The 55,548-nt window shown below is 60.1% G+C and carries 52 protein-coding genes and 1 other RNA gene (2 of these 53 cut by a window edge); 30 read left to right on the top strand and 23 right to left on the bottom strand.

Annotation, left to right across the window (positions count from 1 at the left end):
* Positions 1-738: the 5' portion of a transporter substrate-binding domain-containing protein gene (locus AC3ISG_RS23845; RefSeq protein ID WP_489298110.1), read on the bottom strand. The gene continues 48 nt to the left of window position 1, outside the view; only the first 738 of its 786 coding nucleotides appear in the window; it begins with the start codon at positions 736-738; its stop codon lies off the left edge, out of view.
* Between the two features lie 266 nt (positions 739-1,004).
* On the opposite strand from AC3ISG_RS23845, the gene AC3ISG_RS23840 reads away from it, so the two are divergent.
* The 7 genes from AC3ISG_RS23840 (at position 1,005) to AC3ISG_RS23810 (ending at position 9,097) form a co-directional block, all read left to right on the top strand.
* On the top strand, positions 1,005-1,709 hold the full coding sequence (locus AC3ISG_RS23840) for a FadR/GntR family transcriptional regulator (protein ID WP_122534105.1): 705 nt from the start codon (positions 1,005-1,007) through the stop codon (positions 1,707-1,709).
* Positions 1,710-1,832: 123 nt separating this feature from the next.
* Positions 1,833-2,162, top strand: a complete 330-nt coding sequence (gene trxA, locus AC3ISG_RS23835) for a thioredoxin TrxA (protein WP_489298109.1) — start codon at positions 1,833-1,835, stop codon at positions 2,160-2,162.
* Between the two features lie 228 nt (positions 2,163-2,390).
* On the top strand, positions 2,391-3,650 hold the full coding sequence (gene rho, locus AC3ISG_RS23830; protein ID WP_037016529.1) for a transcription termination factor Rho: 1,260 nt from the start codon (positions 2,391-2,393) through the stop codon (positions 3,648-3,650).
* 96 nt (positions 3,651-3,746) lie between these two features.
* On the top strand, positions 3,747-5,705 hold the full coding sequence (locus tag AC3ISG_RS23825) for an acyltransferase family protein (protein WP_489298108.1): 1,959 nt from the start codon (positions 3,747-3,749) through the stop codon (positions 5,703-5,705).
* Between the two features lie 70 nt (positions 5,706-5,775).
* Complete coding sequence (gene ubiD, locus AC3ISG_RS23820) at positions 5,776-7,242, top strand: 4-hydroxy-3-polyprenylbenzoate decarboxylase (RefSeq protein ID WP_122534102.1); 1,467 nt, start codon at positions 5,776-5,778, stop codon at positions 7,240-7,242.
* Positions 7,242-8,210, top strand: coding sequence for a CDP-6-deoxy-delta-3,4-glucoseen reductase (locus AC3ISG_RS23815; RefSeq protein ID WP_489298107.1), 969 nt, complete (start codon positions 7,242-7,244; stop codon positions 8,208-8,210). The genes ubiD and AC3ISG_RS23815 overlap by 1 nt, the downstream gene beginning before the upstream one ends.
* 212 nt (positions 8,211-8,422) lie before the next feature.
* Complete coding sequence (locus tag AC3ISG_RS23810; protein WP_489299581.1) at positions 8,423-9,097, top strand: gamma-glutamylcyclotransferase; 675 nt, start codon at positions 8,423-8,425, stop codon at positions 9,095-9,097.
* 216 nt (positions 9,098-9,313) lie between these two features.
* Here AC3ISG_RS23810 and glpT read toward each other — a convergent pair whose 3' ends face one another.
* A complete protein-coding gene (glpT, locus tag AC3ISG_RS23805; RefSeq protein ID WP_489298106.1) occupies positions 9,314-10,669 on the bottom strand; it encodes a glycerol-3-phosphate transporter in 1,356 nt (451 codons plus the stop codon).
* Between the two features lie 217 nt (positions 10,670-10,886).
* Here glpT and AC3ISG_RS23800 point away from each other — a divergent pair, with 217 nt between their 5' ends.
* On the top strand, positions 10,887-11,876 hold the full coding sequence (locus AC3ISG_RS23800) for a WaaS/CpsH family glycosyltransferase (RefSeq protein WP_489298105.1): 990 nt from the start codon (positions 10,887-10,889) through the stop codon (positions 11,874-11,876).
* Here the strand turns inward: AC3ISG_RS23800 and AC3ISG_RS23795 are convergent.
* Positions 11,873-13,015, bottom strand: coding sequence for an acyltransferase family protein (locus AC3ISG_RS23795; protein ID WP_489298104.1), 1,143 nt, complete (start codon positions 13,013-13,015; stop codon positions 11,873-11,875). The two genes, AC3ISG_RS23800 and AC3ISG_RS23795, sit on opposite strands and share 4 nt — an antisense overlap.
* Before the next feature lie 225 nt (positions 13,016-13,240).
* On the opposite strand from AC3ISG_RS23795, the gene AC3ISG_RS23790 reads away from it, so the two are divergent.
* Positions 13,241-13,906: an energy transducer TonB gene (locus AC3ISG_RS23790; RefSeq protein ID WP_489298103.1), complete on the top strand. Its 666-nt coding sequence runs from the start codon at positions 13,241-13,243 to the stop codon at positions 13,904-13,906.
* A 63-nt stretch (positions 13,907-13,969) separates the two neighbouring features.
* On the opposite strand, the gene AC3ISG_RS23785 is transcribed toward AC3ISG_RS23790, so the two are convergent.
* Positions 13,970-14,947 carry an NADPH:quinone oxidoreductase family protein gene (locus AC3ISG_RS23785; protein ID WP_489298102.1) on the bottom strand — a complete coding sequence of 326 codons (978 nt, stop codon included), beginning with the start codon at positions 14,945-14,947 and terminating at the stop codon, positions 13,970-13,972.
* Between the two features lie 135 nt (positions 14,948-15,082).
* Between AC3ISG_RS23785 and AC3ISG_RS23780 the strand changes: the two genes are divergently transcribed.
* Positions 15,083-15,493, top strand: coding sequence for a flagellar basal body-associated protein FliL (locus AC3ISG_RS23780; RefSeq protein WP_122623502.1), 411 nt, complete (start codon positions 15,083-15,085; stop codon positions 15,491-15,493).
* A gap of 17 nt (positions 15,494-15,510) precedes the next feature.
* Here AC3ISG_RS23780 and AC3ISG_RS23775 read toward each other — a convergent pair whose 3' ends face one another.
* The gene (locus AC3ISG_RS23775) at positions 15,511-15,960 is read right to left on the bottom strand and encodes an EVE domain-containing protein (protein WP_122623501.1); all 450 of its coding nucleotides are present in this window, start codon (positions 15,958-15,960) and stop codon (positions 15,511-15,513) included.
* A 193-nt stretch (positions 15,961-16,153) separates the two neighbouring features.
* Here AC3ISG_RS23775 and AC3ISG_RS23770 point away from each other — a divergent pair, with 193 nt between their 5' ends.
* Positions 16,154-16,303, top strand: a complete 150-nt coding sequence (locus tag AC3ISG_RS23770) for a hypothetical protein (protein WP_122534092.1) — start codon at positions 16,154-16,156, stop codon at positions 16,301-16,303.
* Between the two features lie 49 nt (positions 16,304-16,352).
* On the opposite strand, the gene AC3ISG_RS23765 is transcribed toward AC3ISG_RS23770, so the two are convergent.
* The 4 genes from AC3ISG_RS23765 to AC3ISG_RS23750 form a co-directional block, all read right to left on the bottom strand.
* On the bottom strand, positions 16,353-16,982 hold the full coding sequence (locus AC3ISG_RS23765; RefSeq protein ID WP_489298101.1) for a 5-formyltetrahydrofolate cyclo-ligase: 630 nt from the start codon (positions 16,980-16,982) through the stop codon (positions 16,353-16,355).
* 101 nt (positions 16,983-17,083) lie between these two features.
* Positions 17,084-17,262, bottom strand: a non-coding RNA gene (gene ssrS, locus AC3ISG_RS23760) — 6S RNA.
* Positions 17,263-17,293: 31 nt separating this feature from the next.
* The gene (locus AC3ISG_RS23755; protein WP_122534090.1) at positions 17,294-17,617 is read right to left on the bottom strand and encodes a cell division protein ZapA; all 324 of its coding nucleotides are present in this window, start codon (positions 17,615-17,617) and stop codon (positions 17,294-17,296) included.
* A complete protein-coding gene (locus AC3ISG_RS23750; protein ID WP_037016503.1) occupies positions 17,614-17,823 on the bottom strand; it encodes a TIGR02449 family protein in 210 nt (69 codons plus the stop codon). Before AC3ISG_RS23750 ends, AC3ISG_RS23755 begins: the two co-directional genes overlap by 4 nt.
* A 149-nt stretch (positions 17,824-17,972) precedes the next feature.
* Here AC3ISG_RS23750 and AC3ISG_RS23745 point away from each other — a divergent pair, with 149 nt between their 5' ends.
* The 8 genes from AC3ISG_RS23745 to gcvH all read left to right on the top strand — a co-directional run bounded on the left by AC3ISG_RS23745 (position 17,973) and on the right by gcvH (position 27,182).
* Positions 17,973-18,530, top strand: coding sequence for a YecA/YgfB family protein (locus AC3ISG_RS23745; RefSeq protein WP_489298100.1), 558 nt, complete (start codon positions 17,973-17,975; stop codon positions 18,528-18,530).
* A gap of 81 nt (positions 18,531-18,611) precedes the next feature.
* Entirely contained in the window at positions 18,612-19,946 is a 1,335-nt protein-coding gene (pepP, locus tag AC3ISG_RS23740; protein WP_489299580.1) for a Xaa-Pro aminopeptidase, read from the top strand.
* On the top strand, positions 19,943-21,130 hold the full coding sequence (ubiH, locus tag AC3ISG_RS23735; protein ID WP_489298099.1) for a 2-octaprenyl-6-methoxyphenyl hydroxylase: 1,188 nt from the start codon (positions 19,943-19,945) through the stop codon (positions 21,128-21,130). Before pepP ends, ubiH begins: the two co-directional genes overlap by 4 nt.
* Before the next feature lie 49 nt (positions 21,131-21,179).
* Positions 21,180-22,400 carry a 2-octaprenyl-3-methyl-6-methoxy-1,4-benzoquinol hydroxylase gene (locus AC3ISG_RS23730; RefSeq protein ID WP_489298098.1) on the top strand — a complete coding sequence of 407 codons (1,221 nt, stop codon included), beginning with the start codon at positions 21,180-21,182 and terminating at the stop codon, positions 22,398-22,400.
* Between the two features lie 278 nt (positions 22,401-22,678).
* Positions 22,679-23,680, top strand: coding sequence for an extracellular solute-binding protein (locus tag AC3ISG_RS23725; protein ID WP_122623497.1), 1,002 nt, complete (start codon positions 22,679-22,681; stop codon positions 23,678-23,680).
* Positions 23,681-23,878: 198 nt separating this feature from the next.
* Positions 23,879-25,495 (top strand): ABC transporter permease, encoded by a 1,617-nt coding sequence (locus AC3ISG_RS23720; RefSeq protein ID WP_489298097.1) that lies wholly within the window; start codon positions 23,879-23,881, stop codon positions 25,493-25,495.
* A gap of 154 nt (positions 25,496-25,649) precedes the next feature.
* Entirely contained in the window at positions 25,650-26,732 is a 1,083-nt protein-coding gene (gcvT, locus tag AC3ISG_RS23715; RefSeq protein ID WP_489298096.1) for a glycine cleavage system aminomethyltransferase GcvT, read from the top strand.
* A gap of 66 nt (positions 26,733-26,798) precedes the next feature.
* A complete protein-coding gene (gene gcvH, locus AC3ISG_RS23710) occupies positions 26,799-27,182 on the top strand; it encodes a glycine cleavage system protein GcvH (RefSeq protein ID WP_122534082.1) in 384 nt (127 codons plus the stop codon).
* Between the two features lie 97 nt (positions 27,183-27,279).
* Here gcvH and AC3ISG_RS23705 read toward each other — a convergent pair whose 3' ends face one another.
* Positions 27,280-27,597, bottom strand: coding sequence for a DUF2388 domain-containing protein (locus AC3ISG_RS23705; protein WP_065987516.1), 318 nt, complete (start codon positions 27,595-27,597; stop codon positions 27,280-27,282).
* A 271-nt stretch (positions 27,598-27,868) separates the two neighbouring features.
* On the opposite strand from AC3ISG_RS23705, the gene AC3ISG_RS23700 reads away from it, so the two are divergent.
* Together AC3ISG_RS23700 and AC3ISG_RS23695 are read left to right on the top strand one after the other, a co-directional pair.
* Complete coding sequence (locus tag AC3ISG_RS23700; RefSeq protein ID WP_122534081.1) at positions 27,869-28,639, top strand: glucose 1-dehydrogenase; 771 nt, start codon at positions 27,869-27,871, stop codon at positions 28,637-28,639.
* Between the two features lie 11 nt (positions 28,640-28,650).
* Complete coding sequence (locus AC3ISG_RS23695; protein WP_489298095.1) at positions 28,651-29,703, top strand: L-idonate 5-dehydrogenase; 1,053 nt, start codon at positions 28,651-28,653, stop codon at positions 29,701-29,703.
* Between the two features lie 182 nt (positions 29,704-29,885).
* Here AC3ISG_RS23695 and tfpB read toward each other — a convergent pair whose 3' ends face one another.
* Together tfpB and AC3ISG_RS23685 are read right to left on the bottom strand one after the other, a co-directional pair.
* The gene (gene tfpB, locus AC3ISG_RS23690) at positions 29,886-31,670 is read right to left on the bottom strand and encodes a type IV pilus assembly ATPase TfpB (RefSeq protein ID WP_272629559.1); all 1,785 of its coding nucleotides are present in this window, start codon (positions 31,668-31,670) and stop codon (positions 29,886-29,888) included.
* A gap of 112 nt (positions 31,671-31,782) precedes the next feature.
* Positions 31,783-32,130 (bottom strand): hypothetical protein, encoded by a 348-nt coding sequence (locus AC3ISG_RS23685; RefSeq protein ID WP_272629557.1) that lies wholly within the window; start codon positions 32,128-32,130, stop codon positions 31,783-31,785.
* A 148-nt stretch (positions 32,131-32,278) separates the two neighbouring features.
* Between AC3ISG_RS23685 and AC3ISG_RS23680 the strand changes: the two genes are divergently transcribed.
* Positions 32,279-32,749 carry an Lrp/AsnC family transcriptional regulator gene (locus AC3ISG_RS23680; protein ID WP_122534077.1) on the top strand — a complete coding sequence of 157 codons (471 nt, stop codon included), beginning with the start codon at positions 32,279-32,281 and terminating at the stop codon, positions 32,747-32,749.
* A 763-nt stretch (positions 32,750-33,512) separates the two neighbouring features.
* Here the strand turns inward: AC3ISG_RS23680 and AC3ISG_RS23675 are convergent.
* Complete coding sequence (locus AC3ISG_RS23675) at positions 33,513-34,880, bottom strand: CYTH domain-containing protein (protein WP_489298094.1); 1,368 nt, start codon at positions 34,878-34,880, stop codon at positions 33,513-33,515.
* Between the two features lie 166 nt (positions 34,881-35,046).
* On the opposite strand from AC3ISG_RS23675, the gene argE reads away from it, so the two are divergent.
* A complete protein-coding gene (argE, locus tag AC3ISG_RS23670; protein ID WP_122623490.1) occupies positions 35,047-36,195 on the top strand; it encodes an acetylornithine deacetylase in 1,149 nt (382 codons plus the stop codon).
* Positions 36,196-36,344: 149 nt separating this feature from the next.
* Complete coding sequence (gene argA, locus AC3ISG_RS23665; RefSeq protein ID WP_122534074.1) at positions 36,345-37,643, top strand: amino-acid N-acetyltransferase; 1,299 nt, start codon at positions 36,345-36,347, stop codon at positions 37,641-37,643.
* A gap of 324 nt (positions 37,644-37,967) precedes the next feature.
* Here the strand turns inward: argA and gshA are convergent, their stop codons facing one another.
* The 3 genes from gshA to AC3ISG_RS23650 form a co-directional block, all read right to left on the bottom strand.
* Positions 37,968-39,554, bottom strand: a complete 1,587-nt coding sequence (gshA, locus tag AC3ISG_RS23660; RefSeq protein WP_489298093.1) for a glutamate--cysteine ligase — start codon at positions 39,552-39,554, stop codon at positions 37,968-37,970.
* 197 nt (positions 39,555-39,751) lie between these two features.
* On the bottom strand, positions 39,752-40,135 hold the full coding sequence (locus AC3ISG_RS23655) for a PaaI family thioesterase (RefSeq protein ID WP_489298092.1): 384 nt from the start codon (positions 40,133-40,135) through the stop codon (positions 39,752-39,754).
* Positions 40,135-42,459 carry a Tex family protein gene (locus tag AC3ISG_RS23650; RefSeq protein WP_489298091.1) on the bottom strand — a complete coding sequence of 775 codons (2,325 nt, stop codon included), beginning with the start codon at positions 42,457-42,459 and terminating at the stop codon, positions 40,135-40,137. The genes AC3ISG_RS23655 and AC3ISG_RS23650 overlap by 1 nt, the downstream gene beginning before the upstream one ends.
* Before the next feature lie 280 nt (positions 42,460-42,739).
* On the opposite strand from AC3ISG_RS23650, the gene ompR reads away from it, so the two are divergent.
* Both ompR and AC3ISG_RS23640 read left to right on the top strand, forming a co-directional pair.
* Positions 42,740-43,480, top strand: coding sequence for an osmolarity response regulator transcription factor OmpR (gene ompR, locus AC3ISG_RS23645; protein ID WP_489298090.1), 741 nt, complete (start codon positions 42,740-42,742; stop codon positions 43,478-43,480).
* Positions 43,481-43,646: 166 nt separating this feature from the next.
* A complete protein-coding gene (locus tag AC3ISG_RS23640; RefSeq protein WP_065987439.1) occupies positions 43,647-44,960 on the top strand; it encodes an ATP-binding protein in 1,314 nt (437 codons plus the stop codon).
* An 81-nt stretch (positions 44,961-45,041) separates the two neighbouring features.
* On the opposite strand, the gene rimK is transcribed toward AC3ISG_RS23640, so the two are convergent.
* The 3 genes from rimK to rimA are packed head-to-tail and all read right to left on the bottom strand — an operon-like array spanning position 45,042 to position 47,215.
* Positions 45,042-45,947, bottom strand: coding sequence for a 30S ribosomal protein S6--L-glutamate ligase (gene rimK, locus AC3ISG_RS23635; RefSeq protein ID WP_065987438.1), 906 nt, complete (start codon positions 45,945-45,947; stop codon positions 45,042-45,044).
* Entirely contained in the window at positions 45,944-46,426 is a 483-nt protein-coding gene (gene rimB, locus AC3ISG_RS23630; RefSeq protein ID WP_065987437.1) for a retropepsin-like aspartic endopeptidase RimB, read from the bottom strand. The genes rimK and rimB overlap by 4 nt, the downstream gene beginning before the upstream one ends.
* A gap of 15 nt (positions 46,427-46,441) precedes the next feature.
* Positions 46,442-47,215, bottom strand: coding sequence for a S6 modification regulatory phosphodiesterase RimA (gene rimA / locus AC3ISG_RS23625; protein ID WP_489298089.1), 774 nt, complete (start codon positions 47,213-47,215; stop codon positions 46,442-46,444).
* A 119-nt stretch (positions 47,216-47,334) separates the two neighbouring features.
* Between rimA and AC3ISG_RS23620 the strand changes: the two genes are divergently transcribed.
* The gene (locus tag AC3ISG_RS23620) at positions 47,335-47,736 is read left to right on the top strand and encodes an RNA-binding S4 domain-containing protein (RefSeq protein ID WP_122534069.1); all 402 of its coding nucleotides are present in this window, start codon (positions 47,335-47,337) and stop codon (positions 47,734-47,736) included.
* A gap of 65 nt (positions 47,737-47,801) precedes the next feature.
* Here AC3ISG_RS23620 and AC3ISG_RS23615 read toward each other — a convergent pair whose 3' ends face one another.
* Positions 47,802-48,611 carry a phosphatase PAP2 family protein gene (locus AC3ISG_RS23615; RefSeq protein WP_122534068.1) on the bottom strand — a complete coding sequence of 270 codons (810 nt, stop codon included), beginning with the start codon at positions 48,609-48,611 and terminating at the stop codon, positions 47,802-47,804.
* 98 nt (positions 48,612-48,709) lie between these two features.
* Here AC3ISG_RS23615 and hslO point away from each other — a divergent pair, with 98 nt between their 5' ends.
* Both hslO and AC3ISG_RS23605 read left to right on the top strand, forming a co-directional pair.
* Positions 48,710-49,612 carry an Hsp33 family molecular chaperone HslO gene (gene hslO, locus AC3ISG_RS23610; protein WP_122534067.1) on the top strand — a complete coding sequence of 301 codons (903 nt, stop codon included), beginning with the start codon at positions 48,710-48,712 and terminating at the stop codon, positions 49,610-49,612.
* A gap of 191 nt (positions 49,613-49,803) precedes the next feature.
* Complete coding sequence (locus AC3ISG_RS23605) at positions 49,804-51,345, top strand: phosphoenolpyruvate carboxykinase (RefSeq protein ID WP_489298088.1); 1,542 nt, start codon at positions 49,804-49,806, stop codon at positions 51,343-51,345.
* Positions 51,346-51,405: 60 nt separating this feature from the next.
* Here the strand turns inward: AC3ISG_RS23605 and AC3ISG_RS23600 are convergent, their stop codons facing one another.
* From AC3ISG_RS23600 to AC3ISG_RS23590, 3 genes are all read right to left on the bottom strand, one after another.
* Positions 51,406-52,140: a hypothetical protein gene (locus AC3ISG_RS23600; RefSeq protein ID WP_272629538.1), complete on the bottom strand. Its 735-nt coding sequence runs from the start codon at positions 52,138-52,140 to the stop codon at positions 51,406-51,408.
* Between the two features lie 232 nt (positions 52,141-52,372).
* The gene (locus tag AC3ISG_RS23595; RefSeq protein WP_122623483.1) at positions 52,373-53,500 is read right to left on the bottom strand and encodes a hypothetical protein; all 1,128 of its coding nucleotides are present in this window, start codon (positions 53,498-53,500) and stop codon (positions 52,373-52,375) included.
* Positions 53,501-53,630: 130 nt separating this feature from the next.
* A complete protein-coding gene (locus tag AC3ISG_RS23590; protein ID WP_489298087.1) occupies positions 53,631-54,437 on the bottom strand; it encodes a hypothetical protein in 807 nt (268 codons plus the stop codon).
* 244 nt (positions 54,438-54,681) lie between these two features.
* Here AC3ISG_RS23590 and AC3ISG_RS23585 point away from each other — a divergent pair, with 244 nt between their 5' ends.
* Positions 54,682-55,548, top strand: the start of a protein-coding gene (locus AC3ISG_RS23585) for a RecQ family ATP-dependent DNA helicase (protein ID WP_489298086.1). 1,065 nt of this gene lie beyond the right edge of the window; the window shows 867 of its 1,932 coding nt (coding positions 1-867); it begins with the start codon at positions 54,682-54,684; its stop codon lies off the right edge, out of view.

Genomic DNA, 55,548 nt, shown 5'->3' with positions numbered 1-55,548 from the left:
TTCCAGCGAGCCGTCTTGTTTCGCCGCTTCGAGAATCTCGTTCACTTTGGCGAGCAACTCGGGTTGACCTTTGTTCACACCGACGTAGACCGGCGAGTCCTTGAGCTTCACTTTCAGTTCAGGGATGCGCTTGGGGTTCTTCTCGCTGATGGCGACCATGACCACGTTGCCGCTGGCGATCAGATCGGTCTGCTTGGCCAGGTAGGCCGCGATGGTCGAGTTGTTGTCTTCGAAGCGCTTGATCGTGGCTTCCTTCGGAGCGACGGCGGTCAGCTCGATGTCCTCGATGGCGCCGCGGGTCACGCTGATGGTTTTGCCCTTCAGGTCGTCCACGGTTTTGATCGCGTCTTCCGGCGGACCGAACACAGCGAGGTAGAACGGTGCGTAGGCGCGGGAGAAGTCGATGACCTTTTCGCGATCCGGGTTTTTACCGAGGCTGGAAATGACCAGGTCAACCTTGCCAGTGGTCAGGTAAGGGATGCGATTGGTGCTGTTGACCGGCGTCAGCTCAAGCTTGACCTTCAGTTGGTTGGCGATCAGCTGCGCGGTGTCGATGTCCAGGCCGCGCGGCTTCATGTCGGGGCCGACCGAACCAAAGGGCGGGAAGTCTTGCGGCACAGCGACTTTCAACGTGCCGCGGGTGGTTACATCATCCAGGCCGGAAGCGTGGGCGGGAGCCTGGCCGAGCATGAGGCTGGCAAACAGGGCGGCGAGCAGGGCGCTGTAACGCTGGGTCATGGGGTGTCTCCGAATCGATCAGTGTGTAGGCAAAGCCCAAATGATGGCCAAGCACCAGTGCACAGCCCATGCCAGCCGCTCGCTCGCGACCATGGAATGCGGGCCGCATGCACGATCCGGTCTAACTGGTCTGAACAGTGAGTGCGAAGAGCGCCCCGCTTTGGCGCGCCTGAAAGGCCCGGCGCCCCTCGCTTGGGCGTCACTTGCCGGATGCCTCCGGGGGCGATACAAGGGGTTTTTCTCACGGTTTACGCACGTTGATCGCCATGCATCCGAGCCCTGTCGCAGTGCCTGAAGCCGCCTTCCAGGCGATCCGCAAATTGATCGCCGAGCAAGGCTATGTCCCCGGCGATAGCCTGCCATCCCAGCGGGATCTGGCAATTCGTCTGGGCGTCAGTCGCGCTTCGTTGCGTGAGGCGTTGTCGTCACTGAGCGCTTTGGGGCTGGTCAGTGTTCAGCCCGGCAAGGGTGTTTTCGTGCAAGCGGTTTCTGAACCACAACGGAGCACGAGTGGATTTTCCTGGCCGTATGCAGCGCACGCCTCGCCCGCAGAAACTTTCCAGTTGCGCTATGCGCTGGAAGGGTTCGCCGCCGGGCTTGCAGCGGTCACTCTGACAGCCGACGAGCGCGATGTACTGGAAGACAACGTCGAAGCCATGCGCCTTGAACTCAAGGCAGGGGATTTTGACTGCGCGGCCCGGCTGGACTTTGATTTCCACCGGCGCATCCTCGTCGCCAGTGGCAATCAGGCGATTCTGGGGATCATCACGACCAGCGCCGATATTTTTCTGGAGAGCCAGAAACTGCCTTTTATTCGCGCGGGCAGGGCCATGGAAACCTGGCAGGAGCACCGCAAGATCCTGCGGGCGCTGGCGCGAAATGCGTCTGGCCCGGCTCAGAAGGCCATGCAAGAGCACATTCGGGGCGCGGCGTTACGCACCGGCATTGTGTTCGTCGCACCCTCCGGCTGAGCTCCGTCGATTGAGGCAACCCTGTCGAGTCATAGCAAGAGACAATCAACCTCGGCTTCCTGTCACCGCGCGACACAGTTATGATGGCCCACGTTTTTTTGCCTATGACCTCGGAGAAATCTCATGAGTAACGACCTGATCAAACACGTCAGCGACGCGAGCTTCGAAGCCGATGTCCTGAAGGCCAGCGGCCCTGTACTGGTCGATTACTGGGCTGAATGGTGTGGCCCGTGCAAGATGATTGCCCCGGTTCTGGATGACATCGCCCGCACTTACGAAGGCAAGCTGACCATTGCCAAGCTGAACATCGATGACAACCAGGAAACCCCAAGCAAGCACGGCGTTCGTGGTATCCCGACGCTGATGCTGTTCAAGGACGGCGAAGTCGCCGCTACCAAGGTCGGCGCACTGTCCAAGTCCCAGCTGCAAGCGTTCCTCGACGCCAATATCTGATGACGTTAAAGCCCCGCAAATCGCGGGGTTTTTTTCTGGCGTCGTACTAGACGCTTAGAAAATCAAGTGGTACATTCGGCCCCGCAACGGCTTCTCCGTTGCCCCCTGCTAGCCGTCGCCGACCGTCTCCTTTCGATTTGCACGCGATCCTGTCGCCTTCTCTGCGGCGCGGCCTCATTAAGCCAAAAGCTTAATTTCCCCCTCCATACATGATTACGTCATTCCTATATGAACCTGACTGAACTCAAGCAAAAGCCTATTACCGATCTGCTCGAAATGGCCGAACAGATGGGCATAGAAAATATGGCCCGTTCGCGCAAGCAGGACGTGATTTTCTCCCTGCTGAAGAAGCACGCGAAAAGCGGCGAGGAAATCTCGGGTGACGGCGTGCTGGAGATCCTCCAGGATGGCTTCGGCTTCCTTCGTTCTGCAGACGCCTCTTACCTCGCCGGCCCAGACGACATTTACGTCTCGCCCAGCCAGATCCGCCGCTTCAACCTGCGCACGGGCGACACCATTGTCGGCAAGATCCGTCCGCCGAAGGAAGGCGAGCGTTACTTCGCACTGCTCAAGGTCGACACCATCAACTTCGACCGTCCGGAAAACGCGAAGAACAAGATCCTGTTCGAAAACCTGACGCCGCTGTTCCCGACCATTCGCATGAAGATGGAAGCCGGTAACGGTTCCACCGAAGACCTCACCGGTCGCGTCATCGATCTGTGTGCCCCGATCGGTAAAGGTCAGCGCGGTTTGATCGTTGCTCCGCCAAAAGCGGGCAAGACCATCATGCTGCAGAACATCGCGTCGAACATCACGCGCAACAACCCTGAAGTCCATTTGATCGTTCTGTTGATCGATGAGCGTCCGGAAGAAGTGACCGAAATGCAGCGCACCGTGCGCGGCGAAGTGGTTGCCTCCACCTTCGACGAGCCACCGACCCGTCACGTGCAGGTCGCCGAAATGGTGATCGAAAAGGCCAAGCGCCTGGTCGAGCACAAGAAAGACGTGGTCATCCTGCTCGACTCTATCACCCGTCTGGCTCGCGCCTACAACACTGTCATTCCGAGCTCCGGCAAGGTCCTGACCGGTGGTGTCGATGCACACGCCCTTGAGAAGCCAAAGCGTTTCTTCGGTGCGGCACGTAACATCGAAGAAGGCGGCTCGCTGACCATCATCGCCACAGCGCTGGTTGAAACCGGCTCGAAGATGGACGAAGTGATCTACGAAGAATTCAAAGGCACCGGCAACATGGAGCTGCCTCTGGATCGCAAGATCGCAGAGAAACGCGTCTTCCCGGCCATCAACATCAACCGCTCCGGCACACGCCGCGAAGAGTTGCTGACGGCCGACGACGAGCTGCAGCGCATGTGGATTCTGCGCAAGCTGCTGCATCCTATGGATGAAGTCGCAGCCATCGAGTTCTTGATCGACAAGCTGAAACAGACCAAGACCAACGATGAGTTCTTCCTGTCGATGAAGCGCAAGTAACACCCTGCGCTGAACCGCTCGTAGAAAAATGGTGTCCTTCTGGGCACCATTTTTTTTGACCTTTTTCCTAGATCTCTCCCGTAGACAAGGAGTGTCATGCACACGTTTGGCAATCGCCGTGATATCGACGGGCTGCGAGCCTTGGCCGTGGTCCCGGTTCTGTTGTTTCACTTCGGTCTTGGCCTGAATGGTGGGTTCGTCGGCGTCGACGTGTTTTTCGTCATCTCCGGCTTCCTGATCACGTCCATCATTTTCCGTGAGATCAGCGCAGGGCGCTTCAGCTTCGTCGACTTCTGGGCCCGTCGCGCGCGGCGTATCGTCCCCGCCGTGACCGTTGTCGTGCTGGCCACGCTGGCGTTTGGCTGGATATTGCTGACGCCCAAGGACTACGCCGAGCTGGGCCGGGAAGTGCGCTATCAGTCGATGTTCATGTCCAACCTGTTGTTCATGCGCCAGGACGGCTACTTCGATTCCGCTTCAGACTTCAAACCACTCCTTCACACCTGGTCGCTGGCGGTGGAAGAGCAGTACTACATTTTCTTTCCATTGCTGATGGTGCTGGCGACGCGGTACGTACGGCATTGGCGCTGGTTGCTGCTTGGCTTGCTGGTGCTGTCGTTCGGGCTGAACATCTGGGCGATGAAGCACAAACCCGAAGCCGCGTTCTTTCTGCTGCCGATGCGTGCATGGGAGCTGCTGTGCGGAGCGATGCTGGCCGTCGCGCCTGTGCCCAAACGCCCGCTGCCGAGCTGGCTTTATCAGGCGATCAGCCTGAGCGGTTTTGCGGCGGTCGTGCTGGCGATGTTGAGCTTTGACAAAAGCACTCAATTCCCCGGCTGGGCGGCGCTGCTGCCGGTGCTGGGCACGACCGCGATGATCTGGGCCAACGGTCATCCCGCGTCATGGGTAGGGCGCTTCCTGAGTATCAAACCGTTGGTGGCGATCGGGCTTATTTCCTACTCGCTGTACCTGTGGCACTGGCCTATTCATGTCTACGCCAACGCCATTTCCGCCGACGGTATTTCCGATCCGGAAGCGATCGGCTGGATCCTGCTGGCGGCTGCGCTTGCCTGGCTGAGCTGGCGCTTCGTCGAGCTCCCATTCCGTGAGCGCCGCTTATTGGCCGGCCGCAAGCCGATACTGATTGGCGGTCTGCTGACCCTGGCTGTGCTGGCGCTGATGGGGCAGGCGGTGCGCTCCAATGAAGGCGTGCCGCAACGCCTGTCGGGTCAGGCGCTCACGTATGCGCAGTCGCGAGAGTGGGGCGCCGGGCAGATGGACTGCTTCCTGCTGGGGTCGAAGAAAAGCAAAGACCTGGACAAGCTCTGTCGAGCGGGGGGCAGCGCGGACGCCGCGCCGTCCCATCTGATCTGGGGCGACAGTCATGCAGCGGCCTTGTGGCCTGGGGTCAGAAGCGCGGCCGAGCAAGCCCACCTGCCTGTCTGGCTGGCGAGCATGAGCGGATGCGCGCCGCTTGTCAGCACTGCAACGAGTACGCGCTGTCAGGGTTTCAATGCGCTGAATGTCGAGCGCGTTCGAACGCAGAACATTCCCGATGTCACCTTGGCCGCGCGCTGGAGCCTGTACATCTATGGCCTGGAAGACGGCAACAGGAGCAACGTGCTGTTGAAAAAAGAATCCGCTGCCCGAAACGAAGCGTATTTCGCCGAGGCTTTGAAAGCGCAGATCGCTGAATTGCGCTCAGCTGGCGCTCAGGTATGGCTGTTCAAGGAGGTGCCGCAGCAGCGCAAGGGATCCATCGAAAGATTGAGCAGTCTGGCGCGGGTTGGGCTTTCCGCTGCACAGGTTGGGCGGCCGGCAACGGAGCTCGATGCGCGGCAAGCGTTCATCAATCAGCTGTTTGCCACCCTTAGCGAAGCGGATCCGGGCGTTCACCTGATTGATCCAAAACCGCTGCTGTGTGTAGGCGGCCTTTGCCGTGCCGAAGTCGACGGGCATTCTCTGTACAAGGACGAAGATCACCTGTCCGATCTTGGCGGCGAGAAGATGCAGCCGCTGTTCACACCGGTATTCCGCGCAACACCGCGCATTTGAGTGGGACACAAGCTGCCGTCTGCGGTCAGAGCAGGTAGGATGTGCATCTATTTGGTGAGTGGCCGGGTTAATGAAATTCAAGGATCTACGGGATTTCGTGCAGCAGCTGGAGCAGCGCGGAGAGTTGAAACGCATTCAGGTACCCATTTCCCCTGTACTGGAAATGACCGAAATCTGCGACCGGACCCTGCGCGCCAAGGGGCCGGCACTGCTGTTCGAAAAGCCGACGGGCTTCGACATTCCGGTGCTTGGCAATCTGTTCGGCACACCCGAGCGCGTCGCCATGGGCATGGGCGCCGAATCGGTGTCCGAGCTACGGGAAATCGGCAAGCTGCTGGCATTCCTCAAAGAGCCCGAGCCACCCAAGGGCTTGAAAGACGCCTGGTCCAAGCTGCCTATCTTCAGAAAAGTCATCGCCATGGCGCCGAAAGTCGTCAAGGATGCCCCGTGTCAGGAAATCGTGATCGAGGGTGACGACGTCGACCTTGGCATGCTGCCGGTGCAGACCTGCTGGCCCGGCGATGTCGGCCCGCTGATCACGTGGGGCCTGACGGTCACTCGTGGGCCCAATAAAGAGCGGCAGAATCTGGGCATCTACCGCCAGCAGGTGATTGGCCGTAACAAGGTGATCATGCGCTGGCTCAGCCATCGTGGCGGCGCGCTGGATTTCAAGGACTGGTGCGACAAGCACCCGGGGCAGCCATTTCCGGTGTCCGTGGCGTTGGGCGCTGACCCCGCCACCATTCTCGGCGCCGTCACGCCAGTGCCTGACAGCCTCTCCGAGTACGCATTCGCCGGCTTGCTGCGTGGCAACCGTACCGAACTGATCAAGTGCCGTGGCAACGACCTCCAGGTCCCGGCCAGTGCAGAGATCGTCCTCGAGGGCGTGATTCATCCCGGCGAAATGGCCGATGAAGGCCCGTACGGCGATCACACCGGCTATTACAACGAGGTCGACAGCTTCCCGGTCTTCACAGTCGAACGGATCACCCACCGCATCAAGCCGATTTACCACAGCACCTACACAGGCCGGCCGCCTGACGAGCCCGCGATTTTGGGCGTCGCGCTGAATGAAGTGTTCGTGCCGATCCTGCAGAAGCAGTTCCCGGAGATCGTCGACTTCTACCTGCCGCCCGAGGGTTGCTCGTACCGCATGGCGGTCGTGACGATCAAGAAGCAGTACCCCGGCCATGCGAAGCGCGTGATGTTGGGCGTCTGGTCGTTTTTGCGACAGTTCATGTACACCAAGTTCGTTATCGTCACCGACGACGACATCAATGCCCGTGACTGGAATGACGTCATCTGGGCGATCACCACGCGCATGGACCCCAAGCGCGACACGGTGATGATCGACAACACGCCAATCGACTACCTCGATTTCGCCTCGCCGGTCTCAGGTCTCGGCTCGAAAATGGGGCTCGATGCCACCCATAAGTGGCCTGGCGAAACCACCCGTGAATGGGGTCGCGCTATCGTCAAGGACGAAGCGGTGACCCGCCGGATCGATGAAATCTGGACTCAGCTGGGAATTGATTGATGCGTGTAACCTTGCAGCCATCGGGCGCGGTCATCGAGACATTGCCAGGCGAGCGGATCCTCGACGCCGCTCAACGTCTGGGCTACGAATGCCCTCAAAGCTGTCGCAACGGCAATTGTCACATCTGTTCCGCGCTGCTGGTTGAAGGCAGCGTTGAACAGGCGGGAGAAATCCGCAACCACGGCGAAATTTACACCTGCCTGGCGGTGCCGCAGCAAGACTGCGTCGTACTGTGGGACAGCGTGCTGCCCCTTGGGGAGCTGCCGGTGGGTACGTTCGCCTGCCAGGTCAGTGAGTGTGTGGAAGTCGGCGGCGATGTATGGCGCGTGATGCTCCGCGCGCCTGCGGGCAAACCGCCGCGTTATCACGCCGGTCAGTACCTGATGATCCATCGGGACGACGGGGAGAAATCTGCATTTTCCATGGCCTCAGCGCCGGAGAGTGGGCGAGATCTGGAATTTCACGTGCTCGCGCGTGAGGCGAGTGCGCAAAATCTGATCAAGCAGTTGCAGCGCGATGGCATGGCGCGGGTTGACCTGCCCTTCGGTGATACTCACTTGGGCGAATTGCCCGATGGTCCGCTGGTATTGATCGCGGCAGGCACCGGTATGGGGCAGATGCACAGCCTGATCGAGCATTGCCGCTCAAAAGGCTTTCCGTATCCGGTGCATGTGTATTGGGGAATGCGCCGTCCGGAAGATTTCTATCAGCTCAAGCACTGGGATGAATGGCAGACGCTGCCCAACCTGTTCCTGCACAAAGTTGTCAGTGACCTGTGCGGTTGGGAAGGGCGCTGCGGCATGCTGCACGAGGCGGTCTGCGAGGACTTCAGCGACCTGAAGCCGCTTTATGTTTACGCCAGCGGTTCACCGGCGATGGTCTATTCGACCCTTGATGCGCTGGTGCTGGCCGGCATGGATGCGCATCAGATGCGTGCCGATGTTTTCGCGTACGCACCGAGGCCCTGAAGCGCAGCCACTCGTCGACACAGGATGTGGACAGCGTATTGCATGACTGTTTGTCAGATAACGGTTTTTCCGGCGTGACCCATGCGCCGGTGACCGAGTCACAACGTCACACTGCCTGCGATGCCGTCTGATTGTTCATTCGTTGTTGCCAGACCCGTTTCATGAGTGTTCAGCGTTGCACCGGCGTCAGCCTTGCCGGTGGGGGGAACCAGATGGGTAATCAAATCAATATCCTGGCGGAAGCTGTCCATGACGGCCTGGGGTTGTCCTACCCGCCGGTCATCGATCTTGGGCCGAAGCTCACCCGAGAACAGCTTCTCGCCTCCATCCACGCCACGATGAGTCGTCACCAGGGCGGCCCGATCTGGTTATTCGCTTACGGATCATTGATCTGGCGGCCCGAGTGCAGCGCCGCCGAGCGTCAGCGCGGTCGGGTCCACGGTTATCATCGCGGCCTCTATCTCTGGTCCCATGAACATCGCGGCACCCCCGAGCAGCCGGGGCTGGTCTTCGGTCTGGATCGAGGCGGCTCCTGCAGCGGATTCGCCTACCGATTGCCCGAAGACAATATCGACGAATCGCTGCTGGCGTTGTGGCAGAGAGAAATGCCGTTCCCGTCCTACCGCCCACACTGGCTCAACTGCCGACTTGAAGACGGCACCAAGGTGCAGGCTTTGGGATTTGTGCTGGAGCGGCATTTGCCCAGTTACGCCGGCAACCTGCCAGACAGCGTGCTCACCCAGGTGCTGGCCAATGCCAGCGGGCGATACGGAACCACGTGGGAATATGTCGAACAAACCATCCACGCACTGCGCACCCACGCCATGCCGGACCTGAGCCTGGAAGCGCGGTTCAAGCGGTGTAAACCGGTGTTGTTGGCGATCTAGCGGTGTGCTGATTCGCGTCTGGCTACCGCGGAAGATGGCGGTATCAGTAACACCTGCAGGCGTTTAATTTTTGTCTGTACGCCACGCTGGCATGCGGCGAACACCGTCCTTGTCGGAGTGAGCTTGCTCGCGAAGACGGGCTTCCAACCGATGATATTCAGCGGATGTTTCGGCCTCATCGCGAGCAAGCTCGCTCCTACAGTCATCTGAGTGACGTTATACCTGCGCCTTCTCCTCTCGCGACTGGCTCGCCACTCGCGTATGGCGCAGGGTAGGCACCAGGAACGCTATCGCGAGGAGGCAAGCGGACACCAGCAGCACGAAGCCGCCGTCCCAGCCAAAGTGGTCGACCGTGTAACCCATGAGTGCGCTGGCGGCGACCGAACCACCGAGATACCCGAACAGGCCTGTGAACCCTGCTGCGGTGCCAGCGGCTTTCTTCGGTGCCAGTTCAAGGGCCTGCAAGCCGACCAGCATGACCGGGCCGTAGATCAGGAAGCCGATCGAGACCAGAGCAATCATGTCGACGGTGGGGTTGCCTGGCGGATTGAGCCAGTATACCAGCGTCGCAACGGTCACCATCGCCATGAACACAATCCCGGTCAGGCCACGGTTGCCACGGAAGATCTTGTCGGACATCCAGCCGCACAGCAACGTGCCCGGAATACCTGCCCACTCGTAGAAGAAGTAGGCCCACGAGGTCTTGTCGACGTCGAAGTGTTTGGCTTCTTTCAGGTACGTTGGCGCCCAGTCCAGCACACCATAACGCAGCAGATAAACGAACACGTTGGCCAGCGCGATGTACCACAGCATTTTGTTGCGCAGGACGTATTTGACGAAGATCTCTTTAGCGGTGAATTCCTCTTCGTGGCTCGCGTCGTAGCCTTCCGGATAGTCGTTCTTGTAGTCCTCGACCGGCGGCAAGCCCACAGACTGCGGGGTATCGCGCATGGTCACGAAGGCAAACAGGGCGACAAACAGGGCAACCGCCGCAGGCACGTAAAACGCTGCGTGCCAGTCGTTGGTCCAGCCAAGTCCAAGCAGGAACAGCGGGCCGATCAAGCCGCCGCCGACGTTGTGCGCCACGTTCCAGACCGACACTACGCCGCCACGTTCCTTCTGCGACCACCAGTGCACCATCGTGCGTCCGCTTGGCGGCCAGCCCATGCCCTGCGCCCATCCGTTGATGAACAGCAGAATGAACATGATCGTCACGCTGGACGTTGCCCAGGGTGCGAATCCGAACACGAACATCACCAGCGCAGAGATCACCAGCCCGAATGGGAGGAAGTAACGCGGATTAGAGCGATCCGAAACCAGCCCCATGAGGAATTTTGACAGGCCGTACGCAATGGCAATCGCCGAGATCGCGAGGCCCAGTTGGCCACGGGTATATCCCTCATCGATCAGGTAGGGCATGGCCAGCGAGAAATTCTTGCGAAGCAAGTAGTAGCCGGCGTAACCGAAGAAGATGCCGGCGAAAATCTGCCAGCGAAGGCGGCGGTAGGTGGAGTCGACACGCTCCGCAGGCAGCGGAGCCTGATGCGCGGCAGGACGGAAAAAGGCAAACATCGGGACACTCCATTTATTTTATTGTTATGCGAATCCGAATATTACATTTTCGTTACAGAAAATAGGAAGGCTTCTCATCGGATAAAAATGGCGTAAACACGGGCCGAGCGGGAATTCCTTTGCGAACATCCCGTTTGTGCAGGGCTGCCCAACGATGGGTTTCGTTGCGCGGGACAGGTAAAGTGCGCGCTCACGCGCTCACGATTGGCAAACCCGCATGCAGTCACCCCCGCTTGAGATTCAGAATCAAAAGATCATCATTCTGTGCCGCGATGTCGGCGGATACCTCGCCCGGCTCGGCAACTTTCTCGGCAAGTCGAACGACGTGGTGTTCATTGACCTGACCCACGGCGCTAAGGAACTGCCATGGCTTCCGGGGAAACTGCGGCGATGGCTGAAAAGGTACCTGATCGTTAAGCGTGCTCGTGCAGCCATTCGGGCGGCGGGCCATGTCGATGCACTGCTGGTGGTGAATCCAAGCCAGCTGGATCAGGGTTTGGTCACGCAGGCCCAGGCTGCGGCGGCGCTCAGCGTCGCCTATTTGTCTGACGGGATTGCGCGATTATCGATGCCGATTGATCAACTGGCGACGTTCGATAAGGTCTACACCTTCGATGGCGCTGATGCTCGTGAGTATCGACTGCGCAAGCTCTACAACTACATCTACGAAGAACACGCCGATTTCAAAAAAACGTCCGACTTCAAGGCCTTTGTCGTGATGGGCGGCAAGCACCGCGTTGATGTGCTCGGCCGGGTGGCCCAGGCGTTTGAACAACTGGGCTACACCGGTACCTGCAAATTCCTGGTGCAGAGCAAGCCAGTGCCCGGAGCCAGTTCGTTACTGACATTCTTTCGCCAGCGCATGGACATAGATGAAACGGCCGAATACGTCAGGCGTTCGGAAATACTCATCGACATCGTCCGGCCGGGCCACGCGGGTTTGAGCTTCCGTTTTTTCGAAGCGCTGCTGTATCGCAAGAAAATGATCACCAACAATGCATCGGTGGCGCATTACGACTTTTACGATCCGCGCAACATCCTGATCATCGACAGCGATCACCCCGTTATCCCTGAGTCGTTCATTAACGGGGAATACGTGGACCCGCCCGAAGAAGTCGTGCAGCGGTACAGCATGGCCAGTTGGGCGAACGAGGTGTTCAGTTCACCCCCGGCCAGCCCGCCGCGGTTACCCGTTACCGAACCTTAAGCATTCGGCAGGGTTGCTTTGGCACTTGGCGATGCCTTGCGCAGGAATGGGTGCTCGATGCACCAGTATGTCGCGACGCTGATACTGCTGGTGAGCAGGATGATCAGCGGTAAGTACAGCGAGTAGCTGAGCGGATCCGGCGTAGCGAAGTCATACGCGCCCAGCAGGCTGAACACGCTGTAGATGACGATGCCATGCAGCAGATAGATGCTGAAGCTGGCCTCGCCCAGAATCTTCAGCCCGCGAACCTCCAGTACCCCGTGCAAACTGTTACCGAGCACAAACAGCGCAAACGGAACGCCGAGGATCAGCATTTGCAGCGTTGAATACGATTTGAGCTTCATGCAGATCAGCAGTATCGCGACTGCAACCAACGTGCAGCGCACGCCCGAGAAGTCGATTTTCCACCGGCGCATCCGGTCTTCAAAGACCGCCACTGCAATGCCGACAGCAAACAGTTTGATGAACCGGTTGTGAAAGTGATGGTGGTATTCGCCCCACAGGCACGCCAGCACTATCAGCGCGACGACGACGGCCATGCCGGGGAGCTTGCGCCGAAGCAGGCAATACAGCACCGGCAGCGACAGGTAGAAGACCGCTTCATAGAGCAGCGTCCACTGCACCGAGGCGTTGATACGCACGGTGTCCGGGAAACCGTTGATAGGACTGCCGATGAAAATCGCCCATCGGCCGAGCGACTTGATGGTGTCTATGAGCGGCGCGCTGATGCCTGCGGACTGGTACAGCGCGATGGCCGTAATCAGCGCGACGCTGAAGAGGTACATCGGGAAGATTCGTCGTATCCGTGACGACAGAATCTGACGCCATTTGGGGTCGCTTCGGTAGATCTTCGCGGTAAACAGGTAACCCGTAATCATGAAAAACAACGACACCGGCACCGTGCCCATGTTGTTCAGCACGCGACTGTCCGTGGTTTCCCAGACGCCGTCGACGTGCCAGTAATAACTGACGATGAAGTGATGGACGATGACAGCGGTTGCGAGCACGCCACGCAGCCCGTCCAGCGACGAAACGCGGTGGAGCGCGTCTCGGGAGAGGATCGGCAAGCGCTGGGTGGCGATGCAAAATATCGCGATCGACAGCACGTACAACGCGATCAGAATTAGGGTGACGGTCATCAATACGGGGTCCGCAGTGTGTATTGGGGTTGATACCGAATAAATTCGTGTTCGGTATGTATCGGCCGTGAAATATACGGAACACATCAGGCGCCGTCGCGGGTTGTGTAGCTGAGTGTTCTTTTTGGGACCGATCCTACGCGGCCCTGGGAAGTCATGAGCTGTTGCCACCGCAGACCAGCGCACAAAATGCGCGCCAGCTTTCTGCACCCATGCAGGAGGCACATGGGAAAAAGTGTGCAGGTGACGGCAGTGATGAGCAGATGGGTTTTATGCGTGATGTCTGCGGTCTGTATCGCGGCAAGCGCAGAAGAGAGCAGTGTGGAGTTTGATTACCGCAGGGCGCCCGCCTGGCCTTATTCGCTTTCCATTTCCGGAATATCCGGGTGGGTCGTCTACGGCCTGAAGGCGCACCATGACGGACGGGTTTCCGAGCCTGAGGTGCTGGACAGCTCTCACCCTCTTTTTGCCCTCTCTGTCGTCAATGTTGTGCCAACGTGGCGCGTAAAACCCTGGGTCGTCAGTGAGCAGCGTCCGGCAGTCATTTCGCTGCGTCAGGAGCATTACTTTGTCCACCCGCGCGAAGGTAATGCTCCCGTCCCTTGGCTTCATCGCAGTCTGCGCCACCTGTCCTGCGCGAAATTCAACAAACGCTTCGAAGACTTCCAGCAGAACGCGTCTGATCTTGAACAGGTGGAGATGAGCGTGTTCCGGCACACCTACAGCGTGCTCGCGAGGGTGGCGACTTACAGAAAGCTGTCCGACGAGCAAAGGTTCGCGCTGGGGGATGCGCTGGCAGATGCAGTTCCGGAGGTCATTCAGCGATGCGGCGCGAACCCTGAGCTGCGTTATAAGGACGTGCTGCCTGATGAGGTGAGGAGGATGCTATGAGCGCGTGCAGAAACCTGCAGGATCAGCCCCGTTTCTTCAGAACGGGATCGGACTCGACCCACGCTACCTGACGCTCACCACCACCTTGCCCACCGCTTTACGCTGCGCCAACGATTCAATGGCGTCCCCCGCCTGCTCCAGCGGGTAAACCTTCGACACCAACGGCCTCAGCTTGCCCTCGCTGAACCAGGTGAACAGTTGCTGGAAATTCGCCGCATTGTCTTGCGGCTGGCGTTGGGCAAATGAGCCCCAGAACACACCTACAACCGAGGCGCCTTTCAACAGCGCGAGATTGACCGGCAGTTCGGGGATGCGGCCACTGGCGAAGCCGACGACCAGCAATCGACCGTTCCAGGCGATGCCGCGAACAGCCTGATCAAAAAGGTCGCCGCCCACAGGGTCGTAGATCACATCGACGCCGTTGCCGTTGGTGAGGCGTTTGATTTCATCCTTCAGATTGCTTTCGCTGTAGTTGATCAACTCGTCGGCGCCTGCGGCTTTGGCGACCTCCAGCTTTTCTGCGCTGCTGGCGGCGGCGATCACGCGAGCGCCCATGGCTTTGCCGATCTCTACCGCGGCGAGGCCGACGCCCCCGGAGGCACCGAGGACGAGAAGGGTTTCGCCTGCCTGCAGCTTGGCGCGCTGTGTGAGGGCGTGCATGGACGTGCCGTAGGTCATGCTGAAGGCGGCGGCGGTTGTGAAGTCCATCGTTTCGGGAATGGGCAGGACGTTGTAACCGGCGACGGCGATCTGTTCGGCGAAGCTGCCCCAGCCGGTCAGCGCCATCACCCGGTCACCGACACGGACATGGCTGACTTTCTCGCCGACAGCGGTCACAACGCCCGAGGCTTCACCTCCGGGCGAAAACGGAAAAGGCGGCTTGAACTGGTATTTGCCTTCGATGATCAGCGTGTCCGGGAAGTTGACCCCGGCAGCGTGCACGTCCAGAAGAATCTCGTTTTTCTTCGGCTCCGGGCTGGGGATTTCCTCCAACACCAAATCTGCAGCGGGACCGAAGGCTTTACAAAGCACGGCTTTCATCGAGGGCTATTCCTTTTTCGGGGATGGCCGATAAGTACAGGTAGCGAGGTTGTGGGGTCAATGAGCATGGCCCGGCCTGATAGGTGTGCATAAGCTGAAGTAAGCTATGCGGCGAAACGGATTGAGGAGCGGACTGTGAAAGCGTGGATTGTGATGTTGATGGCATTGTCGATGCCTGTTGTAGCGCTGGCGGAAGAGGGCGGCGAGAAAGAAGATCCGAACAAGGTTTCCTACGTGGCGTTGACGCCACCTTTCGTGGGCAACTACTCACTGGATGGCAGCCCGAAGCTGCACGTCTACAAGGCCGACGTTGCCTTGCGCGTGACCGGCGCCGAGGCGCAGAAACTGGTGAAGCAGAACGAGCCGCTGATTCGCAACCAACTGGTGGCATTGTTCACTCAGCAAACGGTCGACAGCATGGGCAACGTCGATGCCAAAGAAAAACTGCGTCAGGAAGCGCTGAAGCAGACCCAGCAAGTGCTCACCCAGGAAACGGGCAAGCCTGTGGTTGATGATCTGCTGTTCAATAACTTTATTGCTCAGTAACGCGCGGCATTCCGAATTCAGCGCAGGTCAAGCACGGCGGCCCATTGCTCATCGGTCACCGGCATGACGGAAAGACGGCTGCCTTTCTGCACCAGCGGCAACTGCTCAAGGGCAGCTTGTTGTTTCAGAAAACCCAGCCCCAGCACATTCGGAAACGCCTCGACGAATGCCACATCAAGGGCGGTCCAGGGGTTCTTCTCATCGGTGGCTTTAGCGTCGTAGTAGGGGCTTTTGTGGTCCAGCGCAGTGGGATCGGGATACGCGGCCTTGACGATTTCTCCGATCCCGGCGATCCCGGGCTCGGGGCAGCTGGAATGGTAGAAAAAGAACTGATCGCCTACGGCCATCGCGCGCAGAAAGTTGCGGGCCTGATAGTTGCGGACACCGTCCCAGCGCGTCTGCCCGAGCTTTTTCAACCCGCTGATCGAGAGCTCGTCGGGCTCGGATTTCATCAGCCAATAGGCCATTTACAAGGCTCCTGAACAGGTGTTGGGAAAGTTGTCCTACGGTTTGATGACAACCCGACGGTCGGCTGGCGTCAGTATTTGCGTGTTGCGTCACGTTGCCGCAGAATGCCGGGATTTTAAGGGCTGCACGATGTGGCAGCCTGTTTAAACGTTATCGATTTTAGATTCTGATTCGTTACAAAGGGGACGATGAATGCGACGCAAGCCGGATGTACTGTGGATTTTGGCAATTTTGTTCGGCTTGGGAATCGTCACCACCGGTTACGCGCAAAGTCTGTGGGCTGCCAAGGCTGACGCGCCGGTCGAAATCACTCAGCAACAGCAGCCACAGCTCCGCCGCTAAACCGCTATCGCAGCGCGCTTTCTTCGCAGGAGCGCGCCTCGATGACGACTCACCCCGCCATATACCAACGCTTATCCGTCACCGTTCCCGTCAACGGGACGTCCCAACTGGCGACCGCCAGCGTCGCGACTTTCTGACACTCATGGGCCAGTCCTAGCAATACCGGCTTGCGCCAGGTTTTACGGCGCGCGCGATACGCCAGGCTGCGGTCGTAAAAGCCGCCACCCATGCCAAGGCGTCCCCCTTCCGGATCGAACCCCACGAGCGGCATCAGCACCAGATCCAGCGTCCAGATCTTGCGCTGTCGCCTGGCATTGATACGTGGCTCCGGGATACGGAACCGGTTCGGCTTGAACTTCTCACCAGGGCGGACGCGCTGAAACACCATTTTCGTTCGCGGCCAGGCACTGAGCACTGGCAAGTATGTGGTCTTGCCGCATTTTTGAGCGGCACGAAGCAGCAGGCGCGGGTCGATCTCACCGTCCATCGGAAGGTAGAGAGAAACATGCCGGGCGCGCCGAAAGAGAGGGTTTTGCGCAAGCTGACGGTACAAACCCTTTGCCGCCTGTCGCTGTTCTGCCGGGCTGAGCGCGCGACGATTGTGACGAAGCAGCCGACGCAACTGTGGCCGAGAGAGGTTGGAGTGATCGGGGAGGGGAGCGGCGCCGGATGAGGTCATGCTGGCGGGTCCGTGAGGCTTTGGAAGGTGATGTCGTGTAATCAGACAGATTCACGATGCCCACCGCCAGACGGGGCGCCTGGCGATGGGTAGAAGGTTCGAGACTCCCCGACGAACCGCTGTCGGTGTAGCCCTTGAACCCGAAAGTTCAAGGTGGAGATTGCAGGAGGTTTTAAGGCTTTCCGTCGAGCGGACATGCACACCAACCCCAACGTGCAACCCCCGTGGTTGTGCGTATCGGCTCAGGGACATGACCGACTGGCAAGCACTCCAGGGAGCGGTCGCAAGTATACCGAATGATGTCCGAACAATCAGCCTTGTGCTTTATCCGAATCCGTGGCAAGGACCAGGTCTACTCGGTCCAGCAAATCGCGAACCTGCTCGCTATTGGCGCCATTGGCCTGGGCCTTTACCGGTGGCAATTCCTGTTTGTGCAGAAGGTCATGGGTAATGTTCAGCGCGGCCATCACCGCAATACGGTCGGCGCCGATGACTTTGCCGCTGCTGCGGATCTCGCGCATTTTGCCGTCAAGATAACGCGCGGCGCTGACCAGATTGGTGCGCTCCTCTTGCGGACAGATGATCGAATATTCTTTGTCGAGGATTTGCACGGTGATGCTGTTGCCATTACTCATGAGTCTTGCTCCAGGGCCTTGAGGCGCGAAATCATGGACTCGACCTTTTGCCGGGCGATTTCGTTTTTTTCAATGAGTTGAGCGCGTTCCTCGCGCCAGGATTTTTCCTGAGCTAATAGGAGTCCGTTTTGACTTTTTAGTTGCTCGACACGATTGATCAATAACTCCAGTCGAGCCATCAGCGCTTGCAGGTCATTGTCTTCCATTGTTTTCCACTGATTACTTTCAGATGAGTGGTGCAGGCGCTGGCGTCTGGATTCGCCCCGGACATCGCCTGATAGCTTGGGCGCGTCTGCCGGTGCTACGATACAAGGCCTTCATTCTAGACATTGCGCCGCTTGGCGCCTAGTTGCCCATGCCTATTCAGAATTCCCCGTACAACGGCTTCGCCACCCTGCTCACCAGCAGTGGTCATCACGTATCTCCTGCCGAATTGCACGGCCTTTTGCTGGGCCGCAGTTGCGCCGGCGCAGGCTTCGATGCAGAGGAGTGGCTGGCCGACGCTCATCTGCTGCTGGAAACAGAGCCTGACGACAAAGTGCGCCAGGCGCTGATCGGCCTGCAGGCAATGGTCAAAAGCGAACTGACCGGCGACGACATGGCCGTCGTGTTGCTGCTGCCCGGCGATGATGAGCCTCTGGCTGTCCGCACTGCCGCCATGGCCCAGTGGTGCCAGGGTTTCCTCAGCGGCTTTGCCCGGGTGGGTGGTCAGTCACTGAGCGATGATGCCAGGGACGTGCTGCAAGACTTGGCCGCTATTGCTCAGGTTCATGACGCGCTGGACGAGTCCGAAGACGGCGAGAGCGACTACATGGAAGTCATGGAGTACCTGCGCGTTGCGCCGTTGCTGCTGTTCACCGAGTTCAACCAGAAATCCGACGCTGAAGACGAAGCCAAGCCCTCTTTGCACTGACAGCGCGTCAATGCGGCCTCGGCCACGCCGCCTATGCGCGGCGATGGCCGACGCACACCTCCCGGAGAACCGCACTTGCCCATGATTCATATCCCGAAAGCCGAATATGCCCGCCGCCGCAAGGCGTTGATGGAGCAGATGGAGCCCAACAGCATAGCCATTCTGCCGGCGGCGGCTGTGGCCATTCGGAACCGGGACGTTGAACATGTGTATCGCCAGGACAGCGACTTTCAGTACCTGAGTGGCTTCCCCGAACCTGAGGCGGTGATCGTGCTGATCCCCGGTCGCGAGTACGGTGAGTACGTCCTGTTCTGTCGCGAGCGCAACCCCGAGCGCGAGCTGTGGGACGGCCTGCGCGCAGGTCAGGACGGCGCGATGCGTGAGTACGGCGCCGACGATGCCTTCCCGATCGCTGACATCGACGACATCCTGCCCGGCCTCATCGAGGGGCGCGATCGGGTGTATTCGTCCATGGGCAGCAATCCCGAATTCGACCGCCATGTGATGGAGTGGATCAACGTCATCCGCTCCAAGGCCCACCTGGGTGCGCAGCCGCCGAAAGAGTTCGTCGCGCTGGATCACTTGCTGCACGACATGCGCCTGTACAAATCGGCGGCCGAAGTGAAAGTGATGCGCGAGGCGGCACAGATCTCGGCGCGTGCCCACGTGCGGGCGATGCAGGCCAGTCGCGCGGGGCTCTACGAATTCAGCCTGGAAGCGGAACTTGATTACGAATTCCGCAAGGGCGGCGCGAAGATGCCGGCATACGGCTCGATCGTCGCGTCGGGGCGCAACGCCTGCATCCTGCACTATCAGGAGAACGACGCGCCGCTCAGAGACGGCGATCTGGTGCTGATCGATGCCGGTTGCGAGATCGATTGCTACGCCAGTGACATTACCCGTACCTTCCCGGTAAGCGGCAAATTCTCCGCCGAACAGAAAGCGATTTACGAGGTGGTGCTCAAATCCCAGGAAGCAGCGTTTGCGGCGATCAAACCCGGCAATCACTGGAATCAGGCCCACGAGGCAACGGTTCGGGTCATTACCGAAGGCTTGGTAGAGCTCGGGCTGCTGCGAGGCGCGGTGGATGAACTGATTGCCGCCGAAGCGTACAAAGCTTTTTACATGCACCGCGCCGGACACTGGCTGGGCATGGACGTGCACGACGTCGGCGAATACAAGGTCGGCGGAGAATGGCGTGTGCTTGAGGCCGGGATGGCGCTGACGGTCGAGCCCGGTATTTATGTGTCCCCGGACAATGAGGCCGTCGCTAAAAAATGGCGCGGGATTGGCGTGCGAATCGAGGATGACGTCGTGGTGACTAAAAAAGGCTGTGAAATCCTGACGGGCGATGTGCCGAAGACCGTGGCCGAGATCGAGGCGTTAATGGCCGCCGCACGAACGCAAGCCGCATGAGCCGCTTTAATCTGGCCATCGTCGGTGGCGGGCTGGTCGGCGCAAGCCTGGCTCTCGCCCTGCAAGCTGGAGCGAAGGCTCGGGGCTGGAAGATTGTCCTGATCGAGCCGTTTGCGCCCGGCGACACGTACCAGCCCAGCTACGACGCCCGCTCTTCAGCGCTGTCGTTCGGCGCGCGGCAGATCTACGAGCGCCTGGGCCTGTGGCAGCAGATCAGCCACCGCGCCGAGCCCATCCTCAAAATTCACGTTTCAGACAAAGGCCGGTTTGGCGCAGCGCACCTGTCTTCGATGGAGGAAGGCGTTCCGGCCCTGGGCTATGTGGTTGAAAACGCCTGGCTGGGCCAATGCCTGTGGCAGGCGCTGGACAAGGACGTGATCAGTTGGCGTGTGCCGGCCGAAGTCACGCACATGCAGGCGCTGCCCGATGGCTACCAACTGACGCTCAACGACGAAACTCAGCTCACCTGCGACCTCGCGGTGCTTGCCGACGGCGGCCGTTCCAGTCTGCGCGAGCAGTTGGGGATTGCCGTTCGACACACGCCGTATGATCAGAGCGCGCTGATTGCCAACATCACGCCGGGCGATGCCCATGGTGGTGAGGCCTTCGAGCGGTTTACCGAAAATGGCCCCATGGCGTTGCTGCCGCTTCCGGATAACCGTTGCGCACTGGTCTGGACGCGCACCGGCGATGACGTTCAGCGGCTGATGGCGCTGGACGACCGAAGCTTTCTCAAAGAACTGCAGGGCGTCTTCGGCTACCGTCTGGGCGCGCTGAAGCAAGTGGGTGCGCGTCACAACTATCCGCTGGCGTTGATCGAGGCCGAAGAGCAGATCCGCTCCCATCTGGTGGTGCTCGGCAACGCGGCCCACAGTCTTCATCCAATTGCGGGGCAGGGCTTCAACCTGTCGCTGCGCGATGCTGCCTCCCTGGCCGAATCACTGCTCGCCAGCGAAGCACCGCTGGGGGAGCTGTCGACGCTGCAGGCCTACCGCGAGCGCCAGCGCGTTGATCAAAAACTGACTGTCGGCTTTTCGGATCAAGTCACCCGGCTGTTCAGCAGTCAGCAATCCTTAGTCACGGCGGGTCGTAACCTGGGCCTTCTTGGTTTGGATCTGCTGCCTTCCGCCAAGAGCTGGTTTGCCCGACAGGCCATGGGCCTGGGAACGCGAAGCGATGTCTGAACACTCCATTCATTCGTGGCCGTCGCCACAACCGAGAACGATTTAAAGCATGGAAACGCGCGCAGATCTGCTGATTGTCGGGGCCGGAATGGTGGGGAGCGCGCTGGCGCTGGCGCTGCGAGACAGTGGGCTGAACATCCTCGTGGTGGATGGTGGTCCTCTGACGGTCAAACCGTTCGTGGCTGATGCCCCATTTGAAGCCCGGGTCAGCGCGCTGTCCATCGCCAGTCAGCGCATCCTCGAGCGGCTTGGCGTCTGGGACGGTATCGTCGCGCGGCGGGTCAGCCCCTACAGCGACATGCATGTGTGGGATGGCAGCGGCACAGGCAAGGTGCATTTTTCTGCCTCAAGCGTTCACGCTGAGGTGCTTGGGCACATCGTCGAAAACCGCGTGGTGCAGGATGCGCTGGTCGAACGTCTGCATGACAGCGACATCGGCTTGTTGGCCGATGCACGTCTGGAGCAGATGCGTCACTCCGGCGATGACTGGCTCCTGACGCTGTCCGACGGCCGCACATTGCGCGCGCCGCTGGTGGTCGCGGCCGATGGCGCCAACTCGACCGTGCGGCGCATGACCGGCACCGCAACGCGGGAATGGGACTACCTGCATCACGCCATTGTGACGAGCGTGCGCACGGCGGATTCCCACCGCAAAACCGCGTGGCAGCGCTTTACAGACGACGGCCCGCTGGCTTTTTTGCCGCTTGACCGAGAGGGCGAGCACTGGTGCTCCATCGTCTGGTCGGTGACGCCTGAGCAATCCGAGCGCTTGATGAAGCTCGACGACGAACGCTTTTGCCGTGAGCTGGAGAGTGCGTTCGAAGGCTGTCTCGGGCAGGTGATCTCGGCTGATTCGCGGGTTTGCGTCCCGCTGCGTCAACGCCATGCCAAGCGCTACGTGGCGCCGGGCCTTGCGCTGATCGGCGATGCGGCCCACACCATCCATCCATTGGCGGGGCAGGGCGTCAACCTGGGCTTTCTCGACGCAGCAGTGCTCGCCGAAGTGCTGCGAGATGCGGTCGAGCGTGGGGAGCGGCTGGCCGATGAGCGTGTGTTGAGCCGTTACGAGCGTCGGCGCATGCCGCATAACCTGACGTTGATGGCGGCGATGGAGGGCTTCGAGCGGCTGTTCCAGGCCGACGCACTGCCAGTTCGCCTGTTGCGCAACGCCGGGTTGAAGATGGTCGATCGTTCGGCAGAAGCTAAAGCGTTGTTCGTTCGCCAGGCCTTGGGGCTGACCGGGGATCTCCCGGAGTTAGCGAAGCTCTGACGGCGCAGCACTGTCTGTACGCGCGCTTCACCGTGGGACCGGCTTTAGCCGGGAAGGCGCCACTCGTTACGCCGGGACTCTGATCGCGTTCAAGCTGGCCTTTTCCTGACTCAAGCCGGTCCCACTAAAGCTGCGCGCGCTCAGTGGTTCTGAATGTGGCACTGCGGGCACTCCGCAACATCCGGTAACGGCTCAATCCTGACTTCGGTTGAGAAGGTAGATGCGATTCACTACCATTTCGCCTCGTTTTTCCCCTCTCTCGAATCAGGAGAACCTGCATGCAGGCGAGCAAGCGTCTTTTGGCTGCCCTGGCATTAACCATGCTCGGCAGCACCGCCCAGGCCGCAGATGAAGTGGTGGTGTATTCCTCCCGAATCGATGAGCTGATCAAACCGGTGTTCGATGCCTATACCGCCAAGACTGGCGTGAAGGTCAAGTTCATCACCGACAAGGAAGCGCCGCTGATGCAGCGCATCAAGGCCGAGGGCCAGAACGCAACGGCTGACCTGCTGCTCACCGTCGACGCAGGCAACCTCTGGCAAGCTGAACAGATGGGCATCCTGCAGCCGTTCACCTCGCCGGTCATCGATGCCAACATTCCCTCGCAATACCGTTCTTCCACCCACAGCTGGACCGGCCTGAGCCTGCGCGCCCGGACCATCGCCTACTCCACCGACCGCGTCAAACCTGAAGAACTCACCACTTACGAAGCGTTGGCCGACAAACAGTGGGAAGGCCGTCTCTGCCTGCGGACCGCCAAAAAGGTCTATAACCAGTCGCTGACCGCCACGCTGATCGAAACCCACGGCGCCGAGGCGTCTGAAAAGATCCTCAAAGGCTGGGTGAATAACCTGTCGACCGATGTGTTTTCCGATGACATCGCGGTGCTGGAAGCCATCAATGCCGGCCAATGCGACGTTGGCATCGTCAACACCTACTATTACGGTCGTTTGCACAAGGACAATCCGGATCTCGCCGTGCGCCTGTTCTGGCCCAATCAGTCGGACCGCGGCGTGCATGTTAACCTTTCCGGCATTGGCCTGACCCGGCACGCACCCCACGCAGATGCCGCCAAAGCGTTGGTGGAATGGATGACAGGTCCCGAAGCCCAGACGATATTCGCCGGCACCAATCAGGAATTCCCGGCTAACCCGAAAGTGGCGCCTTCTGAAGAAGTGGCGAGCTGGGGTGCGTTCAAGGCCGATACGATCCCGGTTGAAGTGGCCGGTCGGCGGCAGGCCGAGGCGATCCGCATGATGGACCGTGCTGGCTGGAATTGATCTTTCGCGAAAGAAGCCCGAATTACACCGGTTTTGCATGGTGAAGATCTTGTGGGAGTGAGCTTGCTCACGAAGACGGCATTTCAATCGCTTGAGATCTAGCGGGTGTGCCGGCCTCTTCGCGAGCAAGGTGGAGCGCCACCCCGGTCGCTCCCACTGAGGGCTTCGTCAACCCGCAACTCTCTATGAGTAACCCCTTTGGCCCATTCCCCCCAGCGTCGCTGGTACCCCCTGGTTTTTACCATTGCCGCGCTGGTGCTGCTGCCCTTGAGCGTATTGCTGTTCTCCTGGCAGACCATCGATCAGCAGATCTGGTCGCATCTCTGGGAAACCCAGATGCCACGGTTGCTCGGCAACACCCTGACGCTGGTGCTTGGCGTGGGGCTGGGCGTCACGATGCTGGGCGTGAGTCTGGCGTGGCTGACGGCGCTGTGTGAGTTCCCGGGGCGGCGCTGGCTGGACTGGGCGTTGATGCTGCCGTTTGCCATCCCGGCGTATGTGCTGGCGTTTGTCTTTGTGGGTTTGCTGGATTTCGCAGGCCCGGTGCAAATGCTGTTGCGCGAGTGGTTCGGCTCCGGCCTGCGTCTGCCGCGAGTGCGCTCGACCGGTGGCGTGATCATCGTGCTGGTGCTGGTGTTTTACCCCTACGTGTATCTGTTGGCGCGCACGGCATTCCTGGCCCAAGGCAAAGGCCTGATGGAGGCGGCACGTATTCTCGGTCAGTCGCCGTGGCAAGCGTTCTGGCGCGTGGCATTGCCCATGGCGCGGCCGGCGATCGGTGCTGGTGTGGCGCTGGCGTTGATGGAAACCCTGGCCGATTTCGGCGCGGTGTCGGTGTTCAACTTCGACACTTTCACCACCGCTATCTACAAAACCTGGTACGGCTTCTTCAGCTTGTCGAGCGCCGCGCAACTGGCGAGCCTGCTGCTGCTGGCCGTCATGGTCCTGCTGTACGGCGAGCATCGCGCGCGGGGGGCGAGCCGGTCGAGCAACGAGCGCCCGAGGGTGAAGGCGCTGTATCACCTGCATGGCCTGAAAGCCGTCGCCGCCAGTACGTGGTGTGGGCTGGTGTTCGCCTGCGCGTTTGTGGTGCCGCTGTTGCAGCTGATTGCATGGGTCTGGCAACGCGGGCGCTTCGACCTCGACGAGCGCTACGCCGGGTTGATCCTGCACACGCTTTACTTGGGCGGCATCGCTGCGCTGGTCACGGTGTGCGTCGCGATGATCCTCGTGTTTGCCCGGCGCCTTGCCCCCACCCGCGCCATTCGCGCGGGCGTCAGCGTCGCCAACATTGGGTACGCGCTGCCCGGCTCGGTGCTGGCGGTGTCGATCATGTTGGCGTTCAGTTATCTGGACCGGGAACTGGTCGTGCCGTTATCCAGCTGGCTGGGCGGCGCTGGCAGGCCTTTGCTGCTGGGCAGCCTGGGGGCGCTCGTGCTTGCGTACCTAGTGCGCTTCATTGCGGTCGCGTACGGGCCGCTCGAGAACAGCCTGTCGCGCATTCGTCCATCACTGCCCGAAGCCGCGCGCAGTCTGGGGGTGAGCGGCCCGCGATTGTTTTTCAGGATTTATCTGCCGCTGCTCATACCCGGCACGTTGAGCGCTGCGCTGCTGGTCTTCGTTGATGTCCTCAAGGAAATGCCCGCCACGCTGCTCATGCGGCCGTTTGGCTGGGACACGCTGGCGGTGCGCATCTTCGAAATGACCAGCGAAGGTGAGTGGGCGCGTGCGGCTTTGCCTGCGCTGACGCTGGTGCTCGTCGGGCTGCTGCCGGTCATCGGGCTGATTAGACGTTCGGCCAGACCGATTGGTTAGGTGCGGGGTCCTAACCTTGCGGCTACAATGCGCCGCAATCGACTCGGTCTGTCAGACAATTCCTCAAATTAGCAATGGTGTCAGACCCCAATTCACGGGGGATCTGCGGGATTGCCAGTGACCGCGTCTTCGCCACGCCCGGAAGGAGAAACCCATGGGACAGCGTACGCCCCTCTTTGACCTGCACCTCGCGCTTGGCGCGAAGCTGGTTGATTTTGGTGGTTGGGACATGCCCTTGCACTACGGATCGCAGGTCGAGGAGCACCATCAGGTGCGCCGGGATTGCGGGATTTTCGACGTGTCGCACATGCATGTGCTCGACGTATCCGGCAGCCAGGCCAAGCCTTGGCTGCAACATCTGCTGGCCAACGACGTCGGCAGGTTGCAACAGACCGGGCAGGCGCTTTACAGCGCGATGCTGGACACCCAGGGCGGTATCGTCGACGACATGATCGTCTACCTGACCGACGAGGGTTATCGCCTGGTGGTCAACGCAGCCACCGGCGATAAGGATCTGGCCTGGATGAACGCCAACATTGCCGGCTACGACGTGCGCGTCAAGCACCGCTCGGAGCTGGCGATGCTTGCCATTCAGGGGCCGAACGCCCGGCAGAAGATCGGCGAACTGGTTAATCAGGAACGCACCGCGCTTATCCACACCCTCAGACCCTTCGAAGGCCAGCAAGAGGGCGAGTGGTTCATTGCCCGCACGGGTTATACCGGTGAAGACGGCCTCGAGATCATCCTGCCAGCAACCGAGGCCTGCAGTTTCTTCAACGACATGGTCGGCGCCGGTATCTCGCCGATCGGTCTGGGCGCCCGCGATACGCTGCGCCTGGAAGCAGGGATGAACCTGTACGGTCAGGAAATCGACGAGCAGGTTTCGCCCCTGATCTCCAACATGGCCTGGACGGTCGCGTGGATGCCTGAAGACCGCACGTTCATCGGGCGCGCTGCACTCGAAGCAGAGCGCATGCGAGGGATTCCCTCCAAGCTTGTTGGGTTGGTCCTTGAAGAACGAGGCGTTTTGCGCGCTCATCAGGTCGTCCGAATAGCGGAAGTTGGCGAAGGAGAGATCACCAGTGGTAGTTTCTCTCCTACGCTAAGCAAGTCGATCGCGCTGGCGCGAGTGCCGATGGCCACCGCTGACCGTGCCGAGGTTGAAATCCGGGGCAAGTGGTACCCGGTCCGAGTGGTTCGACCCGCATTCGTGCGTCACGGCAAGGCCCTGATTTAACCCTGATTTGAAAGCCATCCCTGGCGGGTTTTTCCGCTGACCTGATGAAGTAGAGAGGATAAGAACATGAGCACTATTCCCGCCGAACTGCGTTTTGCCGAGAGCCACGAGTGGGCCAAGCAAGAGGGTGATCTGATCGTTGTCGGTATCTCTGATCATGCGCAGGAAGCGCTGGGTGACGTCGTGTTCGTCGAGCTGCCTGAGGTTGGGAAAGTTTTCTCGGCCGCAGGTGATCAGGCCGGTGTCGTCGAGTCGGTAAAGGCTGCGTCTGACATCTACTCGCCCGTGGCGGGCGAAGTCGTCGAGGTCAACGAGGCGCTGGCTGATGGCCCAGAGGCATTGAACGAGGCGCCATACGCGTCATGGATCTTCAAGGTCAAGCCAGCCAATGCCGCGGACTTGGGCAAGCTGCTCGACGCAGCGGGCTACAAGGCGCTGATCGGCGAATAAGCCGGTCGGTCAGACATAAAAAAGCCGCTCGGATGAGCGGCTTTTTTGTGGGAGCGAGATCGACGTTATGCCGCCAACTCGTCACAACAGGTCGGACTTATTGCTCGGCAACCAGATTCTTCGCCAGGATGGCGTTTGCCAGGTCCATGTCCGATGCCTTCAGGGCCGGATTGTCTTTGCGCACCTGATCCATGGCTGCTTCCAGGTATGGCCCGCGGATTTCGCCGTTGCTGGCGACGAAGCTGCCAGCGTCGTCTTGTGCGGCGACGATCAGCTTGTGGTGACGAAAGGTGAGGTAGGTGGAACCGGTTGTGGCACCAGACGACAGCACGTCCCGCAGAAAACCGTCAGCCATCGCTGAACCGACCGGCAGGGAAAGCAAGGCTAACGTGGCTACAGCAAGTTTGAGACGCATGAGAGGTACTCCGATGTTTGTTTGTTCTGAAACGATTTGATACGCCGTTCCCTGCTCTAGTTCCCCAGGCACAGGGCGTCATAGTGCGACGGCCTGCCAAGTCGGCTCGTCCCGGGAGTTGATCATCGTTCAGAGGGTCACGGTTGATGACGGTGGGAAATCGATCGGGCAGAGTAAGGTGACTGCATTCTGCGCGGCTTCTGTGCTTGAGCGGAGGAACGGCTGGCGCAGCCAATAGAGATTCAAGCCGCAAAAACAATAGGAGGGCGTCATGGCTGTTCTGGAAAGTTTTCGTCTCGACGGCAGGGTAGCGTTGGTCACCGGCTCCAGCGCGGGCATTGGTCTGGCGATTGCCCGGGGTCTGGCCGAAGCGGGCGCCACGGTCGTGCTCAACGGCCGCAATGCCAAGACGCTGCAATCAGCTGCCCAGGCCCTGGCGGCCGAGGGTCATGGGGTTCACACACAAAGTTTTGATGTGACGGACAGTGCGGCGGTCGCCATTGCGGTTCAGGACATCGAAGAACGCGTCGGGCCGCTGGAAATCTTGGTTAACAACGCCGGCATCCAACGGCGCGGGCCGCTGGCGGAGTTCGCCGAGGCGGACTGGCACGAGCTGATGCGCACCAACCTCGACAGTGCGTTCTTCGTCGGCCAGGCCGTCGCGCGCTGCATGATCCCCCGTGGTCGCGGGCGCATCATCAACATCTGTTCGGTGCAAAGCGAGCTGGGCCGACCGGGTATCGCGCCGTACACCGCGAGCAAAGGCGCGCTGAAGATGCTGACCAAGGGCATGGCGATCGACTGGGGCCCGTTCGGTCTCAACGTCAACGGAATCGGACCGGGATACTTCAAGACCGAGCTGAACGCTGCGTTGGTCGCCAATACTGAATTCAGCGACTGGCTGGTGCAGCGCACGCCGAGCCGTCGTTGGGGCGAAGTGTCGGAGCTGGCGGGCGCGGCGGTGTTTCTGGCCTCGGACGCAGCCAGCTTCGTCAATGGCCATATTCTTTACGTCGACGGTGCCATTACGGCATCGCTGTAACCCGGAGAACGATGATGCAAGCGATTGTCTGCCATGCCGCGAAAGACCTGCGTGTCGAGCCTGGTACCGAAGCGTTGCCGTTGTCTGCCGGCCAGTTGCGCGTACGCGTTGCTCGCGGCGGTATCTGCGGCTCGGATCTGCACTACTACCAGCACGGCGGTTTCGGTGCCGTTCGGCTGAAAGAGCCTATGGTTCTCGGCCATGAAATCTCGGCGGTCATTGAAGAAGTCGGCGACGCCCAGAGCGCTTTCAGCGTCAGGCAACGGATTTCCGTGTCGCCATCACGGCCGTGCGGTGACTGCAAATACTGTCACGAAGGCCTTCTCAACCATTGCCTGAACATGCGTTTTTACGGCAGCGCGATGCCGTTTCCGCACATACAGGGCGCTTTTCGCGAGCATCTCGTGATCGAATCAAGCCAGGCCCATGCGCTGGCGCCGACCACGACGCTGGCTGAAGGCGCACTGGCCGAACCCTTGTCGGTCGGGCTTCATGCGATCCAGCGCGCCGGTGGCGTGTTCGGCAAGCGCGTGCTGGTGACCGGTTGCGGCCCGATCGGCAACTTGCTGATCGGCAGCCTGCGCGCGGCGGGTGCGTTGCAGATCATTGCCGCTGACCTGAGCGACAGCGCTCTGGCGTGCGCGCGGCGCATGGGTGCCAGCGAAACCCACAATCTGCGCGACGAGCCTGAAGCACTGGCGCGCTATACCGCCGGCAAGGGTTATTTCGATGTGATGTTCGAGGCCTCCGGCAGCGCGCAAGCCTTGCGCGATGGCCTGACCTGCATGCGCCCGCGCGGGATTGTGGTGACAGTCGGGCTCGGTGGCGATGTGGCGATTCCGCTGAACCTGGTGGTGGGCAAGGAAATCGATCTGCGCGGCACCTTTCGCTTCCACCCCGAGTTCGCTCAGGCGGTGGACCTGCTCAACCGCAAGGTGATCGACGTGACGCCGGTGATCTCCCACACCCTTGCGTTTCAGGACGCGGTCCAGGCGTTCGAGCTGGCGGGGGACAAGCAGCAGGCGATGAAAGTGGTGCTGGATTTCGGGGTGCCGGACCAGTAATGGACTGCGGTCAGTTCAGGCCTGTGCCAGGGTTGATCGGAGCTGTGGGAGCGAGCTTGCTCGCGAAAAGGCGGGGACATCCGCTCAATATCCAGCGGTTATGAGATCCCCTTCGCGAGCAAGCTCGTCCCCCCATGGACGGCGTTTGCTGCGCGACAGGTCATCTCCCATGTGGGGGCGGTTTAGCGCTGTTCGCTCTGCGGTGTCACACGCAGCACCTCTTCAACCGTCGTCAGCCCCGCCGCGACCTTCTGTGCGCCGGACAAGCGCAGGCTGCGCATGCCATCCTTGAAGCCCTGACGGCGCAACGCCGTCAGGTCCAGGTCCGCCGTGATCAGCGACTTCACCGCGTCCGACATCAGCATGATCTCGTACACCCCCGCACGCCCGCGATAGCCCGTGTCGCGGCACTCCGCGCAACCCACGGCCCGATGCGCGCCGGTGGGCACCGGCGCCTGCCACGGCCGCGTCAGGGTCTGCCAGTCCACCTCATCCATGTCGATCGGCGCCTTGCAGTGCGGGCACAGCGTACGCACCAGACGCTGCGCCATCACGCCGAGGATCGTTGCCTTGAGCAGATAATGCGGCACACCCAACTCAAGCAGACGGCTAATGGCGCTGGGCGCGTCGTTGGTGTGCAGCGTCGACAGCACCAAGTGACCGGTCAACGCCGCCTGAATCGCCATTTCTGCGGTTTCCAGGTCGCGAATCTCGCCGATCATGATGATGTCCGGGTCTTGCCGCATCAGCGCGCGCACGCCGCTGGCAAACGTCAGATCGATGTTGTGCTGCACCTGCATCTGATTGAACGCAGGCTCAACCATCTCGATCGGATCCTCGATGGTGCAGAGGTTCACCTCCGAAGTCGCCAGCATTTTCAGCGTCGTGTACAGCGTGGTGGTCTTGCCGGAACCGGTCGGGCCGGTCACCAGAATGATGCCGTTGGGCTGTCGGGTCATGCCCTCCCATCGACGCAAGTCATCGCCGGAGAATCCGAGCTGGTCGAAGTCCTTGAGCAGCACTTCCGGGTCAAAAATCCGCATGACCATCTTTTCGCCGAAGGCGGTGGGAAGCGTCGATAACCGCAGCTCCACCTCGCCGCCGTCGGGCGTCTTGGTCTTCACCCGGCCGTCCTGGGGCTTGCGCTTCTCGGCCACGTTCATCCGGCCCAGGCTTTTCAGGCGGCTGGTCACGGCCATCGCCACCTGGGGCGGGAATTGATAAACGTTGTGCAGCACGCCGTCGATGCGGAAGCGGACGGTACCGGCCTCGCGGCGGGGCTCGATGTGAATATCGCTCGCCCGCTGCTGATAGGCGTACTGGAACAGCCAGTCGACGATATTGACGATGTGCGCGTCGTTGGCGTCCGGCTCCTGATCGCTGGCGCCGAGCTTGAGCAACTGTTCAAAGTTGCCCATGTTGCTGATTTTCTGATCGCTGGCACTCGCGCCGCTGACCGATTTGGCCAGCCGGTAAAACTCGACGGCCAGTTTCTGTACGTCAACGGGATTGGCGACGACGCGCTTGATCGGCATCTTCAGCACGTGGGTGAGGTCGGCTTCCCACGCATTCACGTACGGTTGCGCGCTGGCGATGGTCACTGCGTCGCGATCGACGTCCACCGCAAGAATCTTGTGGCGCTGGGCGAAGGCGTAGGACATCAACGGGGTCACGGCGGCGACGTTGATCTTCAGCGGGTCAATGCGCAGATAGGGCTGGCCCGATTGCTCCGCCAGCCAGGCAGTCAGGGTTTCGAGGTCTAGTTTCTTGCCGGGCCGCTTGTGATTGTCGAACTGCTGGGTGGCGATGAGTTCGAGCGGGTGGGCGTGGAGATTCTGCGCGGCTCGGCGCAGCGTGAGCGCATATTCGGCGTTGTCCTGATCGAGGTATCCCTGCGCGACGAGGTCACGCAATACTTCGTTCAGATCCAGCCAACGGTCCTGAGATGATGAGGCGAGGACGGACATGCAGGCTCCTTCGGACGAGACGGCTTACTTCGGTGTTGAGCAAGAGTAGTCCCAAGCGTGCCAGTTGTTGCGCCCTGCCGGTAGCGAAGCGTTGCCAATATTTTCGGAGCACTCAACTGGCGGCGAGTGAGACAACCTCGGTTACGACGTGCAAATTGCCCATGGGTTCAAGTTCAACCGAGCAAACACTGACCAGATTGCGCATTTTTTCGCCAATCACCTGAGCGCGGTGCCACGTCATGCCGCCCACTTCGACGCTCACCATCAGCATGCCGTCCCGCTGCAACACGCTGACCTGTTGAGGGATCAGGTACTGCATCGCGAACAGGTTGAGCAGCCGGCAGAGCACGTCGGCCTCTGCCTCGGCGAGAATTTGGTAGCGCGACAGGCAATGAGCATTGGCGACCGACCAGGCATCGTGGCGGAAAGGGGCAGGGCTGGCGGCGTCGAAATGCGGCATGGGAAATCTCCTGACAAACTCGTGGTGGCATTGACGTTGAATGGCAGAAAGTTTTACACGTTGAAAAAGAAATTTCTGATCGAAGATGCGCTGTATTAGGCTGTATTGGACTTGTTTATGTGCCACAGCTTCCTTTCAGGAATTGACTATGCAAATTGAGCTGGATGCTTACGACCGGAAGATTCTCGCGCTGCTGCAGGAGGATGCGTCGCTGTCCAGCGCGCAGATCGCCGAGCAGGTGGGCCTGTCGCAATCGCCTTGCTGGCGCAGGATCCAGCGGCTCAAAGATGAGGGCGTCATCCGGCGGCAGGTGACGCTGCTGGATCGCAAGAAGATCGGCTTGAATACGCAAATATTTGCAGAGGTAAAACTCAACGCCCACGGTCGGTCCAACTTCACTGAATTCACTGAGGCAATCCGTAGTTTCCCGGAAGTGCTGGAGTGTTATGTGCTGATGGGGTCGGTGGACTTTTTGCTGCGCATCGTCACGCCGGACATCGAAGCGTACGAGCGATTCTTCTTCGAAAAGCTCTCGCTGGTGCCGGGGATTCAGGAAGTGAATTCGACAGTGGCGCTGTCGGAGATCAAATCGACGACGAGCTTGCCGATTGGCAGATAGGGTGCGAATTCCCGGCTAAAGCCGGTCCCACTGACACACCGCGTGCCTTTCGTAGGACTGGCTTCAGCCAGGAAGGCGTCGGTAGACACACTGCGAAATTGAGGGTGCTCAGGCTGGCCTCTTCCCGGCTAAAGCCGGTCCCACTGACACACCGCGTGCCTTTCGTAGAACAGGCTTCAGCCGGGAAAGCGTCGGTGGGCACACTGCGAAATTGAGGGTGCTCAGGCTGGTCTCTTCCCGGCTGGCCGGTCCTACTGACAGACTGCGCGCATTTCGTAGGACCGGCTTCAGCCGGGAAAGCGTCGGTAGGCACACTGCGAAATTGAGGGTGCTCAGGCTGGCCTCTTCCCGGCTGAAGCCGGTCCCACTGACACACCGCGTGCCTTTCGTAGGACTGGCTTCAGCCGGGAAGGCGTCGGTAGGCACACTGCGAAATTGAGGGTGCTCAGGCTGGCCTCTTCCCGGCTGAAGCCGGTCCCACTGACACACCGCGTGCATTTAGTAGGACTGGCTTCAGCCGGGAAGGCGTCGGTAGGCACACTGCGAAATTGAGGGTGCTCAGGCTGGCCTCTTCCCGGCTAAAGCCGGTCCCACTGACACACCGCGTGCCTTTCGTAGGACTGGCTTCAGCCGGGAAGGCGTCGGTAGACACACTGCGAAATTGAGGGTGCTCAGGCTGGCCTCTTCCCGGCTAAAGCCGGTCCTACGAAACAGCTTCGGCCGGTGCTACCAACCGCGCCAGCCGTCCCATCCATACGGCGTCTTACAACTTCAGCAATGTCTTCCACGCCCGGCTTTGCAGCACGGTGATGGTCTGCTGCATGCGGGCATCGAGGATTTCGTCGGTGATGTCCAGGTGCGCCAGTTGCTCGAGCTTGTTCAACTCGCCATACAAGCGGTCCAGCTCAGGCAGGTCGAGGGCCTGGCGGGCATAGTGCAGCCAGACCTGGATGCGCTCGATGCGTGGCAGTTGCTCGGCAAGGTCTTCCGGCTGCTGCTGGTAGCGCGGCAGGTTCAGCGCTGTAGCTTCATCACCCAAGAAGCGCGGCACCCAGCTGCTGAGCATCGCGTGGCCCTGACGATTGCCACGATTATTGCGCTCGACCGTCCAGCTGCGCGCCATCAACCAGCGTGAGGTGGTCAGTGAGAACAGGCCCCAGCGGGTGTCCTGCAACTCTTCGATGAACTGCTCATGGGCAGCGGCGCGTACATCGCCATCTTCCTGGCCGGCGAGCACCAGCGTGCGCCAGTCTTCCAGCAAGGCGTCCAGCGCGGCGCGCAGGTCATGGGTCGTTGAGCGCGGAGCGGCTTGGCCCAGACTGCCGGCCAGAGCGCGCAGTTCAGCGAGCACTTCGACCCATTCCTGCAACAGGCTCCAGTGGCCGTTGAAGCGGTATTGTTCGGCCAGACGCTGGCTGCTGCCGAGCAGGAACCAGGCGATGGCGCTGAACGCGTCGTCTACCGAGAGTTCGCCATGCAGCTCGGGCGTCGGCAGCTTGATCGAGTAGCTGCTGGCGTCGAACAGACGATAGCCACGCTCGGCCTTGCTGATATCGCAGGGCATCAGCGGCAGCTTCTCGGCCAGCTCTGCGGCCAGTTCCAGCAGGGCGGCAGGGTCGCCTTCGCGCAACTCCAGTTCCAGCTCGCAGATTTCTTCCTGCTGCTTGCCAGCGACAACCTTGCCCAGGTCCAGTGCTGCTTCGATCACCACTTTGGTCTTGCCACGGCCCCAAGCGATTTCCGCTTTCTCGCGGACGAAATCAGTGGTGAACACCGGTTTGATGGTTTTCTTGTCCAGATCCGCCAGTTGCTCGGGCCAGCATTCGCCGTCGAGCTTCTTCAAGTCCAGCTTGGCCTTGGGCACGTCCCAGTTGTATTCGTTGCGCTCGGACAGGCCCGCCACGCTCTGGCCGCGGGTCTTGAGGGTCTGAATGATCGCGTCGCCGTCGCGACGCAGCCGCAGCGCAACCTTGGCATGGGCCAGCTCACGCTCGGGGGTGTCGAAGTACTGATTGAACAGCTCCAGACGCTCCCAGCCACCCTTGTTGCGCTTCTTCAGCAACGGGTGCTCGCGCAGGGCTATGAGGGTTTCGCGGCTGACGCGGAGTTTGATTTCGGTTTCTTTCTGCATGGCCGGAGAATCCAAACGCTCTATCGCTGATAACGAGGGGCGCAGCCGGAATCGACACAGCTGCGTGGGCCGTGCAGTGTACAGGACATCAACCGTGACAGTTTATTCATGCGGGCCAATCGACCTATGATGGCTGGCGTGTCGCACCCCATCACCGGAGTCGCCTATGCCGTTGCCGTCCATGAAAGACCAGTTCGCCGCCCTGATCGCCGCGCCGTCTGTGAGCTGTACGCAGCCCGCGCTCGATCAGTCCAATCGCGCCGTCATTGACCTGCTGGCGGGCTGGCTGGGCGATCTGGGTTTCGCCTGCGACATCCAGCAGGTAAGCCCCGGCAAGTTCAATCTGCTGGCGACGTTTGGCACTGGCCCCGGCGGGCTGGTGCTGGCGGGCCACAGTGATACCGTTCCTTACGACGATGCGTTGTGGAAGACCGATCCGCTCAAGCTGACCGAAGTCGACGGCAACTGGGTAGGACTGGGCAGCTGCGACATGAAGGGCTTTTTCGCGCTAGCCATCGAGGCGCTTCAGCCGCTGCTCGATCAGCCGTTCAAGCAGCCGCTCATCATCCTCGCCACCTGCGACGAAGAGAGCTCCATGGCAGGTGCCAAGGCCTTGGCTGCAGCGGGCGGTGTGCTGGGTCGCGCGGCGGTTATCGGCGAACCGACGCGCCTCAAGCCGGTCCGCCTGCACAAGGGCGTGATGATGGAGCGCATCGAGATCCTCGGCCGCAGCGGTCACTCCTCTGACCCGAGCCTGGGGCGTAGCGCCCTTGAAGCCATGTACGACGCCATCGGTGAGCTCAAAGGCCTGCGCCGCCAATGGCAGGAGCAATACCGCAATCCGCAGTTCAGCGTGCCGCAACCGACCCTGAACTTCGGCTGCATCCATGGCGGCGACAACCCGAACCGGATCTGCGGGCAATGCTCGCTGGAGTTCGACCTGCGTCCGCTGCCGGGCATGGACCCTGAAGTGCTGCGGGACGCTATCAGGCAAAAACTGCAGCCCGTCGCCGAGCTGCATCAGGTGCAGATCGATTACGCGCCACTGTTTTCGGAAGTCTCACCTTTTGAAGAAAGCGCCGACGCGGAACTGGTGCGAATCGCCGAGCGTCTGACCGGTCATACGGCCGAAGCAGTGGCATTTGGCACCGAAGCGCCTTATCTTCAGCGCCTTGGTTGCGAAACCATCGTGATGGGGCCTGGGGACATTGCCTGCGCGCACCAGCCCGGTGAGTATCTTGAAATGTCACGTTTGCAGCCTACAGTGCGTCTGTTACGTCAATTGATCGAACATTACTGCCTGGCTACCCCTTGAGTGCACCCAGGTGCTGCATGAGGCAGGGCCTGTCTCAGAATCAACCGAAAAGGAGAGTACGCGTGTTGCGATGCCTGTTCCGACGATAAAGCTCATGCCGTCTTGAGTGTTTCCACCCTTCGTCCATCCACTACAGGCTCCTTTCGGATATGCCCGATTACGTTAATTGGCTCCGCCACGCGTCTCCCTACATCAACGCCCACCGGGATTGCACCTTCGTCGTCATGCTTCCAGGCGATGGCGTTGAGCACCCGAACTTCGGCAACATCGTCCACGACCTCGTATTGCTGCACAGCCTCGGCGTGCGCCTCGTACTGGTTTACGGCTCCCGCCCGCAGATCGAAAGCCGCTTGCAGGCCCGTGGCCTGACGCCGCATTTTCATCACGACATGCGCGTGACTGATTTCGCCACCCTTGAATGCGTGATTGACGCCGTCGGCGCCCTGCGCATCGCCATCGAAGCGCGTTTGTCGATGGACATGGCCGCCTCGCCTATGCAGGGCTCGCGGTTACGCGTCACAGGCGGCAACTTCGTCACGGCGCGCCCAATTGGCGTCCTCGAGGGCGTCGATTTCCAGCACACCGGCGAAGTCCGTCGCATCGACCGCAAGGGCATCAGTCGGCTGCTCGATGAGCGCTCTATCGTGCTGCTGTCACCGCTGGGGTATTCGCCCACTGGCGAGATTTTCAACCTTGCCTGCGAAGACGTTGCGACGCGTGCGGCGATTGATCTGGGCGCGGAAAAGCTGCTGTTGTTTGGCGCCGAGTCAGGCTTGCTGGACGAGCAGGGTCGATTGGTCCGGGAGCTGCGCCCACAACAGGTCCCCGCTCACCTTCAGCGCCTGGGCAGCAACTACCAGGCTGAGCTGCTGGATGCGGCGGCTCAGGCCTGTCGCGGTGGTGTGGCGCGCAGCCATATCGTCAGCTACGCCGAAGACGGCGCGCTGCTCTCGGAGCTGTTCACCCGCGCCGGCGGCGGCACACTGGTGGCCCAGGAGCAGTTCGAACTGGTGCGCGAAGCGTCGATTGGCGACGTTGGCGGGCTGATCGACCTCATCACGCCGCTTGAAGAACAGGGCATTCTGGTGCGTCGTTCGCGGGAAGTGCTTGAGCGTGAAATCGAGCAGTTCAGCGTGGTCGAGCGCGAAGGCTTGATCATCGCCTGCGCGGCGCTGTATCCGATTGCCGATTCCGAAACGGGTGAGTTGGCCTGTCTGGCGGTTAACCCGGAATACCGTCACGGCGGGCGCGGCGACGAACTGCTCGAGCGCATCGAAGAACGCGCCCGGGCGCTGGGTCTGAAAACCCTGTTTGTCCTCACGACGCGCACCGCGCACTGGTTCCAGGAGCGCGGTTTCGAGGCCAGCAGCGTTGATCGCCTGCCCAGCGCACGTGCGTCGCTCTACAACTATCAGCGTAATTCGAAGATTTTCGAAAAGGCGATTTAAGCGAAGCGCGTCAGGACCTGAAGCCTGACGCGCATTTTCGGTTCGGTACAACCCTTGTGGGAGCGAGCTTGCTCGCAAGGCGGCTAAGTCAGGCGCTACATCTCTCTCGCCTGAGCCACCGCTTTCGCGAGCAAGCTCGCTCCCACAATGGGTCGTAGTGCACCGGAGATAAGCGTTGAATGCAAAACCTGTAGGAGTGAGCTTGCTCGCGAAGGCGGTGGGTCAGCTGCTCAGGTGCTGAACGACCGAAATCCAATGTAGGAAGGGCGTGGTACTCCCACAGGGTTGATCGGGTCGTGTCAGTGATGACACGACCCACTCTGATCAGTTGCTGATCGCCAGAATGCTTGCCTGATAGGCACCCACAAACGTATCGAAATCCACTTTCTCTTCGGTCTGTTCCAGCTCCGCTTGCTGAGCCAGAGACTCCCGCGCCTTGCTTTCAAAATGGGTCTGGTCTTCGGCACTCAGCGGATTGCTGCGGAAATGCTCGGCATGAATCTGCGACTGGCGCAGCGAGAAGGCCGTGAAGCCTTCCTTGTGCTCGGACATTGCCGCCAGCACCTTTGCCGAGGGCGTCAGAGAGGCATCTGCGACTTTTGCCCGCTGAACCTCCAGCGCCTGCACGTGCTGATCCGTGCCCTGGCTGGCGTCGAGCAGTTCACAGATCGGCCTGATCGTGTCCAGCATTTCGTTGGCCCAGACCTTCAGGTCGATTGTCGTGTCGTTGCGGTTCAGTTGCAGGCCTGGGCGGCGACCTTCCTTGACCACGGTCAGGAAGTTCGTGCTGGCGTTGCCGCATTCGTTGTTCGCCAGTTGCGGGCTGTCGTGCAGCGCGCAGTACAGGATGAACGCATCAATGAAGCGCGATTGCTCAAGGTCGATGCCGACCGGCAGGAACGGGTTGATGTCCAGGCAGCGGACTTCCACGTACTGCACGCCGCGGGCGACGAGCGCCTGAATCGGACGCTCACCGGAGTAGGTGACGCGTTTCGGGCGGATCGTCGAGTAGTACTCGTTCTCGATCTGGAGGACGTTGGTGTTCAGCTGAATCCACTCGCCATCCTTGTGTGTGCCGATCTCGACGTAGGGCGCGTAGGGCGTTGCCACCGCGCGGCGCAGGCTGTCGGTGTAGGTCAGCAGATCGTTGTAACAAGGTGTCAGGTCTGCCTGGGCATTGCTCTGGTAACCCAGATCGCTCATCCGCAGGCTGGTGGCGTAAGGCAGATACAGCGTGTCGGCGTCGAACTGCTCAAGCTGATGCGAGCGGCCGCGCAGGAAGCTGGCGTCCAGCGCCGGCGATGCGCCGAACAGGTACATCAGCAGCCAGCTGTAACGACGGAAGTTGCGGATCAGGCCGATGTAGCTTTCGGACTGGAAGTCGCGGTCATCACCTTCGAATTTTGCGTCCTGCTTGAGCACGGGCCAGATGGCTTCGGGCAGCGAGAAGTTGTAATGAATGCCGGCGATGCACTGCATGGTTTTGCCGTAACGCAAGGCAAGGCCCTGGCGATAGACATATTTCAGCTTGCCGATATTGGAAGTGCCGTAATAGGCGATCGGGATATCCGCTTCGGCCGGCAGCGGGCACGGCATCGAAGGGCTCCAGATGTATTCGCTGCCCAGTTTGCTGTACGCGAAGCGATGAATCTTCTCAAGGCTTTCCAGCGTGTCGGCAGGGTTGGCAAGGGCCGGAGTGATGAACTCCAGCAAAGACTCGGAGTAATCGGTGGTAATTTGCTCATTGGTCAGCGCCGCGCCGAGGGCTTCCGGGTGCGGGGTTTGTGCCAGACGGCCTTCGCCCGTAACGCGCAGGCATTCACGCTCGATGCCATGCAAGCACTTCTCCAGAAGGGAGAGGTTGGAGTGCTCGCCAAGCAGAGTCAGGCGGCGGTTGAGAAGTTCGCTCAAGTTGGAATCCTTCACGCGTCAGTCGGCCCTATATGGGGGCGATATGGCGGTCTACAAGGGTGAAGAAAGGAACTGGCGTTTTCGCCTCGTCGATGGCCCTAACGCCGATGCCCGTCGCTGATCGTTCCTACTAGGAAATCAGAAAATTTCGACACTGCTGAACAGTGCCGAAATTAACTCATAACGCTATCGGACAGCTAGACGATCGCGAACGTGCCCTGCGCTTTGGCAACCAGCTTGTCGTTCTGGCGAACGTCAGCTTCAACCACCAGCGTTCGGCGTCCGGCATGCAGCACCGTGCTGGTGCAGATGACTTCGCCCTCGGCCACGGCGCGCATGTAATTGATCTTGCATTCCACGGTGACGCTTTGCTTGTCGAAGCCGTGGGCGCTGGAGCAGGCCAGGCCCATGGTGATGTCGACCAGACTGAACAGCGCGCCGCCATGCATGACATTGCCGCGATTGCGCAGGTGTGGCTCCAGCGGCAAGGCCACCACAGCAATGCCTTCGTCCAGTTGCACCACTCGGCATCCGAGCGTCTTGAAGTAGGCGCTCTGGGTCAGTTCGTCAGGGATATCCATCAGCGCTTCTTCAGTTGCTTGGCGTTGGCGAACAGCGACGCCATCGGGTTATTGCTCGGCGCCGGGGTGGCGGCTTCCTTGCGAGGGGCATTGCTTTGCTGCTGACGCGGCGCGGCTCCCGGACGGGCACCGCGAGCGCCATCGACTTTCTCGCCCGGCGTGTCGCTCATGCGCATCGACAGACCGACGCGCTTGCGCGGGATGTCCACTTCCATCACCTTGACCTTCACCACATCGCCGGCTTTGACCGCCTCGCGTGGGTCCTTGATGAACTTCTCCGAAAGCGCGGAGATGTGCACCAAACCGTCCTGATGCACGCCGATATCAACGAATGCGCCAAAGTTGGTGACGTTGGTGACCACGCCTTCCAGGATCATGCCCGGCTGAAGATCCTTCAAGTCTTCAACGCCGTCCTGGAACTCAGCGGTCTTGAACCCCGGACGTGGATCGCGACCCGGTTTTTCCAGCTCTTGGAGGATGTCGGTGACGGTCGGCAGGCCGAAAGTTTCGTCGGTGAATGTCTTCGGGTCGAGACGCTTCAGGAAGGCAGCGTCGCCGATCAGCGAACGGATGTCGCGATCGGTCTGGGCGGCGATGCGCTGCACCAGTGGATACGCCTCAGGGTGAACGGCTGACGAATCCAGCGGGTTGTCACCGTTCATAACCCGCAGAAAGCCTGCGGCCTGTTCGAAGGTCTTCTCGCCCAGACGCGGGACTTTCTTCAATGCCGCACGGGTCTTGAACGCGCCGTTCTGGTCGCGGTGGGCAACGATGTTCTGCGCCAGGGTGGTGTTCAAGCCGGAAATCCGAGCCAGCAGGGCGACGGATGCGGTGTTCACGTCCACACCCACGGCGTTCACGCAGTCTTCCACCACCGCGTCGAGGCCGCGGGCCAGTTTGAGCTGTGAAACGTCATGCTGGTACTGGCCAACACCGATGGATTTCGGGTCGATTTTTACCAGTTCGGCGAGCGGGTCCTGCAAGCGTCGGGCGATCGACACGGCGCCGCGGATCGAAACGTCGAGGTCCGGGAATTCCTTGGCGGCGAGTTCCGACGCCGAGTAAACCGAGGCGCCGGCTTCAGAGACCATGACTTTGGTCATCTTCAGGCCTGGGTACTTTTTGATCAGATCGCCGGCCAGCTTGTCGGTTTCGCGACTGGCAGTGCCGTTACCGATCGCGATCAGGTCAACGGAATGCTTGGCGCAAAGGGCTGCCAGCACGGCGATGGTCTGATCCCACTGGTTTTTCGGCACATGGGGGTAAACCGTGGCGTAGTCCAGCAGTTTGCCAGTGCTGTCGACGACGGCGACCTTGCAGCCCGTGCGCAGGCCCGGGTCAAGACCCAGCGTGGCGCGTGGCCCCGCCGGTGCGGCCAGCAACAGGTCGTGAAGGTTATGAGCGAATACGTTGATCGCTTCGGTTTCGGCCCCTTCGCGCAGCTCGCCGAACAGGTCGGTTTCGAGGCTGGAGTACAGCTTGACCTTCCAGGTCCAGCGCACGACCTCAGCCAGCCATTTGTCCGCAGGGCGGTTCTGATTCTGCAGGCCGAAGCGCTCGCTGATCATCATCTCGCAGGGGTGCAGGGTGCCTGGCAGTTCTTCACCGACTTTCAGCGCCGAGCTCAGCACGCCCTCGTTGCGACCCCGGAAGATCGCCAACGCGCGGTGCGACGGCATGCTCTTGAGCGGTTCGTCATGTTCGAAGTAGTCGCGGAACTTGGCGCCTTCGTCCTCTTTACCCGGCACTACACGGGCACTGATCACGGCCTCGTGCTTGAGGAAGCTGCGCAGCTTCTCCAGCAGCGTCGCGTCTTCGGCAAAGCGCTCCATCAAAATGTATTTGGCGCCTTCAAGTACGGCTTTGACGTCGGCGAAGCCTTTTTCGGCATCGACGAATCGCGCGGCTTCGGCTTCAGGGGTAAGCGTGGGGTCGTTGAAAATCCCGTCGGCCAGCTCGCCCAGGCCGGCTTCCAGCGCGATCTGGCCTTTGGTGCGGCGCTTCTGCTTATACGGCAGGTACAAGTCTTCAAGGCGGGTCTTGGTGTCGGCGAGCTTGATGTCGCGCGCCAGTTCAGGGGTCAGCTTGCCTTGCTCTTCGATGCTGGCAAGGATGCTGATGCGGCGCTCGTCGAGTTCGCGCAGGTAGCGCAGGCGCTCTTCCAGATGACGCAGTTGAGTGTCATCGAGGCTGCCAGTGACTTCCTTGCGGTAGCGAGCGATGAAAGGCACCGTTGAGCCTTCATCCAGTAGTGCTACGGCCGCTTCGACCTGTTGCGGGCGGACGCCGAGTTCCTCGGCGATGCGGCTGTTGATACTGTCCATAAAACCACCTGGCAAATGTGTGTGCATAAAATCAGCGACTGGCGAACCGCCTTGAACGAGCGTTGCCTGACCTTGAAGGCGGCGCATTATACCCAGTGAGCCCTGAATAGGGGATCGGCCCGTCGATACGCCGGTTTCAGCCCACGCAGACGCTGTGAATTCTCCTCAGGCGACTGGGCGAGAGCTCCCATGTGGAGTCAGGAAAAATCTGCTAACAATGCACACGGTGCGCATAACTGCAGCTACGCCATAATGCGCGCCGAGATCAAAGGAGCTTCCAATGAGCAGCACTGCACAAACGGCTGAAGGCGAGAAAATCCTCATCGTTGACGATGACCCGGGCTTGAGCAGCCTGCTAGAACGCTTTTTCACCAGCAAGGGCTACCGCGCCCGGGCTGTGCCCAACGTGGAGCAAATGGATCGGCTGCTGGCGCGCGAAGTGTTTCACCTCGTGGTGCTGGACCTGATGCTGCCGGGCGAGGACGGCTTGTCCGCCTGCCGCCGTCTGCGCGCCGCGAACAATCAAGTCCCCATCATCATGCTGACCGCCAAGGGCGACGAGCTTAGCCGCATCAAGGGCCTTGAGCTCGGCGCCGACGACTACCTCGCAAAACCTTTCAATCCTGACGAACTGATGGCTCGCGTCCGCGCCGTGCTGCGTCGTCAATCCGCACCGGTACCCGGCGCACCCGCCACCGAAGACGAAACCGTCACCTTTGGCGATTACGCTCTGTCGCTCGCCACTCGCGAGCTCAAGCGCGGCGACGAAGTTCACATGCTCACCACCGGTGAATTCGCCGTGCTGAAGGCGTTGGTCATGCATGCCCGTGAGCCGTTGACGCGGGACAAACTGATGAACCTGGCCCGTGGCCGCGAGTGGGACGCGCTGGAGCGCTCCATCGACGTCCAGATCTCCCGCCTGCGTCGTCTGATTGAAGTGGACGCTGCCAAGCCGCGTTACATTCAGACGGTTTGGGGAGTGGGTTATGTTTTCGTGCCAGACGGTGCCAACAAGCAGTAGCAGCAAGTTCGACGGTAACCTGCCGGGCCTGTCTCACGCCCGCCTCCGTTAGCCAGTCACCTCAATGTTCGCGAAAGCGGCCATTGGCGTGACTGGTTTTTGCTGTGTCATGTGTTCCGCAAATTCGCGAGCTCGCCTCGCTTCCGCAAAGTGTATAGCTGCTGTTATGAAGACACCGCTCTGGTTCCCGCAAAGCTTTTTCTCCCGCACCCTGTGGCTGGTGCTCATTGTCGTGCTGTTTTCGAAGGCGCTGACCCTCGTCTATCTGCTGATGAACGAGGATGTTCTGGTCGATCGCCAGTACAGCCACGGCGTTGCACTCACTTTGCGGGCTTACTGGGCGGCCGATGAGAGCGACCGGCAGACCATCGCCGACGCTGCCGGGCTTATCCGTGTGGTAGGCGGCGGTGTGCCGGAAGGCGAGCAGCACTGGCCGTACTCAGAGATCTATCAGCGGCAAATGCAGGATGAGTTGGGCGCGGACACCGAAGTGCGCCTGCGTGTCCACGCGCCTCCTGCGCTGTGGGTGAGGGCGCCGAGTCTCGGCGATGGCTGGCTGAAAGTGCCGCTGTACCCGCATCCCTTGCGCGGGCAGAAAATCTGGAGCGTGTTGGGCTGGTTCCTGGCGATCGGGTTGCTCTCGACGGCATCGGCGTGGATCTTCGTCAGCCAGCTCAATCAGCCGCTCAAACGCCTCGTCTTTGCCGCGCGCCAGTTAGGGCAGGGGCGCAGTGTGCGTTTGCCGGTCGGCGACACGCCCAGCGAGATCACCGAGGTGTACCGCGCGTTCAACCAGATGGCCGAAGACGTTGAGCAAGCCGGTCAGGAGCGCGAGCTGATGCTGGCGGGAGTTTCCCACGATTTGCGGACACCGCTGACCCGGTTGCGCCTGTCACTGGAGTTGATGCCGACCAACAACGAGTTCATGGAAGGCATGGTGCGCGACATCGAAGACATGGACGCCATCCTCGATCAGTTCCTGGCATTTATCAGGGATGGGCGTGATGAAGAGGTCGAGGAAGTCGATCTGGTTGAGCTGGTCCACGAAGTTGTCGCGCCATACAACAACCCGGTAGAGCAGGTCCGGCTGTGTCTGGAGTCCATTCCGCCTTTCCCGCTGCGACGGGTTTCCATGAAGCGGCTGCTCAATAATCTCATCGGCAATGCCATGCACCATGCCGGTGACGGCGTTGAAGTGGCGGCCTACGTTTCCGGCGACAGCGGTGCGCCCTATGTGGTGCTAAGCGTGCTGGATCGCGGTATGGGTATTGATCCGTCGGAACTGGAGGGGATTTTCAATCCCTTCATCCGTGGCGACCGCGCCAGAAGTGGCAAGGGCACAGGGCTTGGCCTGGCGATCGTCAAGCGCATTGCGGCAATGCACGGCGGCAATGTCGAGCTGCGCAATCGTTCGGGAGGCGGGCTGGAGGCCAGGGTTCGGCTGCCGTTGGGGCTGTTGTTGCCGCGGGATGCCGATTGATTCGTTCGTGATTCTGCCTGGGGGCTCTGGGCGACTGGCGTGCTCGCGACCAAAGCCTCCGTGCAGAGACGGGCTAAGGCGTTAGCCTTTGCCTTTGGTGCGGGTCATGTGCGGCCCGCCGTTTTTTTCGATGTATTCGATGATTATTCCCGCCACATCCTTGCCGGTGGTGGTTTCAATGCCTTCAAGACCTGGCGACGAGTTCACCTCCATCACCAGTGGCCCGTGGTTGGAGCGCAGGATATCGACGCCCGCGACACTCAAACCCATGACCTTGGCCGCGCGTATGGCCGTCATGCGCTCTTCCGGCGTGATCTTGATCAGGCTGGCGGTGCCGCCACGGTGCAGGTTGGAACGGAATTCCCCGGGCTTCGCCTGACGCTTCATCGAAGCAATGACCTTGTCACCCACCACGAAGCAGCGGATGTCGGCGCCACCCGCTTCCTTGATGTACTCCTGGACCATGATGTCCTGCTTAAGACCCATGAAGGCCTCGATCACGGATTCAGCCGCCGTCGCGGTTTCGCACAACACCACGCCAATGCCTTGCGTGCCTTCGAGCACTTTGATGACCAGGGGCGCGCCGTTGACCATTTGAATCAGGTCTGGGATGTCATCCGGTGAGTGAGCGAAGCCGGTGACGGGCAAACCGATACCCCGACGCGACAACAACTGCAGCGAGCGCAATTTGTCGCGCGATCGTGCGATCGCGACGGACTCATTGAGCGGGAACACGCCCATCATCTCAAACTGACGCAGCACGGCGCAGCCGTAGAAGGTCACGGAGGCGCCAATGCGAGGTATCACCGCATCAAAGCCTTCCAGGGGTTTTCCTCGGTAGTGGATCTGCGGCTTATGACTGGCGATGTTCATATAGGCGCGCAGGGTATCGACCACCACGACCTCGTGGCCGCGCTGAATGCCAGCTTCGACCAGACGACGAGTTGAATACAGACGCGGGTTTCGCGAAAGCACAGCGATCTTCATGCAGCACCTGTGGCAGAGAGATTTGAAGCCGGGAATACCGGCTTGTCCTGAATATAAGTAACACCCGGATTGACCACCAACTGGCCATCAATCAGGGCTTTGGAGCCCAGCAGTAACCGGTAGCGCATGGCCTTGCGGCAGGCCAGCGTGAATTCCACTGGCCAGACCCGATCCCCCAGCGCCAGTGTCGTACGAATGACGTAGCGAACCTGGGCGTGGCCGTTGGAGCTTTTGATGGTTTTCATCGCCACCAGTTGAGCCTCGCAGCGACGATGACGCAGCTGCACCACCGTCCCCAGATGCGCATTGAAGCGCACCCATTTCTCGCCGTCCCGTTCGAACGGTTCTATTTCTGTCGCGTGCAGACTGGAAGTGCTGGCCCCAGTGTCGATTTTCGCGCGCAACCCGGCGACTCCCAGATGGGGCAAAGCCACCCATTCGCGAAGGCCGATAACTGTCAGATGGTCAAATGTTTTCAAAGCGGTTCCGTTCGTTTACACGTTCTGCCAGGCGGCGGCATCGATATGCGCCAGCGCCTGGAATGCTGGCTTGGCGAACCAGTAGCCTTGCATCAGGTAAATGCCGCAGTCGGCGAGAAAATCCCGTTCGCCTGCATGTTCAATGCCTTCGGCGATCACTGTAACGCCCAGCTCCGCACACATTGTGACAATGCCACGCACGATGGCCTGCCGTGCGGGGTCGAGATGGACATTGCGCACCAGCGCCATGTCGAGCTTGATCAAATCAGGCTGAAAGTCGGCAAGAAGGGTCAGTCCCGAGTGCCCGGCGCCAAAGTCGTCGATGGCGGTCTTGAAGCCAAACTGACGGTATTGGCGAAGAATGTTGGTCAGGTGGCTGTTGTTGCAAATGTGCTCGGTTTCGACGGTCTCGAAGATCAGTCGGTCCAGCGGAAAGTTGTGGGCCCGGGCGGCTTCCAGGGTGCTGCGAATGCACAGTTCGGGGCGATAAACCGCATTTGGCAGGAAGTTGATCGACAGGTGTTCGTCCATTCCCAGCCGGGCGGCAGTTGAAATCGCGCGGGTTCGGCACAATTGATCGAAACGGTAACGGTTGGTGTCGTCAACCCGGTTCAGCACAGACAAGGCACCCTCGCCGTTGACGCCACGCACCAGCGCCTCGTGGGCAAACACTGTGTGGTCGCGGACGTCCACGATAGGCTGATAGGCAAATTCAAAGTCGAAATCCAGCGCGGAGCTTTCTTTGCAGCCCTGGCACCCACCAGTCAATGACGTTGGGAAGTCTGTCACGTCGTTCTCCTGAAGCCGGTGCTTTAGTCTTGGTGGGCAGTGTAAACGAGGGTGGCGGTTACTGCGTCCCCGGCGTGACGTAGTACGGTTTCTGACCATTACACGATTGAGGAATTCAGATGACACAGAAGTCAGACGAGGACGACAAAGTCCGTCTGGACAAATGGCTTTGGGCGGCACGCTTCTTCAAGACGCGCGCCCTGGCGAAAGCCGCCATTGAAAGCGGGAAGGTTCATTGCCGCGGCGAGCGATGCAAGCCGGGAAAGGAGCCGCGTGTGGGGGATGAGTTGCAGATCAGAGCAGGCTTCGATGAGCGGACCGTCGTCGTCCAGGCATTGTCGATTGTCCGCCGTGGCGCGCCTGAGGCTCAGCTGCTGTACAGCGAAACGCCGGAGAGCCTTGCCAAACGCGAGCAAGCCGCCGAGATGCGCAAGGCCGGAAGCCTGGGCGTGACGACTGACGGCAGGCCGACCAAGAAGCAGCGCCGGCAATTGTTTCATTTTCGTTCGGGTGACGACTGACGATCTCGCCGCTTTCCGGGATCGCGCACTCATCGACCCCGGACTGCTCAGTGGCGACAGGCAGCTTACAAATGAGAGCCCTGCTTCATGATGCTCAGGCATTTGAGCAGCGGCAGGCGGCCCAGCACATTGAACACGGGCGCGGTCAGTCGAAACAGGAAAGCGGTGACGGTGGCAACGAACGGGGTGTAGCAGCTCCAGCCAAGGGCGAGCAACGCGATCATCACGCCGCCGATGTAATCGTCCTGACCCCAATGAGCGCCGGCAACCAGTCGCGGCATCATGAACAGGAACGCCAGCGCCCAGATGACGACACGCTGGCCGACCGTGCGGCTATAGACGCTCATGAACATCGCCCAGATCAACAGCACCGAAGCGTGGTCGCCCGGGAAGCTCTGGCTGGAGCGATCCTTGAGCTGCCACTTGTCTTCAAGCCCCGGGAATATGTCGCTGAGCTTGATGGCATCAGGGATCATCATCGATGCGCTGTCATGTTGCAGCGCGCTGTGGTCGATGATCTTGGAAAACACCGTGCGGATGATGAGCAGCAGAATCAGCGTCAACACAAAGCCGATCAGCGCAGCACGCGTTTGTAGTGATTTGAATACCCACTCGCCTTTAATAAGCAGCGTAAGAAGGATCAGGCCAACGACGACATCGAAGGGCCGCATGCTGGCAATCGTCCAGATCCACAGCCACGCCTTGTTTTGCTCAAGCGGGCGGTTCAATACGTGAAACAGGCCTTCATCGAAGTGCGTGAAAGCCGCGTGGCCCGTGGGCCAGATCCAAAGCAGCAGCAGTGCCAGCGCCACCAGATTGCACAGCATGAATTTTTTGGCGTTCCACTTGGGTTGGAACAATGCGGGATAGTCCATAAAATGCCCCCATCGGCATGACAGTGCACCCGTCGGTGCTAAACCGCGCTTTATAGGCGCTTGTCATCATTTTGTCATCCATTCAGATACCTTCTCCTATGTCAGACTTTGCGGATACCGATTACACCCAGCGCTTCATCTTCGACGAGAGCGACGTTCGCGGCGAGCTCGTGGCCCTTGAGCGCAGCTACGCCGAGGTACTTGCCAAGCATCCGTACCCCGAGCCAGTCGCCCAGTTGCTCGGCGAGATGCTCGCCGCCGCCGCGCTATTGGTCGGCACACTGAAGTTCGACGGCTTGCTGATTTTGCAGGCGCGGTCGCTTGGACCGGTATCGTTGCTGATGGTCGAGTGCTCCAGCGAGCGGGAATTGCGCGGCATTGCGCGCTACGACGAAACCCTGGTCAAGCCTGACGCCACGCTACTCGACCTGATGCCCAATGGCGACCTGACCATGACCATCGACCCGCGTCAGGGCAAACGCTATCAGGGCATCGTGGGCCTTGATGGCGTCGACCTGTCGGCGTGCCTGTCCGAGTATTTTGTGATGTCGGAACAATTGCCGACCCGCTTCTGGATCAAGGCCGACGGCAAGCGCGCACGGGGGCTGCTACTGCAACAGCTGCCAGCTGAAAAGCTGAAAGAGCCTGAAGAACGCGAGGCTAGCTGGCAGCACGTCAACACACTGGTCGACACCCTGACCGCCGAGGAACTGCTCAGCCTGACCAACGAAACCGTGTTGCATCGGCTGTTCCACGAAGACGTCGTGCGCATGTTCGACGTCCAGCCATTGGTGTTCCGTTGCAGCTGCTCGCGCGAACGTTCTGGCAATGCGCTGGTCAGTCTTGGTCTGGAAGATGCACAGCAGTTGGTGATCGAGCATCACGGTGCGGTGGAGATCGACTGCCAGTTCTGCAATCAGCGCTATCTGTTCGATGCGACCGATGTAGCGCAGCTGTTTGCAGGGGGTGGGGTGGATACCCCTTCCGATACCCGCCATTAATGTAGTGCGGGTCCTGCGCTGAAAGCTTTCCGCCCGGCCCGCTTGACTCTTCTTCATGTAGTTCTGACAGGAGGGCCCTACCTTTTTTGGGCTTTTCTGGCATAATCCGGCCACTTTTTAGCTGTAGTAGTGTTGGTTTTTCTACTACAAAACGTTTGGAGCACTCGGCCATCGAGCCGACGGGGAATCTCATGACGCAAGCCAATAACGCCGTTCACACCGATCTCAGTGTCGACGATCTGGTTAAAGAAGCCCTCAAGCGCGAAGAAGGCGTGCTGTCCGATACTGGCGCACTCGTCGTGGAAACAGGCCACCGCACAGGCCGCTCGCCTGTCGACCGCTTCATCGTAGATGAACCGACCACTCAGGCCGCGATCGCCTGGGGTCCGATCAACCGCAAATTCCCTGCCGACAAGTTCGACGCTCTGTGGGCCCGTGTCGAGGCGTTCAACAACGCCCAGGAACACTTCGTTTCCCACGTTCACGTAGGCGCAGCCGAAGATCACTACCTCGCGGTCAAGATGACCACGCAGACGGCCTGGCAGAACCTGTTCGGTCGCTGCCTGTTCATTAACCCGGCCCAATACAACCCGGCCGGTCGTGAAGAATGGCAAGTGCTCAACGTGGCCAACTTCGAGTGCGTGCCTGAGCGTGACGGCACCAACTCGGACGGCTGCGTCATCATCAACTTCGCCCAGAAGAAGGTGCTCATTGCCGGTATGCGTTACGCCGGTGAAATGAAGAAAGCCATGTTCTCGGTGCAGAACTTCCTGCTGCCGGCGTCCGACGTGCTGCCAATGCACTGCGCGGCCAACATCGGTGAAGACGGCGACGTGACGCTATTCTTCGGTCTGTCCGGTACTGGTAAAACCACGCTGTCCGCCGACGAGACCCGTTACCTGATCGGTGACGACGAACACGGCTGGGGCGAAGGCGTTGTCTTCAACATCGAAGGCGGCTGCTATGCCAAATGCATCGACCTCTCCGAGAAGAACGAGCCGGTTATCTGGAAGGCCATCAAGCACGGCGCCGTGCTGGAAAACGTGGTGCTGGACGCAGCCGGCCAGGCCGACTACGCCGACAGCAGCCTGACTCAGAACAGCCGCGCCGCTTACCCGCTCGAGCACGTTGAAAAACGCTCCGAGAAGAACCTGGGCGGCGAGCCAAACGCAGTCATCTTCCTGACCTGCGACCTGACCGGCGTGCTGCCACCCGTGTCGATCCTCAGCGAAGAACAAGCGGCCTACCACTTCCTGTCGGGTTACACCGCACTGGTCGGCTCCACTGAAATGGGGTCGGGCGCTGGCATCAAGTCGACGTTCTCCACCTGCTTCGGCGCACCGTTCTTCCCGCGTCCGGCGGGCGAATACGCAGAGCTGCTGATCAAGCGCATCCGCGGTTTCGGCTCCAAGGTCTATCTGGTCAACACCGGCTGGACCGGCGGCGGCTACGGCGTCGGCAAACGCTTCAATATTCCCACTACCCGTGGCGTGATCGCGGCCATCCAGAGCGGCGCGTTGATCGGTGCAGCAACCGAGCACCTCGACACCGTTAACCTGGACGTCCCGACTTCCGTACCGGGCGTCGAAACCGGCCTGCTCAACCCGCGCAACACCTGGGCTGACAAAGCCGCGTATGACGAAGCAGCCAAAGCACTGGCCGGCCTCTTCATCGGGAACTTCAAGAAGTTTGAAGTGAGCGACGCGATCAAGGCAGCGGGTCCGAAGCTGTAAGATCGGCACCTGTTAAAAAGAAACCGCCCTTCGGGGCGGTTTTTTTATGCCTGCCCGATGTTATCCGTCTGCTTTCGTCGTTGCCGGAAAGTCCTGGGTGATATCAAAGCTGCCCTTCGCCACGACGCTTTTCGCGTTACACAGCCTGGCGTCGAACCCCGGGTGGCGCTCGCCGTGCTCTGCCGCGTAAGCAGCGGCTTCCCGGGTGCAGTCGTCGGTGGGTTGCTCAGGTGACAGCGCCGCATTGAACTGAAACGTACCGATCAACCGGTAGCGGTCGAGCAGTTTGTTGGGAGAGCTCAGCTTCTCGATTTTGCTGAAGACGAGTTGGACGTTGCTGTTGCTACCGTTCTTGTCCGTATCGAAGTACTGGTAGTACGAACCGGTGTCGTAGGACGCGCTGTTTTCATCGTGGGCGACTTCGACGCGGCCTCCCTGAAACATGATCGCCTTCTTTTCCTGATCGGGGTTATCGAAGGAGAATCCGAGGATCGGCCCGATGCTGACCTCATTGCGGTCACCTTCTGCTTCCTGGTCCGCGCTCAGCGTCAACCAGTTGGAGCCAGGCAGTTTGCCGGGCAAGAAGCCCAGGCTCACCTGATCCCCGCGCGCTTCGTAATGAAGGTTCAACGCACCGCTGACATCCACGCTCATGGTTTTCTGCGCTGGCGAGGCGCTTGCCGTCGCGACGTCGGAGGTCTTGGAATCGTCGCCGCAGCCGCACAGCATGGCGGTCGTGACGGCCAATAGCAGCGGGAAAAGGCGGGTGGTGGTTCGCGTGGCTGCTTGAGGCATGGTATTCCGTCCGTAATCGCTGCGGTTGGCTCTGACTGTAGCTCCGTATGACCGCAGAAAGCGCTGACGGGTCAATCCAGCAATGACAAAAAGCGGGACGAAGAAACCGCCCTCGTGGGCGGTTTCTTCAGGAATTTGGTTTTCGCCACCGCGGCGCTCGGCGAGGAGGCCATTGGCGATGGACTGGACAGCCATCAGAGGGCTTTAGTTGCCCATGACGCCGGGTCTTGTTTCAGCAGATGTCTTTGTAGGCTTCATTCCCCTTCGCGAGTGTTGCAGCCAGGCCCTGCGCTGGCTTGAATGGAGTACCGGCAACCATGCTGAAGCCAGTCCCTTTATCTGCATAGCTGACGTAACGCTCTGTTTTATGGTCTTCACGCAAGACAGTGTAAGAATGATTGCGCATCTTGATGAAGTCAGCCTCGTGCATGACGACGCTCTGATGAAGCCGGCTGACATCGATCGCTGACAGATTCAGTTTTCGTTGCAGCTTCGTGCCCCATCGGGACAGGCAGACTTCGGCATAGTGTCGAACGATTGTGCCCGGTTCTGTGAGGTCTCCTGGCCCACTTGCCCCTGTGAGCGACGCATTACCTACCAAAGACGCATGGCGCCCTGCCATGGGAAAGATGCTGACTTTAGTTCTGGCGTCTGTTTTCGGAATGATGCATGAGAACCCTTTAGAGCGTTCGTCGCGGGCATAGAACGCCACGTATTCTTTGACGTTGCTGCCGAGAGAAACTTTCTCAAGCTGGTAATTCAAGGGACCGGGCACCGGATCTACCGCGAATATGTTGACCGGTATCTGGCGCGTTTCCGGATTCGCCATCAGCGCGTTGGCGAGCATGTGGCAACTCACCCCGCCGCGGCTCCACCCCACCAGGTTGATCTGTTTGGGAATCAAGCCGTCTTTTCTCAGGTTCTTGATCAGCTGTTGCTGGAGTTCCTGCGGGCTGATGCGATTGCCGTAGTCGTATTGCCGCCAGAACCACGAGCCGTGCGCCTGCGCGTCTGGAATAGGCACGTCGGCTCGCTTGAGACGCTGGTAGTCGGCCTCAGACAGCTTGGTTCTTTGCCAATCGAATTGGCCCCGGATGATGTTGACAGCATGCTGCACATTCTCATGCCAGCCTTTGCCGAATGCAGTGCCAGTCCAGCCAAATCCTTTGGATTCGGTAAACAGTTCGTCGGCCTGCATGTTGCCGCTACCCGGGCCGTCGATAACAATCCACTCCGCGAACTCGTGACCGGCAATGTTATTGGCCAGCGTCGCAACCAGTTCACCGTTCCAGTAGTTCTTGTGCAGGTTGTCGTATTTAGTCGAGCCCGTGCCGCAAAAGAAAATTGTAAATGTTGTCATGTTTCTAACCTCGTTGGTTGATAGGAACCACGAGGTTAGAAGACTGTTTGGGGAAGCGTCCGCGGTTGTTGTTACTTCATGTTGAGTGACGAGCGTAAATGAATATCCAACGGCGTGAATGGGTTATCCATCACGCTGAATAATCCCGGGCCGCTGTACAGTACTGTTCTTGCGCCAGTTTATTTTTATCACTTTTGTCTTTGGCGACGCGTTTGCTCCAATCGCTGCACATATCTTTGAAGTAGGGTACGGCAGCCCGGCGGCACTCACGGTGTTCGACACTGTCGGCCAGGAAGTTCATGCAGACACTGCTGGTTTCAATATGGTTGTTGGAAATGCGATAGCGGGCTTCATATCGGTTTCGGCCGTCGATTTCACGGATGAATACACCCGCTACTTCATAACGCCGAGCGGGCTCGGTTTTGGGTTTGGCCGCGGCGGACTTGTAGTTCGCCATGTAACGCTCTGAAACCATGCCTTGGGGGCGGGCGGCTTGGGCGTCGCTGCCCTGAGCGTCCCCGAAGCGGCAGTTCACGACATCCTGGTCGATGAGGTTGCCGCCTTTCAGGCAGGTATCGAGCGGCCGCGCGGTGACGGGTTGCGAGACGTCAACCTTGGGGGCGATATAAACGACTTGTTCGACGTTGCGCACTGGGGCAACGGGTTGTATCGCCTCGGGCTCGCTGACGACTTCCGCGGTGGGCGGGGCGGGAATGACCATCGCTGCCGGCTTGGGTGTGCGAAACATCTGGGCGATCAGAAAGATAATTGCGATCAGCAGCGCCAAGCAGATCAGAACGCTACTGAACGGCCAGTTGCCATTGCCGGACGCCGCGGTTCGCCGGGCAGGGTGAGAGCCGAGTACAACGTCGAACTGGCCGGGCGCCAGTCGTTTCATGGTGAGCCCGTCATCCTCGGGCTGGGGCGTGGATTGCATTGCCTCTCCTTGGCGAATCGTGTGGTGTCGACCGGTTTTCAGTCGGTCGGGGTGCCTGACGTGCAGCGCTGGAATACGCGTCGCGCGAGATTAATCCTCGGAATGACGTTTTGCCAGCATTGCGCGCGGTGTTTGTATCCGGGATGTATCCTGTCCGATATTTCTGTAATGGTTTAGGTGTATTGCGCCCGGACCCACCGCGCTATGGTTCACGCCCTCGCGACGGTCAAAGGAGTGGCAGCACATGCATCAAACCCTTGAGCAGGTTTTCGGTTATCGGCAGTTTCGCGCCGGGCAAGAGGCCGCCATCAGTGCGGTGTTGGCCGGACGCTCCGCCGCAGCGATATTTCCCACAGGTTCCGGTAAATCCCTCTGCTATCAGCTGCCGGCATTGCTACTGCCGCATCTGACGTTGGTGGTATCACCGCTGTTGGCGCTGATTCAGGACCAGTTGGCCTTCCTGCAGCGGCACGGCATTGCGGCGGCGAGTATCGACTCCGCGCAAAGTCGCGACGAGGTCGCCGATGTCATGGCTCGTGCGCGTTCCGGTGAGCTGAAAATCCTGATGATTTCCGTCGAACGCCTGAAAAACGAACGCTTCAGGCATTTCATCACCCAGGTGCCGATTTCCCTGCTGGTTGTAGACGAGGCGCACTGCATCTCCGAGTGGGGCCACAACTTCCGGCCCGATTACCTGAAACTCCCTGACTACCAGCGCGAGTTCAACATCCCCCAGGCGCTGCTACTGACAGCGACTGCGACACCTCAAGTCATCGATGACATGCAGAGCAAGTTCGGCATCGCGCCGGACGATGTGGTGACGACCGGTTTCTACCGGCCAAACCTTACCCTGAGGGTTGAGCCCGTCGCAGGCCGGGACAAGCGCCGGCGGCTGGTGGAGTGGCTCGGCGAACGGGCCGGGCAGCCGAGCATTGTCTACGTCACGTTGCAGAAAACTGCCGAGTTCGTGGCCGCTCATCTGTCGCAGAACGGCATCCAGGCGCACGCCTACCATGCCGGCCTGCCCCACGATAAGCGCGAGTCGATTCAGCGCCAGTTCATGGAGGGGCGGCTCAACTGCATCGTCGCCACGATCGCTTTCGGGATGGGC

The organism is Pseudomonas sp. GL_135, from assembly GCF_057834665.1.
This window is presented reverse-complemented; position numbering and strand designations above follow the sequence as displayed.

What these genes read in the sequence shown, in the direction of transcription:
- AC3ISG_RS23840 (WP_122534105.1), top strand. Translation starts at nt 1,005, where the DNA reads ATGCATCCGAGCCCTGTCGCAGTGCCTGAAGCCGCCTTCCAGGCGATC.
- trxA (WP_489298109.1), top strand. Translation starts at nt 1,833, where the DNA reads ATGAGTAACGACCTGATCAAACACGTCAGCGACGCGAGCTTCGAAGCC.
- rho (WP_037016529.1), top strand. Translation starts at nt 2,391, where the DNA reads ATGAACCTGACTGAACTCAAGCAAAAGCCTATTACCGATCTGCTCGAA.
- AC3ISG_RS23825 (WP_489298108.1), top strand. Translation starts at nt 3,747, where the DNA reads ATGCACACGTTTGGCAATCGCCGTGATATCGACGGGCTGCGAGCCTTG.
- ubiD (WP_122534102.1), top strand. Translation starts at nt 5,776, where the DNA reads ATGAAATTCAAGGATCTACGGGATTTCGTGCAGCAGCTGGAGCAGCGC.
- AC3ISG_RS23815 (WP_489298107.1), top strand. Translation starts at nt 7,242, where the DNA reads ATGCGTGTAACCTTGCAGCCATCGGGCGCGGTCATCGAGACATTGCCA.
- AC3ISG_RS23810 (WP_489299581.1), top strand. Translation starts at nt 8,423, where the DNA reads ATGGGTAATCAAATCAATATCCTGGCGGAAGCTGTCCATGACGGCCTG.
- glpT (WP_489298106.1), bottom strand. Translation starts at nt 10,669, where the DNA reads ATGTTTGCCTTTTTCCGTCCTGCCGCGCATCAGGCTCCGCTGCCTGCG.
- AC3ISG_RS23800 (WP_489298105.1), top strand. Translation starts at nt 10,887, where the DNA reads ATGCAGTCACCCCCGCTTGAGATTCAGAATCAAAAGATCATCATTCTG.
- AC3ISG_RS23795 (WP_489298104.1), bottom strand. Translation starts at nt 13,015, where the DNA reads ATGACCGTCACCCTAATTCTGATCGCGTTGTACGTGCTGTCGATCGCG.
- AC3ISG_RS23790 (WP_489298103.1), top strand. Translation starts at nt 13,241, where the DNA reads ATGGGAAAAAGTGTGCAGGTGACGGCAGTGATGAGCAGATGGGTTTTA.
- AC3ISG_RS23785 (WP_489298102.1), bottom strand. Translation starts at nt 14,947, where the DNA reads ATGAAAGCCGTGCTTTGTAAAGCCTTCGGTCCCGCTGCAGATTTGGTG.
- AC3ISG_RS23775 (WP_122623501.1), bottom strand. Translation starts at nt 15,960, where the DNA reads ATGGCCTATTGGCTGATGAAATCCGAGCCCGACGAGCTCTCGATCAGC.
- AC3ISG_RS23770 (WP_122534092.1), top strand. Translation starts at nt 16,154, where the DNA reads ATGCGACGCAAGCCGGATGTACTGTGGATTTTGGCAATTTTGTTCGGC.
- AC3ISG_RS23765 (WP_489298101.1), bottom strand. Translation starts at nt 16,982, where the DNA reads ATGACCTCATCCGGCGCCGCTCCCCTCCCCGATCACTCCAACCTCTCT.
- AC3ISG_RS23755 (WP_122534090.1), bottom strand. Translation starts at nt 17,617, where the DNA reads ATGAGTAATGGCAACAGCATCACCGTGCAAATCCTCGACAAAGAATAT.
- AC3ISG_RS23750 (WP_037016503.1), bottom strand. Translation starts at nt 17,823, where the DNA reads ATGGAAGACAATGACCTGCAAGCGCTGATGGCTCGACTGGAGTTATTG.
- AC3ISG_RS23745 (WP_489298100.1), top strand. Translation starts at nt 17,973, where the DNA reads ATGCCTATTCAGAATTCCCCGTACAACGGCTTCGCCACCCTGCTCACC.
- pepP (WP_489299580.1), top strand. Translation starts at nt 18,612, where the DNA reads ATGATTCATATCCCGAAAGCCGAATATGCCCGCCGCCGCAAGGCGTTG.
- ubiH (WP_489298099.1), top strand. Translation starts at nt 19,943, where the DNA reads ATGAGCCGCTTTAATCTGGCCATCGTCGGTGGCGGGCTGGTCGGCGCA.
- AC3ISG_RS23730 (WP_489298098.1), top strand. Translation starts at nt 21,180, where the DNA reads ATGGAAACGCGCGCAGATCTGCTGATTGTCGGGGCCGGAATGGTGGGG.
- AC3ISG_RS23725 (WP_122623497.1), top strand. Translation starts at nt 22,679, where the DNA reads ATGCAGGCGAGCAAGCGTCTTTTGGCTGCCCTGGCATTAACCATGCTC.
- gcvT (WP_489298096.1), top strand. Translation starts at nt 25,650, where the DNA reads ATGGGACAGCGTACGCCCCTCTTTGACCTGCACCTCGCGCTTGGCGCG.
- gcvH (WP_122534082.1), top strand. Translation starts at nt 26,799, where the DNA reads ATGAGCACTATTCCCGCCGAACTGCGTTTTGCCGAGAGCCACGAGTGG.
- AC3ISG_RS23705 (WP_065987516.1), bottom strand. Translation starts at nt 27,597, where the DNA reads ATGCGTCTCAAACTTGCTGTAGCCACGTTAGCCTTGCTTTCCCTGCCG.
- AC3ISG_RS23700 (WP_122534081.1), top strand. Translation starts at nt 27,869, where the DNA reads ATGGCTGTTCTGGAAAGTTTTCGTCTCGACGGCAGGGTAGCGTTGGTC.
- AC3ISG_RS23695 (WP_489298095.1), top strand. Translation starts at nt 28,651, where the DNA reads ATGATGCAAGCGATTGTCTGCCATGCCGCGAAAGACCTGCGTGTCGAG.
- tfpB (WP_272629559.1), bottom strand. Translation starts at nt 31,670, where the DNA reads ATGTCCGTCCTCGCCTCATCATCTCAGGACCGTTGGCTGGATCTGAAC.
- AC3ISG_RS23685 (WP_272629557.1), bottom strand. Translation starts at nt 32,130, where the DNA reads ATGCCGCATTTCGACGCCGCCAGCCCTGCCCCTTTCCGCCACGATGCC.
- AC3ISG_RS23680 (WP_122534077.1), top strand. Translation starts at nt 32,279, where the DNA reads ATGCAAATTGAGCTGGATGCTTACGACCGGAAGATTCTCGCGCTGCTG.
- AC3ISG_RS23675 (WP_489298094.1), bottom strand. Translation starts at nt 34,880, where the DNA reads ATGCAGAAAGAAACCGAAATCAAACTCCGCGTCAGCCGCGAAACCCTC.
- argE (WP_122623490.1), top strand. Translation starts at nt 35,047, where the DNA reads ATGCCGTTGCCGTCCATGAAAGACCAGTTCGCCGCCCTGATCGCCGCG.
- argA (WP_122534074.1), top strand. Translation starts at nt 36,345, where the DNA reads ATGCCCGATTACGTTAATTGGCTCCGCCACGCGTCTCCCTACATCAAC.
- AC3ISG_RS23655 (WP_489298092.1), bottom strand. Translation starts at nt 40,135, where the DNA reads ATGGATATCCCTGACGAACTGACCCAGAGCGCCTACTTCAAGACGCTC.
- AC3ISG_RS23650 (WP_489298091.1), bottom strand. Translation starts at nt 42,459, where the DNA reads ATGGACAGTATCAACAGCCGCATCGCCGAGGAACTCGGCGTCCGCCCG.
- ompR (WP_489298090.1), top strand. Translation starts at nt 42,740, where the DNA reads ATGAGCAGCACTGCACAAACGGCTGAAGGCGAGAAAATCCTCATCGTT.
- AC3ISG_RS23640 (WP_065987439.1), top strand. Translation starts at nt 43,647, where the DNA reads ATGAAGACACCGCTCTGGTTCCCGCAAAGCTTTTTCTCCCGCACCCTG.
- rimK (WP_065987438.1), bottom strand. Translation starts at nt 45,947, where the DNA reads ATGAAGATCGCTGTGCTTTCGCGAAACCCGCGTCTGTATTCAACTCGT.
- AC3ISG_RS23620 (WP_122534069.1), top strand. Translation starts at nt 47,335, where the DNA reads ATGACACAGAAGTCAGACGAGGACGACAAAGTCCGTCTGGACAAATGG.
- AC3ISG_RS23615 (WP_122534068.1), bottom strand. Translation starts at nt 48,611, where the DNA reads ATGGACTATCCCGCATTGTTCCAACCCAAGTGGAACGCCAAAAAATTC.
- hslO (WP_122534067.1), top strand. Translation starts at nt 48,710, where the DNA reads ATGTCAGACTTTGCGGATACCGATTACACCCAGCGCTTCATCTTCGAC.
- AC3ISG_RS23605 (WP_489298088.1), top strand. Translation starts at nt 49,804, where the DNA reads ATGACGCAAGCCAATAACGCCGTTCACACCGATCTCAGTGTCGACGAT.
- AC3ISG_RS23600 (WP_272629538.1), bottom strand. Translation starts at nt 52,140, where the DNA reads ATGCCTCAAGCAGCCACGCGAACCACCACCCGCCTTTTCCCGCTGCTA.
- AC3ISG_RS23595 (WP_122623483.1), bottom strand. Translation starts at nt 53,500, where the DNA reads ATGACAACATTTACAATTTTCTTTTGCGGCACGGGCTCGACTAAATAC.
- AC3ISG_RS23590 (WP_489298087.1), bottom strand. Translation starts at nt 54,437, where the DNA reads ATGCAATCCACGCCCCAGCCCGAGGATGACGGGCTCACCATGAAACGA.